Origin of the sequence: Campylobacter sp. JMF_04 NA10 (assembly GCF_027737655.1) — a bacterium.
Classification (GTDB): domain Bacteria; phylum Campylobacterota; class Campylobacteria; order Campylobacterales; family Campylobacteraceae; genus Campylobacter_B.
In genome coordinates this window covers 346,029-387,629 of sequence record NZ_JAOVTZ010000002.1, presented here as the reverse complement: position 1 = coordinate 387,629, position 41,601 = coordinate 346,029, and the positions used below count along the sequence as shown (strand labels likewise).

The window sequence follows — 41,601 nt, the reverse complement described above, 5'->3', positions numbered from 1 at the left end:
GGAGACGCTACCCTCCCCCTTACCAACCCCCACCCCTGTAAAACCTTAGAAGTGGCTAAATTTTAAAAAGCGTTGCTTTTTAAAATTTAGCTGATTTTATTTTTACTGAAACGGCTTACGCCGTTTCTAACAATGACAAATAATCTAAAATTCAAACATAAATTTAGCTTAATTTTATAAATTTTTCAGTATAATCCAAGTTTCATTTCACACGCATTTATCCTTATTTAGTTGCAAATTTGGCAAGTTGTGAAAGCAAATTTCACGCCCAAAAAGCCCTAAATTTGCTAAAAAATGCGGAGGAAGAAACTAAATTTCGGGCTAGTCCCACAAGGAGAAAACTCATGGTTACAATGAGAGATTTATTAGAATGTGGCGTTCATTTTGGTCACCAAACACGCCGCTGGAACCCAAAAATGAAGAAATTCATTTTCGGCGAGAGAAAAGGTATCTATATCATAGATTTGCAAAAAACTATCCGCTACTTCCGCTACACTTACAATGTCGTTCGCGACGCAGCAGCTGAGGGCAAAACCGTGCTATTTGTTGGCACTAAAAAACAAGCAGGTGCGACTTTGCGTGAATATGCTGAAAAATGCGGAATGCCATTTGTAAATCATCGCTGGTTAGGCGGTATGCTAACAAATTTTAGCACTATCAAACAATCAATCCGCAAACTAGAAGTCATCGAAGCTATGGAAGAAGATGGCTCAATCAACCTTCTAACAAAAAAAGAAGCCCTAATGCTACGCCGCAAAAAAGAGAAATTAGAGCAATATCTAGGCGGAATTCGCAATATGAAAAGCTTGCCTGATATGATTTTCGTCATCGATGTAGTTAAAGAAAAAATCGCCGTAGCAGAAGCAAACAGACTAAAAATCCCTGTTGTAGCGCCACTAGATACAAACTGCGATCCTGATGTTGTAGATTTCCCAATTCCGGGCAATGATGATGCTATTCGTTCAGTTCAACTTTTCTGCCAAGAAATGGCTGAGGCTATCAACGAAGGAAAAGCGCTAAGAGACCAAGACGGCGAAGTAAGCGAAGAAAAAGCAGAAGTAAGCCAAGAAGAAAAAGATGAAATCGTAGAAGAAGCGATGAGCGAAGAAGATTTCGAAACAGCAGAGGACGCAGAATAATGGAAATTTCAGCACAAATGGTAAAAGAACTGCGCGAAAGCACTGGCGCAGGTATGATGGACTGCAAAAAAGCATTAGTTGAAACAAACGGCGATATGGAAAAAGCCGTAGATTTACTACGCGAAAAAGGTCTTGGCAAAGCTGCGAAAAAAGCAGATCGCTTAGCTAGCGAAGGTCTAGTATGCGTAGAAGTAAATGGCAACGCTGCAACAATCAGCGAGGTAAATTCAGAAACTGACTTTGTAGCAAGAAACCAAAATTTCATAGATTTGGTTAAAAATATCACTATTCATGTCCAAAAAAACAGCATTGAAACAGTAGAAGCGCTAAACGAGAGCGTAATCGACGGCGTGAAATTCGAAGATCACCTAAAAACTCAAATCGCAACAATCGGCGAAAATTTGGTTGTTCGCAGATTTGAAACCGTCAAAGCTGGTGCAAACGGCGTAGTCCAAGGATACTTGCACTCAAACAGCCGTGTGGGCGTCATCATCGCAGCAGCTTGCGATAGCAAAAAAACTGCCGAAGGCGCAAAAGATCTAATCCGCAACCTTTGTATGCACGCAGCAGCTATGAAACCAAGCGTGATTAGCTACAAAGATTTGGATAAAGAATTTATCGAAAAAGAATTCGCAGCACTTGTGGGCGAGTTAGAAAAAGACAATGAAGAGAGAGTAAGACTAGGCAAACCTTTGCACAAAATCCCAGTATATGGCTCACGCGCTCAAATCACTGATGAAGTTTTGGCGAGCGAGACTGAGAATTTAAAAGCAGAACTTAAAAAACAAAACAAACCTGAGCAAATTTGGGACAAAATTATCCCAGGTCAAATCGATAGATTTATCGCTGATAACACTCAAATCGATCAAAGACTTACGCTTATGGGACAATTTTTCGTAATGGACGATAAAAAAACTATCGAGCAAGTAGTGGCTGAGACAGCCGAGAAACTCGGTGGCAAAATCGAAATCGTAAAATATGTCCGCTTTGAAGTAGGCGAGGGCTTAGAGAAAAAAGTCGATGACTTCGCAGCAGAAGTCGCAGCACAAATCGGCTAAAAATGACACTTTTAAAGGGCGTTAATCTTACTCATGCGTATGATTATACGCTCTTTAACGATATAAATATCACAATAAATTCGAATTCTACTAGCGCCATTTTGGGCGTGAGTGGTTGCGGTAAATCCACACTTTTGCACATTTTATGCACACTTTTAAAGCCAAATTCGGGCGAAGTTTTTTACAATGACACAAATTTATACTCGCTAAGCGCGGATGAAAGGCTTAAAATTCGCAGGCATGATTTTGGCATAATTTTTCAATCACACTACCTTTTTAAGGGCTTTTCTGTCAAAGAAAATATCGAACTTGCAGCCAAGCTTACAAATAACAAAATTGATTATGAAATTTTAGAAAAACTAAAAATTACTCAGACTTTGTCTCAAAATATCGGCGAGCTTAGCGGTGGTCAGCAGCAACGCGTCAGTATCGCTAGGGTGCTAAACAAACGCCCACGCATTATTTTTGCCGATGAACCAACTGGAAATTTGGACAAAAACACCGCTAATGAGGTCATGGAGGTGATATTTGATTATATCGCCAAAAATGATGGCGCACTCGTGCTTGTTACCCACGATGAAAGCTTAGCTGGCAAATGTTCGTCAATTTATCGCCTAAATAATCAAAATTTAGCTAAAATATAAGCAATCACTAACCAAAATTATCCTAAAATAGGGAAATTTTTTTTCAAAAAGGCTAAAAATGAAAATTTTACTTGATAGCACAAATGAACAAGTTGCAAAAGTAGTTAATATTTGTTGCGAACGCACACACTCTGATTTAGCGAATTACAGCATGGACGAACAAGATTATGATTTGGTAATAAAAGATTATAGTGAAGAGGATAGCATTTCTCATTTTGATGTCGATAAAACCCTGTTTTTGATCTCCAAAGACGATATTATCGTAGGCGCGACACACACGCTGACTAAGCCATTTGCGCCTGCTGAATTGATTAAATTTATTAGCGGATTTTCATCGGCAAAACCAAATCCTGAGATAAAATCAAAAATGGCACAAGAATTCGCCGATGTCAGCTCGATGATGAAAGAGATCGAGTCAATCGATGAAAAAGGCGATAAGGGCGCTGATATGGGAATCGGCCTAGCGCCAATCAATGATAGCGCAGATGAGGAAATAAAAGCTGAAAACCCTGCGCCAAAACCAAAATCAGCCCTAAATATCGATGCTGGCGATACAATCTCTCTTGCTACTAGCGCAGAAGCTGGCGATGAGACGCAAAACGAAGTAAAATCTGAACCTGCAAAAAATGAGCCTTTTAATATCGAAATTCCTGATAATTTAGATGATTTGGTTTTAGAGCTTGCCCCTAGCGAGTCAGAAGCTAAACCAAGCGATGAGAGCGTTAGCGAGCCTGCAAACGAGGCCGAAACTATCGCAGAAGCTAGCGTAGAGCCAGCTAGCGAGATAGCTTCTGAAAGCAGCGAAGCTAGCCAAAGCGAGGCTAACACGCAAAATTTCGAAAGCCTTTTAGATGATTTTTACAATTCTGACGATGATGTTCCGCTATCTGCATTGGCCGAAAATATCGATGATGACACACCGCTTTCTGCTATGCTAGATAATGTAAATGACGATGTTCCGCTATCTGCATTGGCCGAAAATATCGATGATGATACGCCGTTAAGTGAAATTTCGCTTGATGATCTTGACGATGATAAACCTTTAAGCGCATTAGCAGATGAAATTTCGCTAGATGATATTGATGATGATATGCCACTAAGTGCTGTTATGGATCAAATTTCAGACGATATGCCACTTAGTGAGATTGCGCAAAATAACGACCCAGAAGAGGCACAAGACGAGCAAAAAGAAAAAGTGCAAGAAGAAGCCAAAGAAGAGCCAAAAGAGCAAAGCGATGACTCATCTGATAGTGATTTTGGTTCGATGTTTTCTTCAATGTTTGATAATTCTAGCGATGATGAGCCAGAGGATAAAGCAGAGGGCGAAAAAGAGAGTGAAGCTCCAATCGCGCTAGCTAGTGACACAGAAATTCCTTTGGCAAATGTTTCGTTAGAGCCAGCATTTGAGAGTGTAGAGCATGGCAAGGACGAGGCAAAGGCTGAGCCAGAAGCCCAAATTTCACAAGATGAGACCCCAGATGAGGACGATGAGGAAACTGGCGATGATGATTTGCTTTTTGATAATATTTTAGCCCTTGAAAAAGATAAAAAAGTCGCTTCCGAGCCTGTTAAAGCGGCAGCGCAAGATGAGAAAAAAGATGAAAAACCAAATTTTGATGATTTGGATTTACCGCAAGTCGCAAGTGGCGTAGAGCTACCTGATATCAAACCAGCTGTCGATGTCAGTGTCGAGCCGACCGCTCAAAGTGAAGTTCCTGCGCATGTCGCACCAAAAACTCGCGATGAAGTTAATCGAATTTTGGAGCAAGAGCGCAGATTTTTGAGCGTTGATGAGCTAAAAGAGCAGTTGCGCTACGATTTAGAGGCAAATATCGCTAGTGTGTTGGAGCAATTCTCTGGCGAGGAAAACATACAAGAAGCACTTAAAGACCTTAGAATCAATATCAATATCTCATTTGAGGATAAATAATTGCTAGGTAAAATTTTACTAGTTTCAGGTCCAAGCGGCAGCGGTAAGAGCACCCTTATAAAGAGGCTTATCGCTGAGTTTGGCACAGATGAGATATATTTTTCTATCAGTTCTACCACAAGAGATATGCGAGATGGCGAAAAAGACGGCGTGAATTACCATTTCATCAGCAAAGATGAATTCAAAGCCGGCATAGAAAATGACGAATTTTTAGAGTGGGCGCTCGTGCATGGCAACTACTACGGCACATCGTTAAAAGCCGTGCGAGAGGCGCTAAATTTGGGTAAAATTGTGATTTTTGATATCGATGTGCAAGGTTTCGAAATCGTTCGCCAAAAAATAAGCAAAAACGAGCTTACCACGGTTTTCGTAACCACTCCGAGCCCAGCAGAGCTAGAAAAGCGTCTGTTAGCACGGGCAGATACAGCCTCTGGCGATATCGCTACGCGTTTGCAAAACGCAAAAGACGAGATAAAATATCTCGCGCAATACGATTATTTCGTAATCAACGACGAGCTAGAAAGCGCGTATTTAAATTTTAAATCAATCTACAAAACAATCAGATTAGAAACCGCTAGATGCGATATTTCAGCGGTTATGAAATCTTGGAAATAAGGAGAGACAATGGGCGTTAGCGTTCAACAATTGCTAATTATTTTGGCTATTATAGTGTTGCTTTTCGGAGCGAAAAAAATCCCTGAGCTTGCAAAAGGCGTAGGCAAGGGTATCAAGTCGTTTAAAAAAGAGATGGAAGACGACCCTAAACTCGAAGAGAGTGTGAAAAAAGAGAGCGAAACTACCAAAGCTGACGAATCTCAAAAGGCTTAGTTTTTGAAAAATTTAGCTATAAACGAAATCTCTCGCGTCCTAGGGCGCGAGGTAATCATCGAAAAACCAAAAGACAAAACCCTAGCTCACTATGCTTCGCCTGTGGCTTTTTCGCTCGCAAAAGAGCTTAGAAAAGCCCCTAAAATCATCGTCCAGGAGCTAGCGGCTAAATTTAGCGATAACGAAATTTTATCAGCAAGTGCGATAAATGGGTATTTGAATTTTCATATAAAACCTAGCGTGCTTGGAAATTTAGCCCAAAATGCGCTAAATTTGGGCGAAAATTTTGCGAAAAATAGCGCAGAGCATAAAGGCGAAAAAATACTACTTGAATACATCAGCGCGAACCCAACCGGCCCGCTTCACATAGGTCATGTCAGGGGCGCAGTATATGGCGATACCTTCGCTAAGGTAGGAAACTACCTAGGCAGTGAGGTTTGCACAGAGTATTACATAAACGACGCTGGCAATCAAATCGAATTGCTTGGTATTTCAATGATACTGCGCGCGAAGGAAATTTTCGGGCAGAGCGTCGAGTATCCCGAGAAATACTATCGCGGCGAGTATATCGATGAGCTGGTAAATTTAAGCGTAGAGAAATTTGGCAAAGAGATTTTTTATGATGAGAGCAGAGTTTTAGAACTCGCCGAATTTGCCAAAGACGAGGTTTTGAAAATCATCAAAAAAGATTTGGCGGATTGTGGGATTACTATACAAAACTGGGCTAGCGAAAAGAGCCTTTATGGCGAGCTTGACGCGACGATTGCCAAGCTTGAAAAAAGCGGCGAAATGTATAAAGAAGGTGGCAAGGTTTGGATCAAATCCAGTGCCGTGGGCGATGAAAAAGACCGCGTCGTCATTCGCGAGGACGGCCGTCCGACATATCTAGCGGGCGATATTGTGTATCATAATAACAAATTCGAGCGCGGATTTGAGCGATATGTCAATGTCTGGGGCGCAGATCACCACGGCTATATCGCGCGCTTAAAGGCGGCAATCCACTTCCTAGGATACGATGAAAATGCCCTAGAAATCGTGCTTATGCAAATGGTAAATTTGCTAAAAAACGGCGAAGCGTTTAAAATGAGCAAGCGATCAGGCACCAGCGTGCTAATGAGCGATGTGTTGGGCGCGATTGGCAAGGATAATTTGCGTTTTATGTTTATTAGCAAAAAGGGCGAAACACCGCTAGAATTCGACATTGACGAGCTTGGCAAAGAAGACAGCTCGAACCCGATATTTTATATCAATTACGCTCACGCTAGAATTTATCAAATTTTTGGCAAAGCTGGCAAAAATATGAGCGATAGCGAGGTTTTGGGCGCAGATTTTAGCACGCTTGATGAAGCTGGGCTAAATTTGGCTTTTGAGGCGATGACGCTAAATGAGGTTTTAAACGAAGCCTTTGCTAGCAGAGGGCTGCAAAAAATCCCTGATTTCCTTAAAATTCTAGCCGCAGATTTTCACAAATACTACAACGAAAACCGCGTGGTTGGCAGCGAAAACGAAAATGCCAAACTCAAACTTTTTGCCCTTGTCGCGCTTAGTATTCGCACGGCGTTTGGCTTAATGGGGCTAAGTGCGAAAGAGCGCATGTAAATTTTGCCGAATTTTCGGCAAAATTTCATTTCAAAATGAAAAATCCTATCAAAACTCTACTTTATAAAATCAAAAAACCGCTCCCGCCGGGTGCGCGCAAAATCAGCGGAATCATCAGCGATGTGCGTGCCTGCGAGGTGAGGGAAAATTTTTTTGTCGTGATTTTTCATGTAGGAGGGCTTAGGTTTAGCTCGATTTTTGCCAAATGGTGGGCGAAAAACGGCGATTTGATCGATGTGATTTACACCAGAGGCTGGCAGGAGGGCACTTATAGCGCGCTTAGTGTTACTAGCTATTCGACCACGGCTTATTGGGGAAATTGGAACTTGATAAAGCGATTTTGTGGCGTTGTATTTTCGCTACTTTTCGTCGCATTTATGAGCGCAGTCATCGTATCTGGCGTGGAAGAAATCGCGCGGATAGAGTATTTTTACGACAAGCTAGTTTATTTTCTTTTCTTTTGTATTGTCGCAATCGTCTATGGCATGGGCGTGGTAAATGCCTATGTCAAATTTAAAGTATTTTTTAGTTTTTTGTCTTACAAATTAGGATTTAGTAAATTTTTTAAAAATATAAATTTGTGTTTTTAGTTCTTGTAAAATTATGTAATTTAAAATTTTGTCAAATTCTAATTAGATTTTACTATAAAATTTAAAAAATCATTGACTACCCCCCCCGTTATTGTATAATTAACGAAATTTAAACAAGTTATTTTTTTGAAACAGGAGGAGATATGAAAAATTCAATCAAATTTAGCGTTGTAGCGGCAGCTACGATTATGGTTGTGGTGCCAAATTTAGCACTTGGCGATAACGATACATTTACTATTACTTGGAGTGGCAGCGAAGCTGTGATTTCAGATGCGAGTGGAAATATAAATAATCAAACTTATAATCCGTATGAATATTATTCACCACGAGGCAATGGTAACACCGTAAATATTGAGCTAGGCGATGCAAATACTTATACTGGCGATATTTATGGAAGTTATGGCATACAGGCTTTGAGTGCAAATGGCAACACGGTATATATGAAAAGTGGGACTATATCAGGTAACCTTTATGGTGGCTTTTCTGATTATGGTGAAGCCATAAACAATACCGTAGTATTTAGTGGTGGAAAGGTTCATGGTATCATTTATGGCGGCATTGTAGATGATACAAGCACGGCAGTAGGTACTGGAATGGGTAGTGGCGATATGCTAAGTGGCAATATCTTAAAAATCGGCGAAAGCCTAGCTAACCCTGCGCCGATGAATACGCTAGTAGCAGACGGTATAGAAAATTTTAAAGAAGTAGAATTTTATTTGCCGACTTCTGTTAAACCTAATGATGTAGCTTTATATTTTCCTGGACAACGCCCTATAAATCTACATGATATGACAATAAGAGCATTTTTAGAAGGCGATACTCCAAATTTGAGCATGGATAGCGTTGTGCATTTGATGAAAAGCAAGTATGGTAAAATAGTGGTTCAAGATGCAACAGGTGCTAGTGGTCAGTATAATGTAGAGCCGTCAGTAGATGTAAATATTGGAAATTTGATTCATGTTCAGGGCGATATAGGTATTTCTAATGATGAAACAACTTTGGATTTGACTTTTACGGGTGGTCAAGAAAAACCTACACCAACGCCAGTAGATCCAACTCCTACGCCAGTAGATCCAATGCCAACTCCAACTCCGAAAGCAGATGAAAATGCAAAATCTTTGTTAGAGACAAATTTAGCTCATATTTCAATGGTAAATGAAGGTGCAAATTTGCTTCTATCAAATTTAGAAAAAATTATCCCACAAGATGCAAATTCGAATTATTTTGCTTTTGCACTTGGAGCTGGGCTTGATAAAAGATTAAAAACAGGCTCACATATAGATTTGACAGGTTTTAATGTAAATGTAGGCGTTGCGGCAAATGATTATTATAATTCTGGCACCTTAACAACAGGAGTATTTATCGAATATGGCAAAGGAAAATACGAAAGCTACCTTGATAATGGCACAAAAGGCGAGGGCGATACTGAATTTATCGGTGGTGGCGTATTTGCTAAATTTAAAAATATAAGCAATTATTATTTCGAAATCAGCGGACGCGTCGGAAGTGTAACAACTGATTATGAAAAGAGCTTGTATGATGAATTTGACATAAGTTCTACATATTATGGCGCACATTTGGGGCTTGGAAAGGTGTTTGAACTAACAGGCTCAAATGAGTTAGATATTTTCGCTCGTGGAATTTATTCATATACACAAAGCGCAGGCACCCAAATAAAGGGCGTAAATGTAGAATTTGATAGCATAACTTCAAAAAGAGCGCAAATCGGATTTAAAGACTATATTAAATTTAATGAAGCCAATAAAATGTATTTTGGTGCGACATATCAGCATGAATTTGACGGCGTGGCAAACGGAAGCGTAAGCCTATCTTCGCTTGGCGTGAGCGCAGATATAGCAAGTCCTAAACTAAAAGGCTCAACAGGAATTGGCGAAATTGGCTATGTATATGAAGATGGTGCATTGAAATTTGAAGTTGGGGCAAAGGGTTATACTGGTCGCGAAAAAGGGTATAGTGGAAATTTAGGTTTGACATTTAAATTCTAACCCTAAATTTTAAAAATTTTAGCCAAATTCTTAAATTTAAAGAATTTGGCTTTTTTAAATTTGTTGAATTTATGTAAAATTTATCGCAAAATTTTGGCTAAATTTAGCCTTTTGCCTTTTCTTCGCAAGCTTTTATCGCTTCGATGATAGCTGTGGCAAAGCCCATTTTTTCGAGTGTTGCGACCATTTCTATGGTGGTGCCTCCCGGCGAGCAGACCTCGTCTTTGAGTGCGCGCGGGTGGGTTTTGGTGCGAGCGCATAGGCTAGCTGAGCCAAGCACGGCATTAGCGATGATATCGTGCGCCATTTCGCGCGCTATACCACCGCGCACAGCCCCGTCGCTAGCGGCTTCGATTAGGTTAAAAATCATCGCTGGCAAGCTTCCGCTAATGGCTGTGAAAATCGCAAATTTGCTCTCATCAATCTCGTAAGTCTGCCCAAATGCGCTAAAAATTTCCCTGATTTTGGCTTTTTCGTCCTCGCTAACTCCGCTAAAACACAGCGCAGTATTTCCAAGCGAAATTTTAGCAGGAGTATTTGGCATAGCGCGAACGATTTTTTGCGCCCCGCAAAGCTCGCCAATGCGCGAGACGCTGAAATTTGGCGCAAGCGAGATTAAAATTTTATTTTCCAAATTATATTTTATTTTTTCTAGGACGCTCTCATAAACGGCTGGTTTGATTGCCAAAATAATAATATCGGCAAAATTTGCAAGCACTGCCTCGTTTTTAGCGGATTTTATGCCTAGTTTTGCGCATAGCTTCTCGCCTTTTTCCCTGCCATAAACGCAAATTTTATCCTTTTCAAATTTCGCCCCCACGAGCGCCTCTATCATCGCTGCGCCCATATTTCCTGCGCCTATAAATCCTATTTTCATCGCATTTTCCTTATCTGATTTGTCCCTCGCCACGCACGATGTATTTCGTGGTAGTGAGTGCCTCCACGCCCATTGGACCGCGCGCGTGAAGCTTTTGTGTGCTTATGCCGATCTCGCCACCGAATCCAAACTCGCCACCGTCGCTAAATCTGGTCGAAGCGTTGGCATAGACGACTGCGCTATTTATTTCGTTTAGAAATCTTTCGATATTGGCGGAATTTTGGCTTAAAATCGCTTCTGAGTGCGCACTGGAATTTTCGTTGATAAACTCAATCGCTTCGGCGGTGTTTTTTACGATTTTAACAGCCATTATTAGCGATAAAAACTCCGTGCCAAAGTCGCTAGAATCCGCTTTTTTGGTGTTTGCGAAATTTGTAAATTTCGCGTAAATTTTCTCGTCTAGGCGAAATTCTACTTCGTTCATTTCCTTTAATAAAATCGGTAAAATTTGCTTTGCAATATTTTCGTGCAAAACTAAGCATTCTAGGGCGTTGCAGACACTTGGGCGCTGGGTTTTTGCATTTTTGATAATCTCTACTGCCTTGCTTAAATTCGCGCTCTCATCGACGAAGGTATGGCACACGCCAGCCCCTGTGATGATGACTGGGATTTGCGCGTTTTGTGTGATGAAGTCTTTGAGATTTTTGCCACCACGCGGGATTAGCACATCGATCCACTCTTTTAGCTGGATTAGTTTTAGCACATCTTCGCGCTCTTTGGATTTTATGAGTGATACTGCGCCGCTAGGCAGGCCAAATTTCTCTCCCACACGGCAAAAAATTTCGCTTAGGCAGATGTTTGAGGCAAGAGCGCTAGCTGAGCCTCGTAAAATTATCGCATTGCCCGCTTTTAGCGCGAGTGCGGCGGCGTCTATGCTGACATTTGGTCTGCTTTCATAAATCATAGCGATTACGCCAAGAGGCACGCGCACTTTGGCGATACTCATACCGTTTTGGTGGCGCCAGCCTCCCACGATCTGCCCGATTGGATCAGGAAAATTGGCTAACTCTTTTAAAGCCGCGCTCATTGCGCTAATCCTGCTATCATTTAGCGTGAGTCTATCAATGAGAGCCTCGGAGATACCTGCCTCGCGCGCGTTTTTTATGTCGATTTGGTTTTGCTCTTTGATAAGCTCTTTTTGAGCGATTAGCTCATCAGCCACGCTTAGCAAAATTTGATTTTTTTGCTTGCTACTTAGCTTTGCGACCTCGTTGCTTGCGCGTTTTGCGCGTTTTGCTAATTCTAAAATTTCCATAATCTATCCTAAGACAATATTGTTTGCATGCACGATATAATCATCGCTCACGCTAGGTAAAATTTTCTCATATTCGCTCGATTTTTTCCCCATAATCAGCGAAATTTCAGAGGCGCAGTAGTTTGCGATACCGCGCGCGATGCGCTGTGAATCCGCGCCTAGTATTTCGATGACATCGCCCCGCTCAAACTCGCCACTTACACTCACAATCCCCACACCTAGCACGCTTTTGCCGTTTTTTATGGCTTTGCATGCGCCCTCATCAAGGCTGATTGCGCCACGCACATTGGCACCATAAGCGAGCCAGTATTTTTTCGCACTAATGGATTTTTCCTCTTTGCAAAAAATCGTTCCAACTTCCTCGCCAGCGATGATTTTGGCTAAAATTTTACTCTCTTTTCCATTTGCGATTATCATATTTGCGCCGATTTTATTGGCCATTTTAGCAGCACTAAGCTTCGTTGCCATGCCCCCAGTGCCAAATTTCGACCCCACATCGCCTGCCATTTTAAGGGTGTTTTCGTCGATAAAATTTACGATTTTTATCAGTTTTGCGTCAGGGTTCGTGCTAGGGTTTTTATCATAAAGCCCGTCGATATCGCTTAAAAGCACGAGCAAATCAGCGTCGATTAGCCCTGTTACTAGCGCGCTCATCGTGTCGTTATCGCCGATTTTGAGCTCATCGCCACTGACTGGGTCGTTTTCGTTGATGATAGGGATAATGCCTTGCGAAAGCAGGGTGGTAGCGACATTTCGCGCACTTAGGTAGCGCGCGCGGTCGCTAAAATCAATGCGCGTCAGCAAAAGTTGCGCGATAATCTCATCATGCGCCCAAAAAAGCCTCTCATACAGGTGCATTAAAGCGACCTGTCCCACGGCGGCTAGGGCTTGTTTGGCGCTTAGCTCTTTTGGTTTTTGCTCGATTTTTAGTATGCCCATACCAGCCCCGACCGCGCCAGAGGTTACTAGCACGACCCCAAAGCCTTGTTTTTTGAGAGCGCAAATTTGAGCTACGAGTGATTTGATAAAGCCCTCATTTAGCGAGCCGTCACTGTGAGTTAGCGTGCTGGTGCCTACTTTGATAACGACTCGTTTGGTGTTTTTTAGTAGATTTTTTCTCATTTTTTGCCTTTTGAAATTTTGGTATTTTACCTAAATTTAGCCATTTTTCGCCAAAAATCGTTCTAAAATTATCATCGCTGCGACGCTGTCAAATTTCTCATTTACACCGCCTTTTTTCGTGCTTTTTAGCGCAAATTCCTTCGCCTCGACACTAGAAAAGCTCTCGTCTTGGTAGCAAATTTCGCCATTAAATTCTAAAAGCGAGACAAAATGTTTTATGCGACGCTCCATTTCTTCTTCGCTTGCACCGCCTTTGGGAAGGCCAACGACGAGCTTTTGAGCCCCTCTTGTGCGTAAAAACTCGCTAGCTTCCCTGGCGGCTTGGTTGCGGTTTTTGCGTAAAATAGGCTCGCTAGGAAGGGCTAGTGCGCCATTTGGGCTGATTGCTACGCCGATTCGTTTAAGTCCCACATCGAAAGCTACTATCAAATTTAATCCTTTTTTGGGTTACGCAAGCGAAATTTTTGTCGCTTCTATTATGATTTTTCCCTCTAATTCGTATTCGTAAATGCGCTCGCCAAATTTCATCAATGCTTCATCTAAGCTCGAATTTAGCGCGACAAAATCCAAAATTTCGTCGCTGTGCGAAAAGAGATTTTTGGGTTTTTCTTTTCCGCTAAATTTAGCCACAAATTTATCCAAATCGCTAATTAGCGTGGCGTCTTTTTTGGCTAAAAGCTCGTTGGTGCCGACACTCTCGTCGATTCTGTGTGGCAGGACAAAGACAGGGATTCCAAGCTCTCTTGCAATGCGCGCGCTTTGAAGCGAGCCCGATTTTGGCTCGGCTTGGGCTACGATTAGGGCTTGGCAGAGGGCTACAACTATGCGGTTGCGCTCTAAAAACTGAAAATTTCGCGCAGGCGTGCCGTCTTCGTATTCGCTCAGTGCTAGGGCGCCAGCGTAAATTTTGCGTATCATATCCTCGTTTTGTTTGGGGTAAATTTCATCTAGCCCGTTTGCAAAAACAGCAATTGTGCGCGAAAATGCACCCTCATGCGCCGTGATATCGCAGCCAATCGCAGCCCCTGAGACTACGCAAATACCAGCGTTTGAGAGTTTTTGGGCTAATTTTGTGATTAAATTTTTGGTGTAAATACTCATTTTGCGAGAGCCTACGATTGCGATTTTTGGCATATCCAAAAGCTCTAAATTTCCCTTGTAATACAGGGTTTTAGGCTCTGTTTTGCCAAGGCGAGATAGGGCAGGGATTTTGAAATTTAGCTCATTTGTAGTATTCATAAATTTCGCCTAGATAGATGACTTCGACGCCGTTTAAAATATCTGCGCTATTTTCTAGGGCGGTGAAGGTGGATTTTTTGGGGTGGCCGATAGCTATGGCAAAGCCCCTTTTCTGCGCGATTTGCACGGCTTTTTGTAGCATTTGGCGCACAGCTTTTACCTCGTCTGTGTTGTCGATAAAAACATCTCTATAAACATAACGCAAATTTTGCTTTTTAAGCTCGTCGGGTGCCTTGGTCTGCGCGCTCGTGCGAGAATCGACGAAATAAAAATCGTATTTTTGCATGGCTTTGATTAAATTTCGCATCGAGGCTGAATTTGCCGTAAATTTCGAACCTGTGTGGTTGTTGATAAATTTAGCGTGCGGGAAATCAGCTCTGATTTGCGCTAGAAAATTTTCGATTTCTTTGTAGCTATCGCCCACTTTTAGCGCCTTTACATCGTGAGCGAAGACCTCTGCCTCCATTGGCAAATGAATTGCGAAATTTTGCAAATTTTTAGCCAGAGCCGGGGTGTTTTTGTAATTTTTCGCCGGCGGGAAAATCGATGGCGTAACCTTTATTGGCAGAGCCTTGATACGCGCTATTTGCGCGCTTGTGGAGATATCGTCCATTATGATAGCTAGTTTTGGTTTTGAGCCTTTTGGCAGGGTTTTGGCTGGTTTATTGCTAGGGGCTGAAATTTTTGGCTCTGTTTTTTCCTGCGATTTTGGCGTGATTTCGCCTATACTTTGGGCTGCGATTTTGGCTAATTCTTCCTCGATAATTTCTTCTTTTGTTTTTGAAATTTGGGTTAAATTTTGCTCTTTTATCTCAGGCGAAATTTGAGGCGCAGGTTTTGCCGCGCTCAAATTTTTATCTTTTTGAATTATGGGTTTTGAAATTTCGCTTTTATTTTCATCATGCGGGACTTTAAGCACAATTTTTGGCTCGTCTTTGAAAAATTTATTTAGCACGGCATACGAAAGAGCGGCGCAGGTAAAGCAAAAAATTGCGATTAAAATGTATTTTATGAAATTTGGATTGAAATTTAATAAGGGCGCGTTTTTGCGCCCTTTGGTGCGTTTTTTAGCCAAGATTAGTTTTTATCTTTGTCGATGATTTTGCCGCTTGCGATCCATGGCATCATACCACGAAGTCTCTCGCCTGTTTTGGTAATCAGCGCGTTTGCGGTCATATTGCGCTCTGCGTTCATTTTGACATAGCCAGCTTGGCGCTCTAAAATGAAGTTTTTCGCAAAAGTTCCGTCTTGGATCTCTTTTAGGATTTTTTTCATTTCGGCTTTTGATTGTTCGTTGATGACGCGTGGTCCGCTGACATAATCGCCAAATTCAGCTGTGTTTGAGATAGAGTATCTCATATCAGCCATACCGCCTTGATAGATCAAATCTACGATTAGTTTCATTTCGTGTAAGCACTCAAAATACGCCATTTCTGGGGCGTATCCAGCCTCTACTAGGGTCTCAAAACCAGCATTTATTAGCGAGCATAGACCGCCGCACAAAACTGCTTGTTCGCCAAATAGGTCTGTTTCGGTCTCGTCTTTAAATGTAGTCTCGATGATACCGCTTCTGCCACCACCAATCGCGCTAGCATAGCTTAGAGCGATCTCTTTTGCCTTACCACTTGCATTTTGCTCTACTGCGATTAGATCTGGGATTCCACCACCATTTACAAATTCATTGCGCACAGTGTGTCCTGGGGCTTTTGGAGCTATCATAATTACATCTATGTTTTTTGGAGCCTTGATTTGTCCGAAGTGGATATTAAATCCGTGAGCAAACGCGATCGCTGCGCCGTCTTTTAAATTTGGCTCGATTTCGTTTTTGTAAATTTCGGCTTGAAATTCATCTGGGGTTAGTATCATTATGACATCTGCCACTTTTGTCGCATCAGCTACGCTTAATACTTTAAAACCCTTGTCCTCGGCCTTTTTCCAGCTTGCGCCACCTTTTTTTAGTCCGACTACTACTTCTACGCCACTATCGCGTAAATTTTCAGCGTGAGCGTGACCTTGTGATCCAAAGCCAATCATAGCCACTTTTTTTGAGCGAATTAAATTTAAATCGCAGTCTTTGTCGTAATACACGGTAATTGCCATGAGCCATCCTTTTCAAAAAAAATTTTGCGTGATTTTAGCGCAAAAATGCTTTTATGTAGCTTTTTTGTGATATTATAAACGCAAAATTTATGAACGGAAAATGTAGATATGCAAAGCTTTATTAGCGAAAAAATCGCTTCAATGCCTAAATTTAACGATAAAATTTTAAAAATTTTAAGCTCATTTGACAATGCTGGTAGCGATGATGAGATTATTTTTCAGATTATGAATAATCCAGAATTTGAGAGTAGGATACTAGACTACGCATTTAGCACTTTTGCGCAAATCAGCATGGAAAAAACCCTTCCAAACGCCTTTAAATTTTACGGACGAGAGGGGGTTAGGGCGCTATTTTTGTTTAGCATTTTTAAGGGTAAATTTGAGCTAAATTTCGAGTGTTATAAGACAGATCGCGCTAAGTTTAATGAAATTTCGCTAAAAAGACATCTGTTTTTAAAAGAGTGGATTAAATTTTACCCAGAGATTTCGCCTGATATCCTATCTAGCGTGATTTTAATGGATTTTGGTAGGGTTTTTATCAGCGAGTATATCGCTAAGCACGATAAAAACAGCGAGTTTTATCTGCATATCAAAAACTGCCTTTTCCCGCAGGATTTCACCGATGTGGAAATGCGATTTACCGGTATGAGTAGAGAGAGCGTGGGGGAGGTTTTGTTTAAGCATTTTGGGCTAGAAAAAATCGCCAAAGACATATATTTTTCTGATTTAATAGATGAGGCGCCGTTTGAGAGTGCGAGGCGATACGAAATGCTAAAAGTAGCCAAAACCGTAATGGGGATCTATCACTGCTTCGATGAGCGCAGTATCGATAATGCGCTAAATTTGCTAGTGGAATTTGGCTTGGAGCAAGAGGCGTTTTTCGAAGCTAAAATAAGGGCTGGATTATGAAGGAATTTTTAAGCTCGCTTAGCCTTGGAGTGGTGGAAAAAAATCTAAATTCTGACCAAAAAGAGCTAGTGCGAAATCTACTAAATTTAGGCGCATTGAGCTCTCACAAAGGCAAAATTTATCTAAATAATAGCTATGTTTTTGGTAGGCTTGATATCGCGCGCGATGGGACTGGGTATTTGCAAAGCTACGATGATAGATATAAAAAAGATTTAATTATCGAAAATAAATACCTAAATGGCGTGCATTTAGGCGACATAATCCTAGCAAAAATCATCAACTCAAAAAAGGCTAGAATTCACGCAAAGGTGCTAATGTGCGTGAAACCTGCCTTTTCATCAAGCGTGGTTTATACGAAGAATTTCGGGCGCGAAATTTTGGGCGTAAATGTCAAAACAGGCCTAGCAAACCCGCTCAAAGCCACGCAAAAATCGCTTAAAATGCTTCCACCTGGCACGCTTTTGAAAATTGATAATTTAAGCAATGAAATTTGCGAAGTTTTAGGGAATTTAGACAATCCGTGGGTCGATGAGAAAATTTCGCTTGCGATTTATAACAAAAACGACGAATTTAACGAAGCCTGCAAGGAACAAGCCCTTAGCTTTGGCTCATCGGTCGATCCCACGCTCTATCCAGATCGCGTGGATTTGCAAAATTTGAGCTTTTGCACGATTGACCCAATCGACGCCAAGGACTTTGACGACGCGATTTATTATGATAAAAAAAATCGCATAGTCTATGTCGCAATCGCCGATGTGAGCGAGTATGTTAGCGAATACTCGCCGATTGACAAGGAAGCGAAAGTAAGAGGGTTTTCGATATATTTCCCGCACAAATCCGTCCCAATGCTTCCGCGCGAGCTTAGCGAAAATATCTGCTCGCTAATGCCGAATTTACCGCGATTAGCATTTGTTTTTAAAATTTGCCTTGATGAAAATTTGAGCGTGATTAGCGAGGAGCTGTTTTCAGGCATAATCAAATCAAAAAGGCGTTTTAACTACGATGAGGTCGATGAGATTTTGCGCACAAAAAGTGGCTGCGAGAGCGAAATCCTAGACTGGCTGCTTCCGCTAAATGAGCTTTGCGAAAAACTTAGAGCGCAAAGATTAAAGCATGGATTTGACTTTCGCACAAAAGAACTTCGCATGAGTATCGATGAGGCGGGGCTTTTGAAATCGACTAGATTTGAGAGCGATACGCCCTCGCACAAGCTAATCGAAGATTGTATGCTTCTAGCTAACAAAGCCGCTGCCAAGCGCATAGAAACGGGCGTTTTCCGCAATCACGGCGCAGCTGAATTAAAGAAAATTTTCGCTTTATTGGACGATTTGGCGCTGTTTGGAATAGATGCGATTTATAAGCCAAATTTGGCAAAAATGATAGGCGAAATCCAAGCCCAAGCTGACGCGCTTGGCATGCGAGAAGAGGTCGATAAACTCATAATCAAAGCGCAAAAACGCGCCGAATACGGCTCGATTTCACGCGGCCATTTTGGGCTTGGTTTTGATACATACACTCATTTTACAAGTCCGATTAGGCGGTATTCTGATCTGATTTTGCACAGGCTTTTAAAGGCGCAAAGCAGGGGCGATGAGAAATTTTATAATTACCTGCTTTTAAACATAGACGCGACTTGCGAGAGACTAAATGAGCTAGAAAGAGAGGCTGATAAGGTCGCATTTGACTTTATGGATCGTAAATTTGCGCGCTGGGCGAGAGAGAATTTGGGGGCTAAATTTCGCTGCTATATCGACGAAAATGCAAATGTCGTAACTGCCAAACTCGATGATAAATTTAAGGGGGCGAAAATTTTTATTACAAATTTTACCGCCGATATTTTAACGCCAGTTTTGGTCGAAATCACAGACGCAAATATCGCAAGTGGCGTGATTATGGGAAGAGTGGTGAAAAAAATATAATGTATAAAAGAGATTTTGACGCTAGGATTGCTTCTGGAAATGTGGCGAATTTTATCTTGCTTCGAGGCGTAGATGACTTTCAAAACGAGCTTTATGCTTGGAGATTAAAGCAAATTTATGGGGCCGAAAATTTTATGAGTTTGTATTTTGGCGAGTATGAATTTAGCGTGGCAAAGAGCTTTTTGGAGCCATCGCTTTTTGGCGAGAGCAACACACTTCATATAAAAACAAACTCTTGCATAAAAAAAGATGAAATTCGCCGTTTGATTGAGTATTGCAAAAACGACGAAAACAATCATTTAATCTATGAATTAAACGAGAGTGAGGGTGCGGCAAGTAGCGATTTTGTGCGGGAGTTTGGCGGAAATGAGGTGAGGTTTTTCCGCCCAAGCAGTATGAAGGAAGCCATGGGGTTGCTAGCGCAAAAGTGCGAAATGGTGGGGATTTTCGCAAACAGCGCCGCGCTAAATAGAATTTATCAAATCCACAACGAAAACCTAAATTTAAGCGCAGCCGAGATTGAAAAATTCGCAAATTTGGGGATTGAGCTAAATTTGGAAAATGTAAATGATATGGTCTATGGACTGAGCGAGATAAGCTACGAGGAGCTTTTCGATAAAATTTTTACCCTTAGCGATTTTCGCAAAGATTTTTACAGATTGGCTCAAAATGGCGGATACAACGACATGGAGCTGATAAATCAATTTTACAGATTTTTGCATAGAATTTTTAGGCTTCATATCTCGATAAAAACCGCGAATAATTCCGATTTTAAGGTGATTTTCGGATACACTCCGCCGCCAAATATCGCAAACAAGCTAAAAACATACGCTCAAAGTTTAAATGAAAATTTATTTCGCAAAATTTTCATACATTTAAACAAACTCGAATTTGCGCTAAAAAGCGAGAAAAATTTAATCAAAGATGAGTATTTGCTCGCCTCACTTTTGGAATTGCAAAGAATTTTATCAAAGAAAAACTAGGCTAAAAAGCAAAGATTAAGTCAAAATTTTGTAATATACAGGTTGCATTTTTTGCAAAATCCTTGCCCGCAGATTACATTTGCGAGCTAAAAATCCATAAGGAGAATTTATGAGAAATTACGAGGTTTTATTCATTGTCAAGCCTACGCTGACTGATGATGAAGTAAAAACAAAAGTTGATTTCGTTAAAGAAATCATTACAAAAAATGGCGGAAATATCGCTTCTGTCATCGAAATGGGCGCACGCAAACTTGCCTATAAAATCGATAAATATGAGCGCGGTGTTTATTTTGTCATTTACTTTACTGCCGAGCCAAGCTTGATTGCAGAGCTAGTTAGAAATTTGCGTATCACAGAGGATATCATTAGATTTTTGACTGTGAAATACGAAACAAAACGCGAGGTTTTGGCATGGGAAAAATTAAGCAAAGGCATTAAACTTAGCCCAGCTAAAAAAGAGCGCGAACCACGCGTAGCACCTGAGGCAAAAGAACAAGCAGAGCAAACCGCTGAATAAAAGGATTTTAGATGTTTAATAAAGTAGTTTTGGTTGGAAATTTAACTCGCGATATTGAGCTTAGATATTTACAAACTGGCACCGCAATCGGTAAAACTGGCATTGCTGTAACTCGTAAATTTAATAGCGGAAATGGCGAAAAACGCGAAGAGACTTGCTTTATTGACATTGATTTTTGGGGACGCACAGCAGAAATCGCAAATCAATATTTAAGAAAAGGCTCAAAAGTGCTAGTTGAGGGGCGTTTAAAGCTCGATCAATGGCAAGACCAAAATGGTCAAAACCGCTCAAAACACAGCGTAGTGGTAGAGTCTATGGAAATGCTAAGTGCTCCACAAGGTGGAAATGGCGGAAACAATAGCTACGGCGCAAATAGTGGTGGATATGGTGCAAACAGCGGTAATAGTTATGGTGGCGGATACAACCAACACTCAAACTACTCTAACCCAAATCGCCAAAGCTCTGGCGGATATGGCGCGAACCAAACCGCACAAAATCACTATGAAGCACCGAAAAAAGAGAGCTATGAGAGCCAAATTCCAGAATATGATGTTGATTCGGACAAATATGACGAAGGCAACGATACAATTCCATTTTAATTAAGGAAAAACAATGGCAGAAAAAAGAAAATATAGCAGAAAATATTGCAGATTTACAGAGGCTAAAATCGAATTTATCGATTACAAAGACACAGGGTTACTAAAATATTGCCTTTCAGAGCGTTTTAAAATCATGCCAAGACGCCTAACTGGCACTAGCAAAAAATACCAAGAGATGGTTGAGAAAGCAATCAAACGCGCTCGCCAAGCAGCTCTTATCCCTTATGTCGTAGATCACAACGAAGTCGTTACAAACCCATTTGAAAATCTATAATTTTTCTTAGGCTAGGATTTTTCCTAGCCTATTTTTTTCTCTTTTTTACTCTACTTTCAAAAAGTCTTTATCAATTTTAAGCTGTTTGACTAAATCTAAAATAGCGTAAATTTCATCGTGGAAATACGGCATATCTAGTTTGAAAAAGTTAAATTTCAAATCATTTAATGCTTTTTGCGAATTTGCATTTTTGCGCAAAAATACGAAATGTGCCTCTTCTTTGTCGATTAAATTTAAATAAGCAATCGCAGTTGAGTCTGTGCGCAAAATCTCGCTATCAATTAGCACGATATCGGCCTTGTAAATGCGGTCTGCTAGGTGTGTTTTGAGATTTTCCCAGGTGTTGTTTGGCACTACATTACAACCCGTGCTATCTAAAAAATCCTTCAAATCATCGAAAATTTCTTTATCTTTGTGCGCGATTAAAATTTGATAATTGTATTTTTTGCTTCTTAGTCTGTTTTCTTGCTCTAAATACGAGCACTGAGCGTGCAATTTGATATGGGTTCCGCCATTATCGTTGCTTAGCTCCGCGATTTTGCCGATATCGCCTATGCTTTGTTTGGCTTTGGAAATGTATGGGTCGTTTATGACTTTACCGCTTATGAGGGCGGTTTTTAGGTTGTGGATATATGTGGTGCGAATCTCTTTTTTGACGCTGATATCGACTAAGAGTTGCATTCTTGATAGTCCTGGCTTATCATCTCGCACGGAAAATACGATTTTTATAAGGGTAGGGTCTTTGACATTTTGCAAGAAAAATAGGCAGATATGGTAAATCGCATTTGAGAGATTTATCACATATCCGTCATAATATCGTGGCGCGTCTGGCGGGAATTTGATAAAGACCGAGCTATCGTATCTGCTACACTCTTCGAATAAAATTTCGCTTTGAAATTTAAGCGGTTTTAAGATATCGACTTGATTTATCGGGATAATTTTCTTTTTTACAGGTTTTATTTCGACTGGCTCTTTTTTAGGGAAAATATCGCCCTTATACGCTCTGCGCCTAAGTGCCTTGCGAAATACGATTCTATACACCAAAACTAATGCCAAAAGCCCTAAAATCCCAAGTAACGCGTAATCTTTAATCATAGTATTATCATCCCGTCGCCATAAGAATAAAATCTATACTTTTGCTCCACTGCTTCGCGGTAAATTTCAAGGGTCTTTTCAAGGCCGATGAAGCTAGCAACCAGCATAATTAAAGTAGATTTTGGTAAGTGAAAATTTGTAAGCAGATAATTTTGCCTAATAGGCGGATTATTTGGGTGCAAAAACAGTTCGCAAGCCCCGCATCTCGCGCTATTTCGTGCGAAATTTTCCACGGTTCTAGTAACCGTAGTGCCTACGCCTAAAATTTTTTTATCGCTTTTTAAAATATCAGCTGTATCTTGCGCAATGCTGTAAAATTCGGAGTGCATTTTATGCTCTCTTAAATCCCTTGCCTCAACCGGCTTAAATGTCCCAGCGCCTACATGCAGGGTAATGTAGTAAATCCCGTGATTTGCTCTAAGCGCGCGTAGCATCTCCTCGCTAAAATGCAGGCTCGCAGTCGGAGCCGCCACAGCCCCTGCCTCGCGCGCGAAAATGCTTTGATACCAGCTCTCATCATCTTTGGTGTCTTCGCGCTTGATATATGGCGGTAGCGGGACATGGCCGATTTCATCGGTGAGAGCGAAAATTTCGTGCGAGCTAAGCGCGCGATTATCACGGCTAAACTCCACCACTCTAAGCCCATCTTCACAGCATTCTACGACCCGTGCGCGCAAATTTTTATCAAAAACTAGCTCGCTACCCACGCTTACTCGCCCTCTGATATATGCGCTAAATTTATTATCATTTAAGGGCGAATTTAGCAAAAGCTCAATCTTGCCACCGCTTGATTTAGCCCCGAAAATTCGCGCTTTTATGACCTTGGTATCGTTAAAGATAATCTCGCAAGGTGGTAAAATTTCAGCCAAATCGCCAAATTTAAGGTGTGAAATTTTATTTTTTTCTCTCTCATAAACTAAAAGCCTTGCGCTCTCTTTTGGCATTAGCGGGGCGTTTGCGATTAAATTTGGCGGCAGGTGGTAATCATAGCTATCTACTAAATTTAAATCCATTACGCCTCTTTTACTGCGCCTTGTGCGCTTTTCTCGCTCTCTTCGTCCTTGTCTGCCTCGTCCTCGTCATCGCCTGCTTTGTATGGATTTACCATTTTTGCAATGAGGATTGAAAGGGCGTAAAGCACGATTAGCGGACCAGCTAGCATGAATTGGCTCAAAACATCAGGCGGTGTCATAATCGCGGCAAAAACGAAGATTATAACAATCGCAAAGCGGAAAAAACTAGTCAAGCTTTTGTTTGTGATAAGCCCTAGTTTGGCTAGGAAAAATGTAACTACTGGAAGCTCAAAACTAATGCCAAAAGCCACAACTAATTTTGTGAAAAACCCGACATATTCGCCGATTTTAAGCATAGCAGAGTAGGCCTCGCCACCGAAATTTATCAAAAAGTTAAAAGCTACTGGAATTACGAAATAATAACAAAACGCAGCCCCTAAAAAAAACATCACACTAGCGCTTAGCACAAATGGAATTACATATTTTTTTTCGTTATCATACAGCCCTGGGGCGACGAAAAGCCACGCTTGCCAGAAAATTATCGGCATAGAGAGTAAAAGTGAGGTAAAAAACGAAACCTTCATCGCTGTAAAAAAGGTTTCGCCAAGTTGGGTGAATACGACTTTGCCGTCATCTGGAAGGACTTTGACGAGAGGGGCTTTCATAAAATCTAAGATTATTTCCCAATAATTAAAGCATACGACAAACATAAGAATTACCGTGATTACGCAGATAACTAGGCGTTTGCGAAGCTCGGCAAGGTGTGGTTTTAACTCTTCGAACATATTTTACTCTTTTGAATTTTGTGTTGGATTTGAATTTTGCGCCTGCGGGTGCGCTTCTGGTTGCGCTTGCGCTTGCTCCTGCGCCGAATTTGGCGTAGAATTTTGCGCTAAATTTTGCGTAGAATTTTGCTTAGAATTTAGCGAATTTTCCGCTTCATTTAGCGTGTTATTAACAGAGCTTTCTATATCGCTTAGCCCTGCATTTAGTGTATCTTTGACAGAATTTAGCCCGCTTTTTATCTCGTCAAGCTCTTCGAAAGTAAGCTTTTTGCGCATGGTTTCTGTGGTTTTGCTAATGCTTTCTTTGTATTTTTTGGCGTCCTCTTTGAGCTCGGCTATGCGGACTTCTTGGTCGAAAGTGGCCTTTGCGTCGTTGATTGATTTTTTGATGACTTTGAAGTATTTTGCAATCTCAACTAGCGCGCTAGGGAGCTTTTCAGGGCCTAGGGCGATGACTGCGACGATTAAAATTATCGTAATTTCAGGGAAACTGATACCAAACATTAAAATTCCTAAACAAAAAGATTGCGTATTTTAGCTAAAACTTCATTAATCTTAAATTTAATGCTCGCTCACAAATAGGGCGATTTCGTCGGCTAGCAAGAAATTTGGATTGTAAAAAACGCCGTTTTTGAAATCTAGCTTGCCCTCTGCGCTTAGAATTTGGGCGTTTTTAAGCTCTTTTTCGCGCAAAATTTCGCCCCTCACGCCCAAAAACGAGCGAAATCCAAGGAAAATTTTCTCCAAAATTTTATCCTCTAAGCTTAAATTTTCCACGCTTTTTGCAAGCGGATTTTGTATGTATTCTTCGATACTACCTGCGCCGCTGTATCGCACAAATCCGCTCGTGCCCACAGCGTGCGCGCCAAATCCAGCGTAATCCTCGCCACTCCAATACGCCACATTGTGCGCGCAACGCCTGCCATTTTTGGCAAAATTTGAAATTTCGTATTGCGTAAAGCCTAGTTCGCTAGCTTTTTTAAAGAAAAATTTAGCCAAATTTTCATCATCTCTGGCAAACTCTGCGCGCCCAAAAAATGGCGTGCCAGGCTCCAATGTAAGGGCGTATGCGCTTAGATGCGAAACCCCTGCGCGCGCAAACTGCGCAAGCTCAAATTCTAAATTTTGCTTATCATCAAATTTGCTAGCGTAAATCAAATCCAAATTTATATTTGAAATTCCCGCGTTTTTGGCGTTATCCACGGCTTCAAAAATTTCATTTTTTCCGTGTGCGCGACCTAGAAATTTGAGTTTTTCATCATTGAAACTTTGCGCGCCAAAACTTATGCGATTTACGCCGAATTTTCGCATTTGCTCTATCCATTTGGGCTTGGCAGAATTTGGGTTTGCCTCGGTTGTAATCTCGGCGTCTGGGGCAAAATTTGGCGAGAGTTTTTCAAAAATCTTTTCATAATACTGCGCCGAAATCGAACTTGGCGTGCCGCCACCGATAAAAAGGGTTGAAATTTTGAAATTTTTATTTTTTTTAATGAAATTTGAAATTTCAAAATCCAGCGCGTCAAAGTAGTTTTTAGCTAATTTAAATGCGTCCATGCGTGAGCCAAAGGCGCAATACGGGCACTTTGAGGTGCAAAACGGGATATGAATATAAATATGCAAAATTTCTTCCTAGCCAAATTTAAAGGGCGAAATTTAGCAAAAATTCTTTGAATTTTAGCCAAATTTATACCTATTTTCGCTAATATTTTGCAAATTTTTTTCAAAGAGCTAATATGGAGAAAAATTACAGACCAAATGTCGCAGCTATCGTGCTTGCGCCTTCGTATCCGTTTAGTTGTGATGTGCTTATCGCCCAGCGCAGTGATATACGCGGGGCTTGGCAGTTTCCCCAAGGCGGTATCGACAAGGGCGAGACGCCAAAAATGGCGATTTTACGCGAACTAAAAGAAGAGATAGGCACAGATGATGTCGATATCATAGCCGAGTGTCCGCAGTGGCACAGCTACGATTTTCCAGAGGCTGTGGCGCAAAAAATGCGCCCATGGGACGGGCAAATGCAAAAGTATTTTTTACTAAGATTAAAAAGCCTAAAAGGGCTTGATATCAAAACGCATAAGCCTGAATTTGATGACTTTAAATTTGTAAATGCAAATCAAGTTTTAAAGCATGTAAATCACTTCAAAAAGCCGATTTATGCGCTTGTTTTAAAATATTTTAAAGAGGAGGGATACCTTTAATGCTTATAGTTCAAAAATACGGTGGCACTAGCGTAGGCACATTAGAGCGCATAGAAGCGGTTGCCGAGCGCGTGATAAAGACTAAAAACGAAGGCCATGATTTAGTCGTAGTTGTATCTGCGATGAGTGGCGTTACAAATAGATTGGTCGAGTATGGAGAGTATTTTACAAAAGATCTAAACACTCGCGAAATGGATATGATGCTAAGTGCTGGTGAGAGGGTTACTAGCGCGCTTTTAGCCCTTGCGCTAAATGCAAAAGGCTACCCTGCGGTGGCGTTTTCTGGCAGACAGGCTGGTATCGTAACAGATACAATGCATACCAAAGCTCGCATTAGCTTTATCGATCCGACTAATATGAATAAAGCCATAAAAGAGGGCAAAATCGTCGTAGTAGCGGGTTTTCAGGGCATTACCGAAGAGGGCGATATCACTACTCTTGGCAGAGGTGGAAGCGATCTATCTGCTGTGGCGATAGCTGGGGCGATAAACGCTGATACATGCGAAATCTACACAGATGTCGATGGAGTATATACCACAGATCCACGCATCGAACCAAAGGCTAAAAAACTCGATAAAATCAGCTATGAAGAGATGTTAGAGCTTGCTAGCATGGGGGCTAAGGTTTTGCAAAATCGTAGCGTAGAGTTAGCCAAAAAGCTTAAAGTAAATTTGGTAACTAGAAGTAGTTTTAATAACAACCAAGGAACACTAATAACAGGAGAAGAAAATATGGAAGACGCAGTAATCAGCGGAATAGCATTAGATAGAAATCAAGCAAGAATCACAATCAGAGGCGTAGATGATAGACCGGGCGTTGCGGCTGAGATTTTTTCATCTTTGGCGCAAAAAGAGATAAATGTAGATATGATAGTCCAAAATATCGGCATTGACGGAGCGACAAATTTAGGCTTCACGATTCCACAAAACGAAATGGAACCAGCCTTAGAAATCATGCGCTCAGTAATTTCTAATCCAAAATGCGTAATCGAAAGCGATAACGAGGTCGTAAAAGTCTCAATCGTGGGTGTGGGTATGAAAAGCCACAGCGGTATCGCTTCGCTAGCATTTCGCACACTAGCAGCCGAGGGTATCAATATCCAAATGATCTCAACTAGCGAGATTAAAATTTCGATGATTGTGGCTGAAAAATACGGCGAGCTAGCAGTTAGAGCCTTGCATAAAGCATATAATTTGGATAAATAATGCAAGATTTATACACTTGGAGTGCTAAAACTCTGCAAAACGAGCGAGATATGGAGTGGCTCGAAAATCGCAAAGAGCACTGGATACCGCTACTAGCGACAAAAATGCGTCTGCTATATAGCGGGTATTCGTTTGTGGTGATGTGCGATGATGAGAGAAGGTGGTTTGGCGAATATATCGTCAGCAGGATAAACGATAGCAAAAACACCAGACCGCTTCTGCCATTTTTCGAGTTTTCATCGCTTTATAACCAAGAGATTACCTCCCAAGAACAGGTCGCTTTGCTAAATGATATGCTCTCACTCTCATTTAGCAACGGCTTCATTTATTTTTACATAGGCAGGGGCGATCACACTTACGCCAAAATAGCCAAAAGCCACGAGGATAGCTATTTGTGGCTCATCGACGAGGCATTGCCAAACAGCTTTCAGCTAAGCGAAAACGATGAGAGCCTAGATATCAAACTGCTTCAACTCTTTAAAATTTTAAACAAAAGTATCGACGCGGTGCTTTTTGGTGAAGTTGTGCTTTGAAACTCATTAATCAAATTTTTATAACGAACGATTATGCTGGTTTTAAAGCAAAAATTCTATCTGAATTTTCCCCTAAAAATTTACGCTTTTTCGAAAGCGATGAGCTCAAAATCGACGAAGCTAGAAAGATAATCGACGAAGCCTACATTGCCGAGATAGAAAACAAAATCATCGTAATTAGCGCGGTTAAATTTCGCGACGAGGCGCAAAATGCGCTTTTAAAAATCCTAGAAGAGCCACCGCGCAATACCATATTTTTCCTCGTTGCGCCCTCGATTACGCTTTTATTGCCGACGATTAGATCTAGGCTAATGGTGCAAAATTTGCTTGGCGAGAAAAAGCGCGAGCGCACGGGGCTAAATTTGCGAAAAATCGATTTGAGGCAGATTGATGCGTTTATTAACGAGTGTATAAATAAAGAACGCGTCGGTTCGCTCGACAAATTTGCCCTAAAATCGCTTGTCATGCAACTTGTTATCGAGTGCTTTGAAGCTGGGATTAAATTTAGCGCTAGCGAGTTAGAACACATAAACAAGCTCGTCTATCTCATCGAACACAACGCCAAATCCCACGCTGTATTGCCGCCGCTATTTTTGATAATCAAAGGCAAATAATGAAAATTTTTAAAATTTCAAATAGTGCCGATTTTATGGCACTTTGCGCGCGCATTAATTGTACAAAAGAGGGCGCGAAAATCATGCGCAAAAAATCAATTCTAAACTTTTTTTATATCAAAGATTTGCGCACCCCTGCGGCAAATATCTTAAAGCAAGATGCCCTTAGCATAGGCGCAGAGCTCGTAACGGCTGAGCATGTGATCACAGGCGGGGCAAACTCAGACGCACTTTTGATTGCAAATGATAAGCAGGTTGAAATTCTCTCAAAAAAAGAAAAGGCGCAGGATTTTGGGCTAAAAAATTTGGCGCAGTTTTTGGGGCAAAATTTCGAAAAACCCAAAATTTGCGAGATTATGGGGGTTTTAAATCTAAATTTCGATAGTTTCAATCCCGCTTCTCGCACTCAAAATTTAACCGAAGCAATCGCAAAAATCGAAAAGATGATTGAAGATGGAGCCGATTATATCGACATTGGCGGGGTTAGCTCGCGTCCTGGAAGCCAGTATTGTGGCGCAGACGAAGAGTTTGCGCGCATAAATGGCGTAATAAGCGAAATTTATAGGCAAAATTTACACAAAAAGGTCAAATTTAGCCTTGATAGCTTTGATGAATACTGCGCCCGTTTCGCGCTAGATCACGGATTTAGCCTTATAAACGACATTAGCGCAAATTTAAATTTAATCAGTGTTATCAAAAATTATGGTGCGAAATACTGCCTAATGCACATGCAAAACTCGCCCCAAAATATGCAAATTTCGCCACATTACGGTGATTTGCTAGGCGAGATTGATGAGTTTTTCGCGCGAAATTTGGCGCAAATCGTCCAGCTTGGCGTGGAAGATGTGATTTTGGATGTGGGGATTGGCTTTGGCAAAACGGCTGAACAAAATTTGATTTTAATCAAAAATTTAGAGCATTTTTTGCACCACGAAAAACCGCTTTTGGTGGGGGCTAGCAGGAAAAGCGTGATTGATTTTTACCACAAATCAAGCGTGGAAGAGAGATTGCCGGGATCTTTGTATTTGCATTTGATGGCAGCGCAAAATGGCGCAGGTATCATCAGGGTGCATGATGTGAAAGAACACAGGCAAATGCTGGATTTAAAATCGGCTTATGATAAAATTTTGTTGTGAAAATGGCTAAATTTTATTAGAATTTTATCCAAATTTAGCAATACTTATCAGCTTAAATTTCACAAGGAGGGAATATGAGAAAAATTTGTGTTGGTGTCGCTGCGTTAGCGATATTTGCAGGTAGTTTGAGTGCGAAAGAATTTATCAATATCGGCACAGGTGGAATGACAGGGACTTACTATCCTGTGGGCACTGCGATTTGTCGCCTTGTAAATACCGATAAAAATTTTAAATGCTCAGTTCAATCCACAGGCGGATCGACATACAATGTCAATAATGTCCTTAAAAAAGAGCTAAATTTCGGCTTCGTTCAAAGCGATGTCGTTTATGACAAATACAATGGCAAGGGCAAATTCGAGGGCGAGCCAAATCCAAAACTTCGCTCAGTTATTTCGATTTATCCTGAGCTTTTGGCGTTTGTAGTCGCACGCGATAGCGGAATCAAGGCTTATGCTGACATAGATGGCAAAAAGATAAATTTAGGAAATCCAGGTAGCGGAAACGAAGTAACAAGCACTTTGATTTTTAATGAATACGGCATTGATTTAAACAAAATGGCGCAACGAAGCGTGCTAACCGTGCAAGAGTGCCCAATGGCGCTAAAAGATAAGAAAATCGACGGATATTTCTTTATGGTAGGACACCCAACCGCAAATATCATCGATGTAGCGACATCTATGCCAGTTGATTTGGTTAGCATTGATGAAGCCACAGCTGATAAAATCGTAGAAAAATACCCATATTTCGCAAAAGGCGTGATTCCAAAAGGGCTTTATGAGGGGATTGATTACGACACTACGACGATTGGCGTAAAGGCTGTTTTAGTCGCTGATGAGAGCGAGAGCGATACGGCCGTAAGAGCGATTGTAAAGGCTATTTTAGATAATTTTGACGAGTATAAACAGCTTCACCCTGCGCTAAATTTGGTTAGCAAAGAATCCCTAATCGAAGGTCTTAGCGCACCACTTCACCCAGCGGCTGAGGCGGTATTTAAAGAAGCTGGAATTTTAAAATAAGGCAATAGATGAAAAAAGACGAGCAGGTATTAGAGGTAAAAAGTAGAGAATTTTCGTCGAAAAAGCTATTTTGGCTTGTGACGCTAGTGTGCTTCGCGTGGGCTGTTTTTCAGCTTTATATCGCGTATTTTCCGATAAATGGCACGCGCGCTAGATCTATCCACTTAGGTTTTGCGATTTTTATCATTTTCGCTCTTTTTCCTGCTCGTTCGCACTCTAAGGCGCATTTTTACATACCATTTTATGATTATATTTTGCTTGCTATTGGCACCTTTGCGATACTTTATCCTGCGATTGATTTTTACGGGATTGCGCAAAGACCAGGCGATTATTTGCAAAGAGATGTGGTAATTGCGTTTTTAGGAATTTTTGTTTTATTCGAAGCTGGGCGCCGTATGATGGGTCTAGCGCTTCCGATAATTGCATTTTTATTTTTGCTGTATTGCTATTTTGGGCAGTATATGCCAGATGTCATCGCGCACCGTGGCGCAAGTATCGAAAAGCTAGCCGGACACATGTTTCTTACCACAGAGGGCGTTTTCGGCGTGCCTGTGGGGGTTAGCACAAATTATATTTATCTATTTGTGCTTTTTGGTTCGCTTTTAGAGCGCGCTGGTGCGGGGCAGTATTTCATAAATGTAGCGTTTGCGCTTTTGGGTAGATTTCGTGGCGGACCAGCCAAAGCTAGCGTTATTGCTAGTGGGCTAACCGGTATGGTTAGCGGAAGCTCGACTGCAAATGTCGTTACCGTGGGAACCTTTACGATTCCGCTTATGAAAAAAGCAGGCCTTAGCCCAGTCAAAGCAGGCGCAATCGAGGTCGCAGCTGGCGTAAATGGCCAACTCATGCCACCTATCATGGGCGCGGCTGCCTTTATCATCGCGCAGTTTTTGGGTATGGAATACACGCACATTATGATTGCTGCGCTAATTCCTGCGTTTGCGTGCTATGCGGGGCTATTTTTTATCGTGCATTTAGAGAGCTGTAAGCTAGGGCTTAAAGGAAATTCAAACTACAAAAGAGTTTCAAAGCTAAAACTGATTTTAAGCGGAATTCACTTTTTAATCCCGATTATGGTGCTTTTATACACACTTTTGATTTTGAAGCAAAGTGCCTTTGCAGCGGCATTTAATGCGATTGGTGTGCTATTTATCATAATGGTTTTGCAAGAGCCAGTTCGCAAACTAATCTACAAAGAACAAATTTTAAAACAAGATTTTATCCAAGGTTTTGGCGATATTTTTTGGGCTATGGTCGCAGCGTCGAAAAACATGGTAACAGTCGCAGTCGCCACTGCGTTAGCTGGCGTCATCATCGGCTCTATTTCGCTAACTGGGCTTGGAGCCGTGCTTTCTGATTTGGTTGAGGCAGTTGCTGGGGATAATATTTTGTTGATTTTGCTAATGACGGCGATAATGAGCTTGATTTTAGGCATGGGGCTTCCGACTACGGCGAATTATATCGTGGTTTCTAGCTTAATTGCGCCTGTGATTTTGATTTTAGCTGATAGAAATGATTTGCTTGTGCCTGCGATTGCGGTGCATTTGTTTGTGTTTTATTTCGGAATTTTGGCTGATGATACTCCGCCTGTGGGAATTGCAGCGTATGCCGCCGCAGGTATTGCCAAGGCAAACCCTGTAATCGTGGGCGTGCAGGGATTTATTTATGATTTGCGAACAGCGATTTTGCCGTTTGCGTTTTTTTTCAATAACAAACTTCTTTTAATCGAGTCAATCACCACCCCAATGGATCCAAAGGGTATTACATGGATCTCAGATCCCGCCCAAATCGCGCTTATTTTTGCTAGCGCGCTCATTGGTATGTTTGCGTTTAGCTCCGTGCTTCAAGGCTGGTTTGTGAAAAAATGCAACGCCTTAGAGCGTGTGTTGCTACTATGCGTCGTGCCACTAATGCTCGTGCCAAATATGTGCGTGAGATATTTCGATTTCATCAGTAGCGAATATATCTGCTATGGGGTTGCTTTGGCGATTTATGTGGGGATTTTTGCGTGGCAGTGGTTCGCAAAACCAGAGGGCGAGCAAGCTTAAATGCAAAATTTCAAATGGCAAATTTCAAAGCAGTTAAAAACTGCAATGAGGCAGAAAAATATAGATAATTTTAGCCTTGTTGATTTGGTTGGGGCCCTCTACGACGAGGCGCACCCAGGTCATAGCGAGGATATGAGAGCAGAGGTTTTTGCTATACTTGATGAATATAATCCAAATTTAGATATCGAAATTTTTGATATGGTTTGTAGGGCTTTGGGTATCAAAATCACACTCGGATAAATTTGATATTTTCGTGAATTTTAAAATTTAAAAATGGGGTCAAATTTGACCCCATTGTGCTTTTAAAGCAGAGTTAGAAAGTTATTTCTATGATTTCATAAGGCTTGGTGAAGCTTTCGTCCTTGACTTTGAGCAGGTTTTGAAGCTGTGGTGCTAGGACATAATAGACTATTTTGACATCGACAGTGTAGGTGTTTTGTGGCATAGTTACGCTAAATTCTCTGCTCTCCCCAGCGTTTAATCTCGTATCTTCCTTCAAAGTTTTTGCGGCATACGATAGGGTTTCATCGCCTTTGCTGTCTGTATAGATTGCACGAAGCGCGCCTAAATTTTGCGTTGATAAAATTTTGCCAAGCCTGTCTTTGAATCTGACATGCACTTCAACCGAACGCCCGCTAAATCCTGTCGGAACCTTGTGAGTGGTTAAATTTTTTAAATTTATCACCGCTTTATCGCCGCCTAAGCGATTAAATCTAAGCTCAATCGCCTCTTTTAGGATATCTGAGTTGCGCGCGCCGTTGAAAAAGTGAGATCTGATATCTCTGATAACCGCGCCCTCCCTAGGTGCGCCAGGGGCGATGATTTTTTTGGTCGATTTGCCCATGTGGCAATCCACGCAAAGTTTGGCGTTTTGCACGCCTGCGCCCTCAGCCTGCGTATTATAAATCGAAAGCTTAGATTTGCCGCCTTGTCCTTGGTGGCAAGAGTTGCAAAGCTCGTCGTTGTTTTGGAAAAAATCTCGTTTTTGGCTTTGGTGATACAGCGCGTCAGCCTCGCTCACATCGTATGGGCCAGTAACATAATCCTCGCTCCACGAGAAGCTTTTGTATCCAGAGATACTCGGATCGCTTTGATCTGGTTTGATTTTATCGACATTGTGGCAAATGTAGCATGAAATGCCGTTTTTGACATCTTCGCTTTTGGTAAATTCTTTGACCTTGTCTTTCTCGCCAAGATCAAGCGACAGCGCCACGCTCATCGATACATCGAGCTCTTTGATTTTCATTTTTGCGTTGTGGCATTGACCGCATGATAGCGTTAGACTCTCTTCTAAATTCCCCGTTTCTTTGGCGATTAATGAAATTGATTTTTTGTAAAGTTCGTTAGAATCCTCGTGTGATAGCGCGTGTAGGGATTTGACCCAAGCTTCATGCACATCACTGTGGCAGGTGGCACAGACATTTGGATCAGCGAAATCAGCCTCAGCGGCAAACAAAAATGAGAAACCTAGTCCCAAAAGCCCTAAAAATTTAAACCTCATAATCTCCCTCCAAATCGAAATTTAGGCTATTTTAGCAAAAGAATTCTTAAAATTTTATATTAGTCAAATTACACTTTTTAGATAAATTTAATATTTTTTTTACTCGAATTGCGCTAAATTTCGACGAATTTTTGGAGGTTGAAATTTGAAATTTTTAGAGCAATTTAGCATTATTTTAGGAATTTCTCTGTGCGCTGAAATTTTATCCAAACTTATCCCGCTTAGCATACCAGCTAGTATTTACGGGCTGATACTTATGCTTTTGGCTTTGATTTTTAGGGTGGTTAAAATCTCGCAAATCAGGGAGAGTGCGTCGTTTTTCATGCAGATAATGCCTGTGATTTTTATCCCGGCAGGGGCTGCTATCATCGTAGCTGGCGATGTTTTGATGGCGAATTTTTGGGCAATAATCGTGATTGTGGTGATTTCTACGATTTTGGTAATGGGTGCTAGCGGATTTGTAACGCAGATTTATTACGAAAAAACGCTAGAAAAAGAGCGCAAAAAGCTCTACGAGGACGAAAAATGAGAGAGATACTCATAAATTCGGCGTTTTTTGGCGTTTTTTTGTGTTTGATTTCGTTTCAGGCTGGAATTTATCTGAAAAAACGCTTCAAACTAGCGATTTTCAACCCGCTTTTGGTGGGGACGATTTTGACGGTTTTGACGCTGGTGATAGTGGATATCCCATACGATAAATTTAACGCCAGTGCCGCGCATGTGAGCTTTTTCCTGACACCGATTACGGTGTGTTTGGCGGTGCCATTATACGAACAACTCTCGCTTTTGCGCAAAAATTTTGTCGCGATTTTTGCGGGGCTGTTTGCGGGCGTGCTGGCTGGGACTTGCAGTATTTACGCGCTGGCTTTGATTTTTGGCATAGACCATGCGCTCTATGTGACACTGCTACCCAAATCCGTAACCGCGCCCATTGGCATGGGTATTAGCGAGAGTTTGGGCGGAATCGTAAATTTGACCATGGCGTGCATAATCGCAACGGGGATTTTAGGAAATATATTTGGAGAGGCGATTTTAAGGCTATTTCGCATAAAAAAATCCGTAGCAAAGGGGATTGCGCTTGGGTGCGCAAGCCATGCTATGGGGACAGCAAAAGCCCTTGAAATCGGAGATATCGAGGGCGCAATGGCGTCTTTGGCGATGGCTGTAACCGGGCTTTTTACCGTGGTTGGGGCCAGTATTTTTGCAAACTTTATTTAAGGAAATTTTATGGTAATCACAATCGCTAGACAAACGGGGGCAGGTGGGCGCGAACTAGCCCAAAAATTGGCAGCTAGGCTGGGATACACTTACCTCGAAAAGGCGGATTTGCTCAAACGAGCCGATTCTTTGGGGTGCTTTGAGATGATGTATGAATTCTACAACGAAATGCCCATAAATATGCTCTTGCACGCCATTTCGCACAACGAAATCGCAAACGAAGAGAAGCGCGAACGCATAGCCAAAATTTATCGCCAAATCGCACATGACGGAAATATCATAATTTTGGGGCGTTGCGCTGGGTATTTTTTGCGCAGTAGGGGGGATTTGCTGCGTGTGTTTTTGCGCGCTGAGGACGAGTTTAAACTCGCTCGCCTTGCTAGCGAAACTAAGGGCGATGTCAGGGAGTTTATGGAAAACTCAGACGCTGGCAGAGCGAGCTTTCATAGGTATTACACGAACGAAATTTGGGGCGCGTCGCAAAACTATGATATCTGCATAAATACATCGTTTTGCGGTGTCGATGGCGCGGCGCAAATCGTGGAAAATTTGATTAAATTTAAAGAAAATTTGAGCACAAAATGATTTAAATTTTCAAAACTTATAGCGCGTAGTATAAAATTTTATACAATCAATTTTGAGAGAATTTATTAAAAATTTTGCTTTCAAAATTGATTGATATTGATAAAAGTTATTGACTTATATTCTAAATTTCGTTAAAATACCCCGATTTTTCGCTATTTTCAAAATTACTGTATTTTTGATAAGCAAAATTTACAAATTTTATCCACGGGGGAAATTTATGGATTTTCTAAAAGACTATATTGATTATATAATTATTTCTATTTTGGTTTTTATGAGCTTTTTGGTCGTTTGGTTTAGCATAGAGCGGGTGCTGTTTTACAGAAGAGTATCGCCAAAAGACTACAAAAGCAAGGCGCTGTATGAGGAGGCGTTGAGCAAAAATCTCACCACGCTTTATATCGTGTATTCTAACGCCCCGTATATCGGGCTTTTGGGCACTGTGGCTGGCATTATGATTACATTTTATGACATGGGCGCGAGCGCCAATATCGACGCAAAGGCTATCATGCAAGGCCTTTCTCTCGCGCTCAAAGCCACTGCGCTGGGGCTTTTGGTCGCTGTGCCTACGCTGATGATTTACAATTGCTTTTTGCGCAAAGTCGATGTCATGCTCAATCGCTACGAGGGCTAAAATGCGACTACCTAGGAAAGAGGGGCTAAATATCGTCCCATTTATCGATATTATGCTGGTTTTGCTAGCGATTACGCTTAGCGTTTCGACCTTCATCGCACAAGGGTTAATCAAGGTCGATTTGCCAAGTGCCAAAAGCGCGCAAAGCCCAAGCGAAGAGAAAAAAATCACCATTAAAATTGATGAAAACTCGCAAATTTTCGTCGATGATATTGCCGTGGATAGCGAGGCTTTGAAGTCAAATTTAGAGCATTTGCAAAAGCATGATTTGATTGTTTTAGAAAACGACAAAAACTCCAAATTCGAGGCTTTCGTCATCGTAATGGACGCCCTAAAAGAGCTAAATCACGAAAATTTCGCAATTGTGACGAAAAAAGATGAATAGCGCAATTGGATTTTTTACTTCGCTCGTTTTGCATATTGCCTTGCTTGGGCTTGCGTTTGCGAATTTCAGGGCGCCAAATTTGATGCAAGATGAAGCTCTAAGCGTGATTAGAATCGAAAATTTCGTCGCTTTGAGTGATACTGCGCCCGAAAATGTGGAAAATTTAGCTGAGCAAAATTCACAGCCTGCCCCTGAACCTGAGCCTGCCCCTGAACCTGAACCTGAGCCTGCCCCTGAACCTACGCCAGAACCAGAGCCTACGCCAGAGCCTACGCCAGAGCCTACGCCAGAGCCTGAACCGCTCCCTAAACCTGAGCCAAAACCAAAACCAAAACCAAAAAAAATCGCAAAAGAAAAGGCTATAAAAAAGAATTTCGATAGCAACAAAACAGGCGCAAATTTGCCAAATTTAGCCCAAACTAATGCTAGCGCAGGCGCACCAAAAGCGGGCATGGCAAACATACAAGGCAACGCCAAGAGCGATAATATCGGTGGCGTGATACAAAAAATCATCGCAGCCTATGCGCAAAAAAACTACCCAAAAAGCGCGAAAATGCGTAAGCAAACCGGCGTGGTAAAGGCGGAGTTTTCGTATTTGCCAGGTGGCGCGGTGCAGGGCGCAAAGATCACGGCTAGTTCTGGTGTGGAGGCGCTCGATGAGGCTGTTTTGAAGGCGATAGAGCGCACGAAATCGAAATTTCCGCCCACGACAAGTGCGCGAACTTTTGTCGTAAATGTGCGATTTGTGCTGAAATAAATTTCAAAATTTTGCAAATTTAGCGACTTTAAATTTTAAATTTGTAGATTGCCACGCTCGTTTCACTCGCTCGCAATGACAGATTAAGGAAAATTTACCAGCCATTGTCATTGCGAGCTTTCACAGAAAGCGAAGCAATCTACGAGATTAAATTACGATTTGGTTTTTTAGTAAAGCTTTGCAAAGCGAAGAAGCTTTATTTAAATGATTATTAAATTATTTTATCTTTTTTTTGTGGGCAAGGACGCCAACCTTACGATACTTCTCTACTACCTGTTGAACTCATAGTTCTCTCCTTTAAAAAAATTGGTTTTATTAAATTTGTTATCAAAAAATTGAATACCTTTTTGGTAAATTATCAATATTTATATTTTTTTGTAAAAAATATTTCTTTACTTCACTATATATTTCATCACTATATAGATAAATCATAAAATATCTAATTGATAACGGCGAACCGATTGCAGTTTTAGCCGGATTATCAATTTGAATAGATGAAAAAATTTCAAATCCTTTTAAACTCTTATTCAAAAATATATAAAAGAAAAATCTTATAAAAATATATGAAAAACAAAAAGATACAGCTAAACTAACAATTAATATAGGTTTGTAGAATAAAAATACAACCAACATAATCATAAAATACATAGTGACAATATTTTGTTTGTGATTGCTTACATCACAACAAGTAAAAAATGGTTTTGCCATTTTATTTTCTACAATTTCACATCGCCTTTTTAATTTCCCATAATCATAAAATTCAATATATCTATTTGTAAATTTAATTTTATGGTGTGAAAAATGCGTTTTTTGAAACATAAAAATAATACTTATCCAGCAAATCGGAAAAAGAATAAGCCAAATATCTAAATTACCGCTATTTGCTAGATATAATTTTTCAAATAAATTATAAAAAATCCCACTAATCATTAAAGACGGCACAAATAACGAAAATACAAAAAATTCTTCATAGCTTTGTATTATCAATGGATTTGCATCATAATCCCTAAAATTTGGGTCGGTTTGTTTTTTGTTTTTTAGCCATTGTTGATATTTAGTTTCTTTTTCTTTTGCTTGTTGAATTTTCATTTCGGCTTTTTTAGTCATTTGCTCTGCTTTTTCTCGCATTATTTTTTCATTATCCAAATTTAATCCTTTTATAAAATCTCGGTCAGTATCTGTGATACTGAATTTATCAAATTTTACAAATTCAACCCCGCTTAATCAAATGTAAAATTTAGTAAATCACATTTGAGAGATAAAGTCCATTTGGTGGGGCTGGTATGCGGGTGAGGGCGCGGGAGAGGTCTAGGGGGCGATTTGATTTGAGCGAGGCAAGGGCGTTTGCTAGCATTAATCGCACTTGCGCACGCAAAAAGCCGTTTGCGACGAAATTTACCACGCTGAGATTTTTGTGCGAATACGCGCGCGCTACGAAAATTTCACGAACCGGGCTTTTTATCTCGCTTCCAACCTTCATAAACTCGCTAAAATCGTGCTCGCCGATAAATTTCGCAAGAATCAAATTTAGCTTTTCAATTTCAAATTTGGGCATAAAAATTTGAAAATCGCTTAGAAATGGGTTAAATTCGCCGTGGTTGATGATGTAGCGATACGCCCTAGCTTTGGCGCTGTATCTTGGGTGAAATTCATCGCTTACCACGCGCAGGTCGCGCACGAAAATGTATGGCGCGCAGTGGCGATTGATGAGCTCTTTAAGGCGCGGCAAGCTTTGGTAGAGTTCGCATTTTACGGTGCTTGTTTGGCGCAGGGCATGCACGCCCTTGTCTGTGCGAGAGCTAGTGGTAAGCGCGCCAAAAATCCCGACCCTGCCTAGCGCGATTTTGAGCGTGTCTTCGACGCTACGACCATGTGGCTGGGACTGCGAGCCACAAAATCGCGCGCCGTTATAAGCGTAGGTAAGAAGTAAATTTTGCATTTTAATATCGCGGTTTGATTTTGAAGTTATAATAAATCCAAGATAGGATAAATGTCAGCAAAAATGTCACGCTAATGGCGATTTGTGGGCGTTTGGCTAGTATCATAATCAGCGCAAAATAGCTAAAAAGCACCCCGAAAATCCCAGCGTAAATAAAGCCCTTTTCGTAGCGGTAAGTTACGATTCCAAAGCTTAGCGCAAAAAGCACGCTTGCTAGCGGAAATAGCGAAACAAGCACATAAATGCTGAAATCTTTTTTGCGTTTGTCGTTTTTGCGCATTTCGCGCCAGTATCCTAGCACATCGCTTCCTGTGCGGATATTGCTCTTAGAAAGTGTGCGTATGATAAGCTCGTCAAACTCAGTGATATGCCACTCGTCGCTATCCACGGTGTAGATTTTGCCATCATGCAAAAGTGCGGAAAAGCTTTGATTTTCGCTTATAAACTCGCCTTTTTTGGCGATGATTATGCGCTCATCTTCGCCCTTTTTGCCGTGGTTGTAAAATACTAAATTTTTATAAATTTTGCCGTTTTCGCCCTCGTCTTCACCCTCGATGAAAACCATCCACTCCGAAAATTTCTGCCCAAATTCGCTAGCTTTGATATTTAGCGTGGCGCTGACTTTTTTGTAGTCGATGAAATTGTCTTTGAGATTTTCGGCGATTGGCATCATCACAAGCGAAATAAAGAGCAAAAGAACCGAAAAAATCGCCGCAATCACGCCGAAAAACACAGCGATTTTGCGCGTAACATAACCGATAGTAAAAAGCACGATTGTCTCGTTTTCTTTCGAAAGGCGGAAAAGCGCCATGCTAAGGGCGACAAAAAAGGCAATCGGCACGGTGAAAATGAGAATTCGCGGTAGCATAAAAAGGTAGAGTTTGATTAGCTCTATCAAATTTATCTCGATAAATGAGGTAATGCGCGCAATCTGCAAGAAAAACACAATCGACATAATGATAAAAAGCGTGCTAAATAGCGACGCAAACGAGCTTATGAAGTTGCTAAATAGGTATTTTTGAACTCTATCCATAAATCATTTCCAAAAGCTCTAAAATTTGAGCTTTGAATAAAATCGTAAGCAAAAGCCCAGCTGATAAAAACGGCACAAACGGCAGTTCGTAGCCTTTTTTGTTGGCGATTGCGTATGCTGGCAAGGTCAAAATCGCGCCGATATAAATCGCGATACCGCCTAGCTTCCAGCCCAAAATCGCGCCAATGATTATGGCGATAAAAATATCGGCTGAGCCCATGGCTTCGCGCTTTAAGACCTTTGTGATGATGAGACGAAGGGCGAAAAACGCTAGCCCATACCCAGCAGCTGGATACAGCAAGCTAATGTCAAAATCATAAA

46 protein-coding genes (1 of these 46 cut by a window edge) are annotated in these 41,601 nt (G+C 41.2%); 29 read left to right on the top strand and 17 right to left on the bottom strand.

What is annotated here, in order from left to right:
* Positions 1–344: 344 nt before the first annotated feature.
* From rpsB to OFO12_RS04810, 9 genes are all read left to right on the top strand, one after another.
* Positions 345–1,139, top strand: a complete 795-nt coding sequence (gene rpsB / locus OFO12_RS04850) for a 30S ribosomal protein S2 (RefSeq protein ID WP_270860623.1) — start codon at positions 345–347, stop codon at positions 1,137–1,139.
* On the top strand, positions 1,139–2,197 hold the full coding sequence (gene tsf, locus OFO12_RS04845) for a translation elongation factor Ts (protein WP_270869681.1): 1,059 nt from the start codon (positions 1,139–1,141) through the stop codon (positions 2,195–2,197). The genes rpsB and tsf overlap by 1 nt, the downstream gene beginning before the upstream one ends.
* Before the next feature lie 2 nt (positions 2,198–2,199).
* Positions 2,200–2,841, top strand: coding sequence for an ABC transporter ATP-binding protein (locus OFO12_RS04840; protein ID WP_270869680.1), 642 nt, complete (start codon positions 2,200–2,202; stop codon positions 2,839–2,841).
* A gap of 58 nt (positions 2,842–2,899) precedes the next feature.
* Positions 2,900–4,771 (top strand): hypothetical protein, encoded by a 1,872-nt coding sequence (locus OFO12_RS04835; RefSeq protein ID WP_270869679.1) that lies wholly within the window; start codon positions 2,900–2,902, stop codon positions 4,769–4,771.
* The gene (gene gmk, locus OFO12_RS04830) at positions 4,772–5,386 is read left to right on the top strand and encodes a guanylate kinase (RefSeq protein ID WP_270861909.1); all 615 of its coding nucleotides are present in this window, start codon (positions 4,772–4,774) and stop codon (positions 5,384–5,386) included.
* A gap of 9 nt (positions 5,387–5,395) precedes the next feature.
* Positions 5,396–5,599 carry a twin-arginine translocase TatA/TatE family subunit gene (locus OFO12_RS04825; protein ID WP_270859118.1) on the top strand — a complete coding sequence of 68 codons (204 nt, stop codon included), beginning with the start codon at positions 5,396–5,398 and terminating at the stop codon, positions 5,597–5,599.
* A gap of 3 nt (positions 5,600–5,602) precedes the next feature.
* Positions 5,603–7,198: an arginine--tRNA ligase gene (gene argS, locus OFO12_RS04820; protein WP_270869678.1), complete on the top strand. Its 1,596-nt coding sequence runs from the start codon at positions 5,603–5,605 to the stop codon at positions 7,196–7,198.
* Positions 7,199–7,233: 35 nt separating this feature from the next.
* On the top strand, positions 7,234–7,788 hold the full coding sequence (locus OFO12_RS04815) for a hypothetical protein (protein ID WP_270869677.1): 555 nt from the start codon (positions 7,234–7,236) through the stop codon (positions 7,786–7,788).
* A 143-nt stretch (positions 7,789–7,931) separates the two neighbouring features.
* Entirely contained in the window at positions 7,932–9,794 is a 1,863-nt protein-coding gene (locus tag OFO12_RS04810) for an autotransporter outer membrane beta-barrel domain-containing protein (RefSeq protein WP_270869676.1), read from the top strand.
* Positions 9,795–9,897: 103 nt separating this feature from the next.
* On the opposite strand, the gene proC is transcribed toward OFO12_RS04810, so the two are convergent.
* The 7 genes from proC to ilvC are packed head-to-tail and all read right to left on the bottom strand — an operon-like array spanning position 9,898 to position 16,387.
* Complete coding sequence (proC, locus tag OFO12_RS04805) at positions 9,898–10,671, bottom strand: pyrroline-5-carboxylate reductase (protein WP_270869675.1); 774 nt, start codon at positions 10,669–10,671, stop codon at positions 9,898–9,900.
* A gap of 10 nt (positions 10,672–10,681) precedes the next feature.
* A complete protein-coding gene (locus OFO12_RS04800; RefSeq protein WP_270869687.1) occupies positions 10,682–11,929 on the bottom strand; it encodes a glutamate-5-semialdehyde dehydrogenase in 1,248 nt (415 codons plus the stop codon).
* The gene (proB, locus tag OFO12_RS04795; RefSeq protein WP_270869674.1) at positions 11,930–13,048 is read right to left on the bottom strand and encodes a glutamate 5-kinase; all 1,119 of its coding nucleotides are present in this window, start codon (positions 13,046–13,048) and stop codon (positions 11,930–11,932) included.
* Positions 13,049–13,084: 36 nt separating this feature from the next.
* Positions 13,085–13,477, bottom strand: coding sequence for a Holliday junction resolvase RuvX (gene ruvX / locus OFO12_RS04790; protein WP_270864924.1), 393 nt, complete (start codon positions 13,475–13,477; stop codon positions 13,085–13,087).
* Positions 13,478–13,495: 18 nt separating this feature from the next.
* A complete protein-coding gene (locus tag OFO12_RS04785) occupies positions 13,496–14,287 on the bottom strand; it encodes a DNA-processing protein DprA (RefSeq protein ID WP_270869673.1) in 792 nt (263 codons plus the stop codon).
* Positions 14,271–15,362: a divergent polysaccharide deacetylase family protein gene (locus OFO12_RS04780; protein ID WP_270869672.1), complete on the bottom strand. Its 1,092-nt coding sequence runs from the start codon at positions 15,360–15,362 to the stop codon at positions 14,271–14,273. Before OFO12_RS04780 ends, OFO12_RS04785 begins: the two co-directional genes overlap by 17 nt.
* A gap of 2 nt (positions 15,363–15,364) precedes the next feature.
* Entirely contained in the window at positions 15,365–16,387 is a 1,023-nt protein-coding gene (gene ilvC / locus OFO12_RS04775) for a ketol-acid reductoisomerase (protein ID WP_270861900.1), read from the bottom strand.
* Positions 16,388–16,495: 108 nt separating this feature from the next.
* Between ilvC and OFO12_RS04770 the strand changes: the two genes are divergently transcribed.
* The 6 genes from OFO12_RS04770 to rpsR all read left to right on the top strand — a co-directional run bounded on the left by OFO12_RS04770 (position 16,496) and on the right by rpsR (position 21,588).
* Entirely contained in the window at positions 16,496–17,296 is an 801-nt protein-coding gene (locus OFO12_RS04770; RefSeq protein WP_270869671.1) for a hypothetical protein, read from the top strand.
* Complete coding sequence (locus tag OFO12_RS04765) at positions 17,293–19,215, top strand: RNB domain-containing ribonuclease (RefSeq protein ID WP_270869670.1); 1,923 nt, start codon at positions 17,293–17,295, stop codon at positions 19,213–19,215. The genes OFO12_RS04770 and OFO12_RS04765 overlap by 4 nt, the downstream gene beginning before the upstream one ends.
* A complete protein-coding gene (locus OFO12_RS04760; RefSeq protein ID WP_270866387.1) occupies positions 19,215–20,198 on the top strand; it encodes a DNA polymerase III subunit delta in 984 nt (327 codons plus the stop codon). Before OFO12_RS04765 ends, OFO12_RS04760 begins: the two co-directional genes overlap by 1 nt.
* Positions 20,199–20,307: 109 nt before the next feature.
* Complete coding sequence (gene rpsF, locus OFO12_RS04755; protein WP_270859105.1) at positions 20,308–20,715, top strand: 30S ribosomal protein S6; 408 nt, start codon at positions 20,308–20,310, stop codon at positions 20,713–20,715.
* Between the two features lie 11 nt (positions 20,716–20,726).
* Positions 20,727–21,314: a single-stranded DNA-binding protein gene (locus tag OFO12_RS04750; protein ID WP_270869669.1), complete on the top strand. Its 588-nt coding sequence runs from the start codon at positions 20,727–20,729 to the stop codon at positions 21,312–21,314.
* A 13-nt stretch (positions 21,315–21,327) separates the two neighbouring features.
* Entirely contained in the window at positions 21,328–21,588 is a 261-nt protein-coding gene (rpsR, locus tag OFO12_RS04745) for a 30S ribosomal protein S18 (protein WP_270859103.1), read from the top strand.
* Between the two features lie 45 nt (positions 21,589–21,633).
* Here rpsR and OFO12_RS04740 read toward each other — a convergent pair whose 3' ends face one another.
* From OFO12_RS04740 to hemW, 5 genes are read right to left on the bottom strand one after another with little or no spacing between them, the layout of a single operon-like run.
* Positions 21,634–22,683, bottom strand: coding sequence for a hypothetical protein (locus tag OFO12_RS04740; RefSeq protein WP_270869668.1), 1,050 nt, complete (start codon positions 22,681–22,683; stop codon positions 21,634–21,636).
* Positions 22,680–23,696 carry a tRNA preQ1(34) S-adenosylmethionine ribosyltransferase-isomerase QueA gene (gene queA / locus OFO12_RS04735; RefSeq protein WP_270869667.1) on the bottom strand — a complete coding sequence of 339 codons (1,017 nt, stop codon included), beginning with the start codon at positions 23,694–23,696 and terminating at the stop codon, positions 22,680–22,682. Before queA ends, OFO12_RS04740 begins: the two co-directional genes overlap by 4 nt.
* Complete coding sequence (gene tatC / locus OFO12_RS04730; protein ID WP_270869666.1) at positions 23,696–24,481, bottom strand: twin-arginine translocase subunit TatC; 786 nt, start codon at positions 24,479–24,481, stop codon at positions 23,696–23,698. The genes queA and tatC overlap by 1 nt, the downstream gene beginning before the upstream one ends.
* Positions 24,482–24,484: 3 nt before the next feature.
* Complete coding sequence (tatB, locus tag OFO12_RS04725) at positions 24,485–24,985, bottom strand: Sec-independent protein translocase protein TatB (protein ID WP_270869665.1); 501 nt, start codon at positions 24,983–24,985, stop codon at positions 24,485–24,487.
* A gap of 57 nt (positions 24,986–25,042) precedes the next feature.
* Positions 25,043–26,101 (bottom strand): radical SAM family heme chaperone HemW, encoded by a 1,059-nt coding sequence (gene hemW / locus OFO12_RS04720; RefSeq protein WP_270869664.1) that lies wholly within the window; start codon positions 26,099–26,101, stop codon positions 25,043–25,045.
* Positions 26,102–26,214: 113 nt separating this feature from the next.
* On the opposite strand from hemW, the gene OFO12_RS04715 reads away from it, so the two are divergent.
* The 8 genes from OFO12_RS04715 to OFO12_RS04680 all read left to right on the top strand — a co-directional run bounded on the left by OFO12_RS04715 (position 26,215) and on the right by OFO12_RS04680 (position 33,471).
* Positions 26,215–26,679, top strand: coding sequence for an RNA pyrophosphohydrolase (locus OFO12_RS04715; protein ID WP_270859098.1), 465 nt, complete (start codon positions 26,215–26,217; stop codon positions 26,677–26,679).
* Positions 26,679–27,884 (top strand): aspartate kinase, encoded by a 1,206-nt coding sequence (locus OFO12_RS04710; protein WP_270859097.1) that lies wholly within the window; start codon positions 26,679–26,681, stop codon positions 27,882–27,884. Before OFO12_RS04715 ends, OFO12_RS04710 begins: the two co-directional genes overlap by 1 nt.
* On the top strand, positions 27,884–28,417 hold the full coding sequence (locus OFO12_RS04705) for a HobA family DNA replication regulator (RefSeq protein WP_270869663.1): 534 nt from the start codon (positions 27,884–27,886) through the stop codon (positions 28,415–28,417). The genes OFO12_RS04710 and OFO12_RS04705 overlap by 1 nt, the downstream gene beginning before the upstream one ends.
* Positions 28,414–29,031, top strand: a complete 618-nt coding sequence (locus OFO12_RS04700; protein ID WP_270869662.1) for a DNA polymerase III subunit delta' — start codon at positions 28,414–28,416, stop codon at positions 29,029–29,031. The genes OFO12_RS04705 and OFO12_RS04700 overlap by 4 nt, the downstream gene beginning before the upstream one ends.
* Complete coding sequence (gene folP, locus OFO12_RS04695) at positions 29,031–30,167, top strand: dihydropteroate synthase (RefSeq protein ID WP_270869661.1); 1,137 nt, start codon at positions 29,031–29,033, stop codon at positions 30,165–30,167. The genes OFO12_RS04700 and folP overlap by 1 nt, the downstream gene beginning before the upstream one ends.
* A gap of 74 nt (positions 30,168–30,241) precedes the next feature.
* A complete protein-coding gene (locus OFO12_RS04690; RefSeq protein ID WP_270869660.1) occupies positions 30,242–31,183 on the top strand; it encodes a TAXI family TRAP transporter solute-binding subunit in 942 nt (313 codons plus the stop codon).
* An 8-nt stretch (positions 31,184–31,191) separates the two neighbouring features.
* The gene (locus tag OFO12_RS04685) at positions 31,192–33,231 is read left to right on the top strand and encodes a TRAP transporter permease (protein ID WP_270869659.1); all 2,040 of its coding nucleotides are present in this window, start codon (positions 31,192–31,194) and stop codon (positions 33,229–33,231) included.
* Positions 33,232–33,471, top strand: a complete 240-nt coding sequence (locus OFO12_RS04680; RefSeq protein WP_270869658.1) for a hypothetical protein — start codon at positions 33,232–33,234, stop codon at positions 33,469–33,471.
* Between the two features lie 73 nt (positions 33,472–33,544).
* Here OFO12_RS04680 and OFO12_RS04675 read toward each other — a convergent pair whose 3' ends face one another.
* The gene (locus OFO12_RS04675; protein WP_270868331.1) at positions 33,545–34,732 is read right to left on the bottom strand and encodes an ammonia-forming cytochrome c nitrite reductase subunit c552; all 1,188 of its coding nucleotides are present in this window, start codon (positions 34,730–34,732) and stop codon (positions 33,545–33,547) included.
* A 145-nt stretch (positions 34,733–34,877) separates the two neighbouring features.
* Here OFO12_RS04675 and OFO12_RS04670 point away from each other — a divergent pair, with 145 nt between their 5' ends.
* From OFO12_RS04670 to OFO12_RS04645, 6 genes are all read left to right on the top strand, one after another.
* Entirely contained in the window at positions 34,878–35,261 is a 384-nt protein-coding gene (locus OFO12_RS04670) for a CidA/LrgA family protein (RefSeq protein WP_270861882.1), read from the top strand.
* Entirely contained in the window at positions 35,258–35,950 is a 693-nt protein-coding gene (locus tag OFO12_RS04665) for an LrgB family protein (RefSeq protein ID WP_270864542.1), read from the top strand. Before OFO12_RS04670 ends, OFO12_RS04665 begins: the two co-directional genes overlap by 4 nt.
* Positions 35,951–35,959: 9 nt before the next feature.
* Positions 35,960–36,535 carry a cytidylate kinase-like family protein gene (locus tag OFO12_RS04660; RefSeq protein ID WP_270869657.1) on the top strand — a complete coding sequence of 192 codons (576 nt, stop codon included), beginning with the start codon at positions 35,960–35,962 and terminating at the stop codon, positions 36,533–36,535.
* Positions 36,536–36,752: 217 nt separating this feature from the next.
* The gene (gene exbB, locus OFO12_RS04655) at positions 36,753–37,166 is read left to right on the top strand and encodes a TonB-system energizer ExbB (RefSeq protein ID WP_270869656.1); all 414 of its coding nucleotides are present in this window, start codon (positions 36,753–36,755) and stop codon (positions 37,164–37,166) included.
* 1 nt (position 37,167) lies between these two features.
* The gene (exbD, locus tag OFO12_RS04650) at positions 37,168–37,551 is read left to right on the top strand and encodes a TonB system transport protein ExbD (protein ID WP_270869655.1); all 384 of its coding nucleotides are present in this window, start codon (positions 37,168–37,170) and stop codon (positions 37,549–37,551) included.
* Positions 37,544–38,308 (top strand): energy transducer TonB, encoded by a 765-nt coding sequence (locus OFO12_RS04645; protein WP_270869654.1) that lies wholly within the window; start codon positions 37,544–37,546, stop codon positions 38,306–38,308. Before exbD ends, OFO12_RS04645 begins: the two co-directional genes overlap by 8 nt.
* Before the next feature lie 327 nt (positions 38,309–38,635).
* On the opposite strand, the gene OFO12_RS04640 is transcribed toward OFO12_RS04645, so the two are convergent.
* From OFO12_RS04640 to OFO12_RS04625, 4 genes are all read right to left on the bottom strand, one after another.
* Entirely contained in the window at positions 38,636–39,454 is an 819-nt protein-coding gene (locus tag OFO12_RS04640) for a hypothetical protein (protein ID WP_270869653.1), read from the bottom strand.
* Positions 39,455–39,545: 91 nt separating this feature from the next.
* Entirely contained in the window at positions 39,546–40,247 is a 702-nt protein-coding gene (truA, locus tag OFO12_RS04635) for a tRNA pseudouridine(38-40) synthase TruA (protein WP_270869652.1), read from the bottom strand.
* Between the two features lies 1 nt (position 40,248).
* Positions 40,249–41,280 (bottom strand): LptF/LptG family permease, encoded by a 1,032-nt coding sequence (locus OFO12_RS04630; protein WP_270869651.1) that lies wholly within the window; start codon positions 41,278–41,280, stop codon positions 40,249–40,251.
* Positions 41,273–41,601, bottom strand: the final stretch of a protein-coding gene (locus OFO12_RS04625) for a prepilin peptidase (protein WP_270869650.1). 424 nt of this gene lie beyond the right edge of the window; the window shows 329 of its 753 coding nt (coding positions 425–753); its start codon lies off the right edge, out of view; it ends in the stop codon at positions 41,273–41,275. The genes OFO12_RS04630 and OFO12_RS04625 overlap by 8 nt, the downstream gene beginning before the upstream one ends.

What these genes read in the sequence shown, in the direction of transcription:
- rpsB (WP_270860623.1), top strand. Translation starts at nt 345, where the DNA reads ATGGTTACAATGAGAGATTTATTAGAATGTGGCGTTCATTTTGGTCAC.
- tsf (WP_270869681.1), top strand. Translation starts at nt 1,139, where the DNA reads ATGGAAATTTCAGCACAAATGGTAAAAGAACTGCGCGAAAGCACTGGC.
- OFO12_RS04840 (WP_270869680.1), top strand. Translation starts at nt 2,200, where the DNA reads ATGACACTTTTAAAGGGCGTTAATCTTACTCATGCGTATGATTATACG.
- OFO12_RS04835 (WP_270869679.1), top strand. Translation starts at nt 2,900, where the DNA reads ATGAAAATTTTACTTGATAGCACAAATGAACAAGTTGCAAAAGTAGTT.
- OFO12_RS04825 (WP_270859118.1), top strand. Translation starts at nt 5,396, where the DNA reads ATGGGCGTTAGCGTTCAACAATTGCTAATTATTTTGGCTATTATAGTG.
- OFO12_RS04815 (WP_270869677.1), top strand. Translation starts at nt 7,234, where the DNA reads ATGAAAAATCCTATCAAAACTCTACTTTATAAAATCAAAAAACCGCTC.
- OFO12_RS04810 (WP_270869676.1), top strand. Translation starts at nt 7,932, where the DNA reads ATGAAAAATTCAATCAAATTTAGCGTTGTAGCGGCAGCTACGATTATG.
- proC (WP_270869675.1), bottom strand. Translation starts at nt 10,671, where the DNA reads ATGAAAATAGGATTTATAGGCGCAGGAAATATGGGCGCAGCGATGATA.
- proB (WP_270869674.1), bottom strand. Translation starts at nt 13,048, where the DNA reads ATGAGAAAAAATCTACTAAAAAACACCAAACGAGTCGTTATCAAAGTA.
- OFO12_RS04785 (WP_270869673.1), bottom strand. Translation starts at nt 14,287, where the DNA reads ATGAATACTACAAATGAGCTAAATTTCAAAATCCCTGCCCTATCTCGC.
- ilvC (WP_270861900.1), bottom strand. Translation starts at nt 16,387, where the DNA reads ATGGCAATTACCGTGTATTACGACAAAGACTGCGATTTAAATTTAATT.
- OFO12_RS04770 (WP_270869671.1), top strand. Translation starts at nt 16,496, where the DNA reads ATGCAAAGCTTTATTAGCGAAAAAATCGCTTCAATGCCTAAATTTAAC.
- OFO12_RS04765 (WP_270869670.1), top strand. Translation starts at nt 17,293, where the DNA reads ATGAAGGAATTTTTAAGCTCGCTTAGCCTTGGAGTGGTGGAAAAAAAT.
- OFO12_RS04760 (WP_270866387.1), top strand. Translation starts at nt 19,215, where the DNA reads ATGTATAAAAGAGATTTTGACGCTAGGATTGCTTCTGGAAATGTGGCG.
- rpsF (WP_270859105.1), top strand. Translation starts at nt 20,308, where the DNA reads ATGAGAAATTACGAGGTTTTATTCATTGTCAAGCCTACGCTGACTGAT.
- OFO12_RS04750 (WP_270869669.1), top strand. Translation starts at nt 20,727, where the DNA reads ATGTTTAATAAAGTAGTTTTGGTTGGAAATTTAACTCGCGATATTGAG.
- rpsR (WP_270859103.1), top strand. Translation starts at nt 21,328, where the DNA reads ATGGCAGAAAAAAGAAAATATAGCAGAAAATATTGCAGATTTACAGAG.
- OFO12_RS04740 (WP_270869668.1), bottom strand. Translation starts at nt 22,683, where the DNA reads ATGATTAAAGATTACGCGTTACTTGGGATTTTAGGGCTTTTGGCATTA.
- queA (WP_270869667.1), bottom strand. Translation starts at nt 23,696, where the DNA reads ATGGATTTAAATTTAGTAGATAGCTATGATTACCACCTGCCGCCAAAT.
- tatC (WP_270869666.1), bottom strand. Translation starts at nt 24,481, where the DNA reads ATGTTCGAAGAGTTAAAACCACACCTTGCCGAGCTTCGCAAACGCCTA.
- tatB (WP_270869665.1), bottom strand. Translation starts at nt 24,985, where the DNA reads ATGTTTGGTATCAGTTTCCCTGAAATTACGATAATTTTAATCGTCGCA.
- OFO12_RS04715 (WP_270859098.1), top strand. Translation starts at nt 26,215, where the DNA reads ATGGAGAAAAATTACAGACCAAATGTCGCAGCTATCGTGCTTGCGCCT.
- OFO12_RS04710 (WP_270859097.1), top strand. Translation starts at nt 26,679, where the DNA reads ATGCTTATAGTTCAAAAATACGGTGGCACTAGCGTAGGCACATTAGAG.
- OFO12_RS04705 (WP_270869663.1), top strand. Translation starts at nt 27,884, where the DNA reads ATGCAAGATTTATACACTTGGAGTGCTAAAACTCTGCAAAACGAGCGA.
- folP (WP_270869661.1), top strand. Translation starts at nt 29,031, where the DNA reads ATGAAAATTTTTAAAATTTCAAATAGTGCCGATTTTATGGCACTTTGC.
- OFO12_RS04690 (WP_270869660.1), top strand. Translation starts at nt 30,242, where the DNA reads ATGAGAAAAATTTGTGTTGGTGTCGCTGCGTTAGCGATATTTGCAGGT.
- OFO12_RS04685 (WP_270869659.1), top strand. Translation starts at nt 31,192, where the DNA reads ATGAAAAAAGACGAGCAGGTATTAGAGGTAAAAAGTAGAGAATTTTCG.
- OFO12_RS04680 (WP_270869658.1), top strand. Translation starts at nt 33,232, where the DNA reads ATGCAAAATTTCAAATGGCAAATTTCAAAGCAGTTAAAAACTGCAATG.
- OFO12_RS04675 (WP_270868331.1), bottom strand. Translation starts at nt 34,732, where the DNA reads ATGAGGTTTAAATTTTTAGGGCTTTTGGGACTAGGTTTCTCATTTTTG.
- OFO12_RS04665 (WP_270864542.1), top strand. Translation starts at nt 35,258, where the DNA reads ATGAGAGAGATACTCATAAATTCGGCGTTTTTTGGCGTTTTTTTGTGT.
- OFO12_RS04660 (WP_270869657.1), top strand. Translation starts at nt 35,960, where the DNA reads ATGGTAATCACAATCGCTAGACAAACGGGGGCAGGTGGGCGCGAACTA.
- exbB (WP_270869656.1), top strand. Translation starts at nt 36,753, where the DNA reads ATGGATTTTCTAAAAGACTATATTGATTATATAATTATTTCTATTTTG.
- exbD (WP_270869655.1), top strand. Translation starts at nt 37,168, where the DNA reads ATGCGACTACCTAGGAAAGAGGGGCTAAATATCGTCCCATTTATCGAT.
- OFO12_RS04645 (WP_270869654.1), top strand. Translation starts at nt 37,544, where the DNA reads ATGAATAGCGCAATTGGATTTTTTACTTCGCTCGTTTTGCATATTGCC.
- truA (WP_270869652.1), bottom strand. Translation starts at nt 40,247, where the DNA reads ATGCAAAATTTACTTCTTACCTACGCTTATAACGGCGCGCGATTTTGT.
- OFO12_RS04630 (WP_270869651.1), bottom strand. Translation starts at nt 41,280, where the DNA reads ATGGATAGAGTTCAAAAATACCTATTTAGCAACTTCATAAGCTCGTTT.